General features: G+C 48.0%; 39 protein-coding genes and 1 pseudogene (1 of these 40 running past the window's edge). 17 read left to right on the top strand and 23 right to left on the bottom strand.

The features are described 5' to 3' along the window. The 3 genes from FEM55_RS15660 to FEM55_RS15650 form a co-directional block, all read right to left on the bottom strand. Nucleotides 1-187, bottom strand: partial view of a PepSY-associated TM helix domain-containing protein gene (locus FEM55_RS15660; RefSeq protein ID WP_138282286.1) — the beginning only. 1,139 nt of this gene lie to the left of the window's left edge; only the first 187 of its 1,326 coding nucleotides appear in the window; its start codon is at nt 185-187; the stop codon falls past the left edge of the window. Nucleotides 188-297: 110 nt separating this feature from the next. Then, entirely contained in the window at nt 298-1,536 is a 1,239-nt protein-coding gene (locus tag FEM55_RS15655; protein ID WP_138282285.1) for a DUF4374 domain-containing protein, read from the bottom strand. 44 nt (nt 1,537-1,580) lie between these two features. After that, nucleotides 1,581-3,950, bottom strand: a complete 2,370-nt coding sequence (locus FEM55_RS15650; protein WP_138282284.1) for a TonB-dependent receptor — start codon at nt 3,948-3,950, stop codon at nt 1,581-1,583. Nucleotides 3,951-4,465: 515 nt separating this feature from the next. Here FEM55_RS15650 and FEM55_RS15645 point away from each other — a divergent pair. The 5 genes from FEM55_RS15645 (at nt 4,466) to FEM55_RS15625 (ending at nt 11,540) form a co-directional block, all read left to right on the top strand. Further along, a complete protein-coding gene (locus FEM55_RS15645; protein ID WP_171036575.1) occupies nt 4,466-7,468 on the top strand; it encodes a CBM96 family carbohydrate-binding protein in 3,003 nt (1,000 codons plus the stop codon). Between the two features lie 991 nt (nt 7,469-8,459). After that, nucleotides 8,460-8,822: a hypothetical protein gene (locus FEM55_RS15640; protein ID WP_138282282.1), complete on the top strand. Its 363-nt coding sequence runs from the start codon at nt 8,460-8,462 to the stop codon at nt 8,820-8,822. A gap of 232 nt (nt 8,823-9,054) precedes the next feature. Beyond that, nucleotides 9,055-9,636: a cupin domain-containing protein gene (locus FEM55_RS15635; protein ID WP_138282281.1), complete on the top strand. Its 582-nt coding sequence runs from the start codon at nt 9,055-9,057 to the stop codon at nt 9,634-9,636. A gap of 54 nt (nt 9,637-9,690) precedes the next feature. Next, nucleotides 9,691-10,725: a sensor histidine kinase gene (locus FEM55_RS15630; RefSeq protein WP_229209285.1), complete on the top strand. Its 1,035-nt coding sequence runs from the start codon at nt 9,691-9,693 to the stop codon at nt 10,723-10,725. Nucleotides 10,726-10,763: 38 nt separating this feature from the next. After that, entirely contained in the window at nt 10,764-11,540 is a 777-nt protein-coding gene (locus FEM55_RS15625; RefSeq protein WP_138282280.1) for a LytR/AlgR family response regulator transcription factor, read from the top strand. Between the two features lie 85 nt (nt 11,541-11,625). Here the strand turns inward: FEM55_RS15625 and FEM55_RS15620 are convergent. Beyond that, nucleotides 11,626-11,724 (bottom strand): annotated as a pseudogene (locus tag FEM55_RS15620) (SDR family NAD(P)-dependent oxidoreductase); the annotation flags it as partial. Nucleotides 11,725-11,897: 173 nt separating this feature from the next. On the opposite strand from FEM55_RS15620, the gene FEM55_RS15615 reads away from it, so the two are divergent. From FEM55_RS15615 to FEM55_RS15605, 3 genes are all read left to right on the top strand, one after another. Continuing rightward, entirely contained in the window at nt 11,898-12,818 is a 921-nt protein-coding gene (locus FEM55_RS15615) for an SDR family oxidoreductase (protein ID WP_138282279.1), read from the top strand. Nucleotides 12,819-12,904: 86 nt separating this feature from the next. Continuing rightward, nucleotides 12,905-13,828 (top strand): helix-turn-helix domain-containing protein, encoded by a 924-nt coding sequence (locus FEM55_RS15610; protein WP_138282278.1) that lies wholly within the window; start codon nt 12,905-12,907, stop codon nt 13,826-13,828. A 201-nt stretch (nt 13,829-14,029) separates the two neighbouring features. Beyond that, nucleotides 14,030-14,257: a DUF1737 domain-containing protein gene (locus FEM55_RS15605; protein ID WP_138282277.1), complete on the top strand. Its 228-nt coding sequence runs from the start codon at nt 14,030-14,032 to the stop codon at nt 14,255-14,257. Nucleotides 14,258-14,850: 593 nt separating this feature from the next. Here the strand turns inward: FEM55_RS15605 and FEM55_RS15600 are convergent. The 6 genes from FEM55_RS15600 to FEM55_RS15575 all read right to left on the bottom strand — a co-directional run bounded on the left by FEM55_RS15600 (nt 14,851) and on the right by FEM55_RS15575 (nt 26,994). After that, on the bottom strand, nt 14,851-16,329 hold the full coding sequence (locus tag FEM55_RS15600) for a DUF1501 domain-containing protein (protein WP_138282276.1): 1,479 nt from the start codon (nt 16,327-16,329) through the stop codon (nt 14,851-14,853). 12 nt (nt 16,330-16,341) lie between these two features. Next, complete coding sequence (locus FEM55_RS15595) at nt 16,342-19,605, bottom strand: DUF1553 domain-containing protein (protein ID WP_138282275.1); 3,264 nt, start codon at nt 19,603-19,605, stop codon at nt 16,342-16,344. 74 nt (nt 19,606-19,679) lie between these two features. Continuing rightward, nucleotides 19,680-21,398 (bottom strand): RagB/SusD family nutrient uptake outer membrane protein, encoded by a 1,719-nt coding sequence (locus tag FEM55_RS15590; RefSeq protein ID WP_138282274.1) that lies wholly within the window; start codon nt 21,396-21,398, stop codon nt 19,680-19,682. An 11-nt stretch (nt 21,399-21,409) separates the two neighbouring features. Beyond that, on the bottom strand, nt 21,410-25,024 hold the full coding sequence (locus tag FEM55_RS15585; protein ID WP_138282273.1) for a SusC/RagA family TonB-linked outer membrane protein: 3,615 nt from the start codon (nt 25,022-25,024) through the stop codon (nt 21,410-21,412). A gap of 193 nt (nt 25,025-25,217) precedes the next feature. Further along, nucleotides 25,218-26,300 carry a FecR family protein gene (locus FEM55_RS15580; RefSeq protein WP_138282272.1) on the bottom strand — a complete coding sequence of 361 codons (1,083 nt, stop codon included), beginning with the start codon at nt 26,298-26,300 and terminating at the stop codon, nt 25,218-25,220. Between the two features lie 118 nt (nt 26,301-26,418). Next, the gene (locus tag FEM55_RS15575) at nt 26,419-26,994 is read right to left on the bottom strand and encodes an RNA polymerase sigma factor (protein WP_138282271.1); all 576 of its coding nucleotides are present in this window, start codon (nt 26,992-26,994) and stop codon (nt 26,419-26,421) included. A 370-nt stretch (nt 26,995-27,364) separates the two neighbouring features. On the opposite strand from FEM55_RS15575, the gene FEM55_RS15570 reads away from it, so the two are divergent. Continuing rightward, the gene (locus FEM55_RS15570; protein ID WP_138282270.1) at nt 27,365-28,492 is read left to right on the top strand and encodes a hypothetical protein; all 1,128 of its coding nucleotides are present in this window, start codon (nt 27,365-27,367) and stop codon (nt 28,490-28,492) included. Between the two features lie 109 nt (nt 28,493-28,601). On the opposite strand, the gene FEM55_RS15565 is transcribed toward FEM55_RS15570, so the two are convergent. Both FEM55_RS15565 and FEM55_RS15560 read right to left on the bottom strand, forming a co-directional pair. Continuing rightward, nucleotides 28,602-29,951 (bottom strand): DUF4932 domain-containing protein, encoded by a 1,350-nt coding sequence (locus FEM55_RS15565; protein WP_229209284.1) that lies wholly within the window; start codon nt 29,949-29,951, stop codon nt 28,602-28,604. A gap of 156 nt (nt 29,952-30,107) precedes the next feature. Next, on the bottom strand, nt 30,108-31,082 hold the full coding sequence (locus tag FEM55_RS15560; RefSeq protein ID WP_138282269.1) for a TraB/GumN family protein: 975 nt from the start codon (nt 31,080-31,082) through the stop codon (nt 30,108-30,110). Nucleotides 31,083-32,082: 1,000 nt separating this feature from the next. Between FEM55_RS15560 and FEM55_RS15555 the strand changes: the two genes are divergently transcribed. Together FEM55_RS15555 and FEM55_RS15550 are read left to right on the top strand one after the other, a co-directional pair. Next, nucleotides 32,083-33,639: a GMC oxidoreductase gene (locus tag FEM55_RS15555; protein WP_171036574.1), complete on the top strand. Its 1,557-nt coding sequence runs from the start codon at nt 32,083-32,085 to the stop codon at nt 33,637-33,639. Between the two features lie 70 nt (nt 33,640-33,709). Beyond that, a complete protein-coding gene (locus FEM55_RS15550; protein WP_138282267.1) occupies nt 33,710-34,558 on the top strand; it encodes an aldo/keto reductase in 849 nt (282 codons plus the stop codon). Between the two features lie 104 nt (nt 34,559-34,662). Here the strand turns inward: FEM55_RS15550 and FEM55_RS15545 are convergent, their stop codons facing one another. The 5 genes from FEM55_RS15545 to FEM55_RS15525 all read right to left on the bottom strand — a co-directional run bounded on the left by FEM55_RS15545 (nt 34,663) and on the right by FEM55_RS15525 (nt 43,126). Further along, complete coding sequence (locus FEM55_RS15545) at nt 34,663-35,637, bottom strand: glycosyltransferase family 2 protein (protein WP_171036573.1); 975 nt, start codon at nt 35,635-35,637, stop codon at nt 34,663-34,665. 433 nt (nt 35,638-36,070) lie between these two features. After that, the gene (locus tag FEM55_RS15540; protein WP_138282265.1) at nt 36,071-37,687 is read right to left on the bottom strand and encodes a RagB/SusD family nutrient uptake outer membrane protein; all 1,617 of its coding nucleotides are present in this window, start codon (nt 37,685-37,687) and stop codon (nt 36,071-36,073) included. 14 nt (nt 37,688-37,701) lie between these two features. Then, complete coding sequence (locus FEM55_RS15535; protein ID WP_171036572.1) at nt 37,702-40,965, bottom strand: TonB-dependent receptor; 3,264 nt, start codon at nt 40,963-40,965, stop codon at nt 37,702-37,704. 257 nt (nt 40,966-41,222) lie between these two features. Next, nucleotides 41,223-42,413: a FecR family protein gene (locus FEM55_RS15530; protein ID WP_138282264.1), complete on the bottom strand. Its 1,191-nt coding sequence runs from the start codon at nt 42,411-42,413 to the stop codon at nt 41,223-41,225. A gap of 119 nt (nt 42,414-42,532) precedes the next feature. Next, nucleotides 42,533-43,126: an RNA polymerase sigma factor gene (locus FEM55_RS15525; protein WP_138282263.1), complete on the bottom strand. Its 594-nt coding sequence runs from the start codon at nt 43,124-43,126 to the stop codon at nt 42,533-42,535. Nucleotides 43,127-43,187: 61 nt separating this feature from the next. Between FEM55_RS15525 and FEM55_RS25005 the strand changes: the two genes are divergently transcribed. Genes FEM55_RS25005 through FEM55_RS15515 form a run of 3 tightly spaced genes read left to right on the top strand, consistent with a single transcriptional unit; the run spans nt 43,188 to nt 46,207 of the window. Next, nucleotides 43,188-43,364, top strand: a complete 177-nt coding sequence (locus FEM55_RS25005; RefSeq protein WP_171036571.1) for a hypothetical protein — start codon at nt 43,188-43,190, stop codon at nt 43,362-43,364. 21 nt (nt 43,365-43,385) lie between these two features. After that, nucleotides 43,386-44,471, top strand: a complete 1,086-nt coding sequence (locus FEM55_RS15520; RefSeq protein ID WP_138282262.1) for a Gfo/Idh/MocA family protein — start codon at nt 43,386-43,388, stop codon at nt 44,469-44,471. A 44-nt stretch (nt 44,472-44,515) separates the two neighbouring features. Beyond that, nucleotides 44,516-46,207 carry a GMC oxidoreductase gene (locus FEM55_RS15515; RefSeq protein WP_138282261.1) on the top strand — a complete coding sequence of 564 codons (1,692 nt, stop codon included), beginning with the start codon at nt 44,516-44,518 and terminating at the stop codon, nt 46,205-46,207. 112 nt (nt 46,208-46,319) lie between these two features. Here the strand turns inward: FEM55_RS15515 and FEM55_RS15510 are convergent, their stop codons facing one another. After that, nucleotides 46,320-47,234 carry a helix-turn-helix domain-containing protein gene (locus FEM55_RS15510; protein WP_138282260.1) on the bottom strand — a complete coding sequence of 305 codons (915 nt, stop codon included), beginning with the start codon at nt 47,232-47,234 and terminating at the stop codon, nt 46,320-46,322. A 73-nt stretch (nt 47,235-47,307) separates the two neighbouring features. Beyond that, nucleotides 47,308-48,102: an SDR family oxidoreductase gene (locus FEM55_RS15505; protein ID WP_138282259.1), complete on the bottom strand. Its 795-nt coding sequence runs from the start codon at nt 48,100-48,102 to the stop codon at nt 47,308-47,310. 303 nt (nt 48,103-48,405) lie between these two features. Here FEM55_RS15505 and FEM55_RS15500 point away from each other — a divergent pair, with 303 nt between their 5' ends. From FEM55_RS15500 to FEM55_RS15490, 3 genes are all read left to right on the top strand, one after another. Continuing rightward, nucleotides 48,406-48,624: a hypothetical protein gene (locus tag FEM55_RS15500; RefSeq protein WP_138282258.1), complete on the top strand. Its 219-nt coding sequence runs from the start codon at nt 48,406-48,408 to the stop codon at nt 48,622-48,624. A gap of 76 nt (nt 48,625-48,700) precedes the next feature. Then, nucleotides 48,701-51,328: a CBM96 family carbohydrate-binding protein gene (locus tag FEM55_RS15495; RefSeq protein WP_138282257.1), complete on the top strand. Its 2,628-nt coding sequence runs from the start codon at nt 48,701-48,703 to the stop codon at nt 51,326-51,328. Between the two features lie 197 nt (nt 51,329-51,525). After that, complete coding sequence (locus FEM55_RS15490) at nt 51,526-54,216, top strand: CBM96 family carbohydrate-binding protein (RefSeq protein WP_138282256.1); 2,691 nt, start codon at nt 51,526-51,528, stop codon at nt 54,214-54,216. Nucleotides 54,217-54,399: 183 nt separating this feature from the next. Here FEM55_RS15490 and FEM55_RS15485 read toward each other — a convergent pair whose 3' ends face one another. From FEM55_RS15485 to FEM55_RS15470, 4 genes are all read right to left on the bottom strand, one after another. Further along, nucleotides 54,400-55,314: a helix-turn-helix domain-containing protein gene (locus FEM55_RS15485; protein ID WP_138282255.1), complete on the bottom strand. Its 915-nt coding sequence runs from the start codon at nt 55,312-55,314 to the stop codon at nt 54,400-54,402. A gap of 34 nt (nt 55,315-55,348) precedes the next feature. Further along, nucleotides 55,349-56,086, bottom strand: coding sequence for an SDR family oxidoreductase (locus tag FEM55_RS15480; protein ID WP_138282592.1), 738 nt, complete (start codon nt 56,084-56,086; stop codon nt 55,349-55,351). A gap of 12 nt (nt 56,087-56,098) precedes the next feature. Then, nucleotides 56,099-57,001 carry an NmrA family NAD(P)-binding protein gene (locus FEM55_RS15475; protein ID WP_138282254.1) on the bottom strand — a complete coding sequence of 301 codons (903 nt, stop codon included), beginning with the start codon at nt 56,999-57,001 and terminating at the stop codon, nt 56,099-56,101. A 228-nt stretch (nt 57,002-57,229) separates the two neighbouring features. Next, on the bottom strand, nt 57,230-57,607 hold the full coding sequence (locus FEM55_RS15470; protein WP_138282253.1) for an SPW repeat domain-containing protein: 378 nt from the start codon (nt 57,605-57,607) through the stop codon (nt 57,230-57,232). Between the last annotated feature and the right edge of the window lie 64 nt (nt 57,608-57,671).

The following is a 57,671-nucleotide window of genomic DNA, read 5'->3' as shown; positions in this document are numbered from 1 at the left end:
TCAGTCTGGACGGCATGATTACGGGATTATCCTGCCTTTCGATTTTGGTCTCAGGTTCCAGCATACCCGTGATTTCTTCATTAAAGACCCAGATACAGCCGGTAATACAGACAATAAAAACGATTATCCCGGAAATCAGGCCCAGCCATAAATGAAGCCAGTTATTCACTTTTTTAAATGTTGTCATAAAATGAATGGCAAATGATCAGAAGAATTAAATACGCGCCATGAAAAACGACTGCCATGATAAAGCCCGCCGGATAAGCGGAAGAGCTTTACGATGACCATTGTAAATCTTTACTTCACCTTCACAATGGCCGTGATGGCGCCGCCTTCCACTTTGAGGCCCTGCCTGGCCGTTGCAGTAGCAATGTCAATGGCATATACCCAGCTTCCTGCGTCCGTGTTTATTCCTACGAATATCGTTTTGCCGTCGGCGCTGACCGTGTTGTTGTTGTAAGATGCCGATCTGGAAGCAATACTTTCAGGCGTGCCTGTTACCCATGTAAAAGTCTGATTGTAAATATCGGAAATGGCCAGCCTCGTCGGACCGTACTGATCGGCAGGGTCTGTCAGCATGTAAAGCAACGATTTTCCTTTACCCAGATACGTTTGTCCGATCACTTTTTTACCGCCCGATTTTTCCTGCACATTGAAGTAATAGCTCTGGTCGAATTCCGTAGTGCCTTTTTTGATCCTTACAAAAGCCGACGGTTTGGTACCGGACTGCTTTCCGCTGCTGGTGGCAACAGCCGGTGAAAATGCATACGTATCGCCGTTTTCATCTACAAGCAGTCCGTTGTTGAAATAAGATCCGATGAAACTGGTTCGGTTGTCCTTAATTACTTTTTCAAGCTGCATTTCCGGGTAAGAGAAAACAGCAATCCAGCTGCTGTCCGGGTAAGCCGTTCCGAAGACATCCGGCGCGGCTCCTTTGATGCTCATGTAAGGCGCGAAAATTTTGTCACCGACTTGCGTAGCCCATGTAAAGTGAGCCCGTTCGCCGTTTCCGGCTAGCCTGACGATATTGATCTGCCCTTCGCCCACAATTTTGGACTGGTCCGCATTGATCCGGAACCACGATGCGCTTTCATTGCCGCTTCTCGGCACTTTAATTGTCAGGATGTCATCGCCCGCCGGAGCAAATACCTGTACCGTCTCGCTCTGGAAATCGGATGACTTGACCAGTTCACCAGTTTCGCTGAGCGTGTAGGTTGTGACCGCGCCGGGATTTCCCTGTCCGTACAGCAGACTGAAAAATTTACCTTTATGCGTTAAATAATAACGGTACGAACCGTCCTGCTCGATTCCTTTTCCAACGGTGCTGATGGTGCCCTGCGAAAGATCGCTCGTCGTCAGCAGATAATCCGCTATGCCTGAGGAACCGACGGGCGCTGAAGCGACTACATATCGGGAAGGAGCTGTTGCAACCGGATCTGTAATGATGGGAGGATCAATGGTTTTATCATCGCTGCATGCGCCTAAAAACAGGCCGGTTCCCAATACAAAAAACCATTGTAAATATGACTTTTTCATAATCTGTTAAACTGAGTTTTTGAACTTATTGAATTGATTGATAATTACTTGCTTATAAAATACCTGAGCTTGACGTAGAAGCCGCGGCTGGGTTTCTGAAGGCTGAAATTGTCGTAGAGTTTGCTGTCGAGCATATTTTTACACTCGAATGCCACATTGTATTTCCCGTTGGCCATGGCATATACGACATGGACGTCATGGCTCAGCTGGCGCGGAATATCCAGCTTGTCGCTTCCGAGGCTCGGCCAGTACAAATAGTAGGCATGCACGAAAAGCAGGTTGTAACCGAGTGTCAGCGTATTTCCTTCCCTGCCGAAATTTTTAAGAAAAAGGGCGGCGTCGGCGTTGCCGAACATAAAGGGCATATTGGGAATGCGGTCGCGGTACAGCGGGCTTTCGGTCGTGTAGCCGTCTTCAAACCTGGTGTTGTTCCGAAGGTCCTGATACGTAAGATTCACACCCGCCGTCAGCAATTGCCGGAAAGAGTAGCGCACTTCTCCGTCTACCCCGAAATTGGTAACGTCGGCCAGGTTGTCCATCACCTGCTTGGTCTGGTTTGCATTCAGCTTGGGCCGGATAAATCCTTGTGCATCCCGGTATAATAAATTGGCATCCACGCTGAACCGGTGAACTTTGCCGATGTTGCCCTGATAACTGAAACCCAGATTGTAATTGTTGCTCGTTTCCGGGTCCAGGTCAATATTGCCTTCCAGGTTCAGCAGATCGCCGAATAGCTCATCCGTTTCGGGCAAACGGTAACTTTTTTCAAAAGAGCCTTTTAACTGCAGGTTTTTATAAAGGAAGTAAGTAGAAGCAATGCCATAGCCCAGTTTGCTGAACTTGTTTTCCTGTTCCATGTAAGCGACATCGCCGTAATTCCCGCTCGGGTTATAGGTGACGGAATACTTGTTATGCTGGGTAAACTGCTTTACAAAAACGGACGTATTCCAGCGGTCGCTGTAATCGAACTTGTAACCCAGGCCGAGTACATTTTTGGCGTTGATGCGCGGCTGCTCGTATTTGTCTGCATCGGGGTAAAGTTCGTCCCTGCCCTTCCGGTTAAAAGTATTGTAAACATTGTTGATGGTCAAAGCATGTCTTGCATCCATCTGGTAAGTCAGATTGGCCGTAGCCAGACCGTTGTTGTTGCGGAATTTGTAAAGCGAGCGTTCCCGTTCGCTGCCTGTGCCTTCGTACTGTTTGAATTGCTGAAACCAGTTGTAGCGGCGGTAAACGGTATCAATATTCTGTTCCTGCCCAAGGTTGTAGTTAGCGGAAATGTTCAGGTTCAGGCCTTTAACGAGCAAATCCTTTTTCTGGTATTTCAGGCTTGGCATGACAATATTCCCTTTGCGGTGCCATTGGCCAAAGACGCTGACCATCCGTGCGCCGGTCTGGATTTCGGCCCGGTTCTGGCCAAGTGTGATCCCGATCAGAAGCCGGTCCGCAAACTTTTTGCCCACCAATCCGACATTCGCAATGAACGTTTCATTATGGTATGTATCATGAAATCTCCGTAAACGCTGGTTTTTGAAATACTCGCCCGTGTTAACGTCTGCAACATCCACATCAATCCAGTAATTGTTGTCCGAATAGTTCTGAAAAGCGTTGATCTGTGCGGTAAAACCGTTCTTTGCCGTGTAGCCCGCATTGATGGCAGTCCGGTGCGTGTTGAAAGAACCGTAGGAATAAGACGCATCCAGATAACTGTTTTGTCTGGTGTTCGTTACAATGTTCACGGCTCCGCCCAGCGCATCGGAACCCAGCCAGATCGGTACGACGCCTTTGTACACTTCTACCCTTTCGGCCAGATTGACGGGAATATTGTTGAGCTGAAAAGAGGATCCGAAATTATCCATCGGAATGCCGTCCAGAAAGAACTTCACCTGTCTTCCGGTAAAGCCGTTCAGGGAAAAATTCATATTGGAACCCACCCCGCCGCTTTCCCTCACCCTTACACCCGAAACGCGGTCCAGGGCGTGTGAAAGATCTAACGTTGAATTCTGAAGCTTTTTTGCATCGATGGCTGTGACATTGTAAGCCTGCCGGTTGATTTCCTTTGCATCCGAACGTCCGATCACGGAAACGGATTCAAGGTCCTGCGTTGCGGATTTGAGGATGAAGTGCACGCTGACATTTTCACCCGCTTTTACATTTACTTCTTTCGACTGTGTTTCATAACCCAGATACGAAACCAGCAGCGTATAGCGTTCCGGATGCAGTTTATCAAGAATAAAATGTCCTTTGGAATCCGAAAAAACACCTTGCGAAGTACCTGAAAGAGAGACGGAAGCGCCGGGAAGCAGTTCGCCGTCCGCTGTTCTGACAGTACCTTTTACAGCAGCATTCTGGGCGAATGATAATAATGTACAGGCACAGAGTATACCTGTAATGAAAATTTTTCTAATTTGCATTACTTTTAATTTTTGACGACTTTAAAAGTACCACACTCCAATGTGGTTGGCCGTACGGTTGGCGCCGTGCGGCCTTTTTGTTTTTATAACGGTTTTCCTAGAAAGACATACGACAAGGAGAACGAATAGCCATACGGCTTATTTAGACTAATTATAATATATCGCAAATGTAGACGGTAATTCTTAAAATCCAAACTTTACAGATCTTTAATGTAACAAAAACGGCCGTATACTCTGAAACCCGGCTGGCAGCACGTATCGTCGCGTTGATCCAGAAAATGTCTGAACATGCGGGCCAATCCGCTTCCAAACGACATCCTTTTACCCTTTCACAGAACCGGAATCCCGGCTTGTAATATTCCCCGAATGTATGCTACGGAAATACCTATTTAACGGTATGGTAAATTCATTACGCGCACAACTTATCCCAATATCGCGCACGTTCAATGAATCCAATAGTTAATATCTTCATTTACAGCAAAATATTAATTAATCCTAAAAACCAATCCATACTTATGAACGCTTCTTTACATGCCTTGTCGGGCAGCCCGCTGCGCTGCCCGGCTCATCGGCCTTCCTCTTTGGAACAAAAAGCCGGCAGATTTACAACGGCTGAAAAGCAGCTTGGAAAATGGTCTGTGCTGCTCCTGCTGTTCTTGTTTCCATTTTCACTGAGCGCTCAGGCACAGCCGGCACTTGAATGGAACAAAACACTTGGCGGCAACCTGAGAGAATATTTATACGCTGTAAAACAGACTGCGGACGGCGGGTATATTGCAGCCGGAGTTTCCAATTCGGCCGTTGGAGGCGACAAATCGCAGGCTGGTAATGGAAATAATGATTACTGGGTGATAAAAGTGGCTCCGGACGGTACCAGACAGTGGGACAAAATGTATGGAGGAAAGGGTACTGATGAGCTGAAAGAAGTTTTTCAGACTGCTGACGGCGGTTATTTGCTGGCCGGAAATTCCACATCCGATGCGGGAAATGACAAAAGCCAGAACGATAAAGCTGCGTCCGGAGGTATCCGTGGTGATTACTGGATTGTCAAAATTGATGCGGCTGGTGAAAGGGAATGGGACAAGACAATCGGCGGTACCAGGGAGGAAATCCTGACGGATGCCAAACAGACCCCTGACGGCGGTTACATCCTTATCGGCACGTCGAATTCTGCGGTAAGCGGTGACAAGACCAAGGCAGGCACGGAATCCTGGATTGTAAAGTTAAGGGCTGACGGCAGCATTCAGTGGGATAATCCCATTGAATATATTCATAAAAGCAACATTGACCCAACGCAGGATGGCGGATATATTGTAGGCGGCAATACCACTAACGTCCCGGCACAGGATTATACCGACAGTTACATTATTAAACTTTCCCCAAACGGAAGGATTGAATGGAGTACTGTATTTAACCTTCATCAAAGTGAGCTCATGGACGTTCACCAGACCCGTGAAGGGCAGTATATTGTAGCTGTAAAGACTGAGACGCCTGGTTCCGGCATTCCTTATCTGGTTATCAAACTGGGAAATACGGGTATAGAATTATGGCGCAAGGTTTTCACTACTTCCACTGCAAATGACGATTTCAAACTGGCTCTTATCAGGCAGGTGATCCAGACAGCGGATGGCGGCTTTCTGGCGGGAGGTTACTCGGACTCTCCCGCCGGCGCGGACAAAAGCGAAGATTCAAAAGGTGGTGACGATTACTGGCTGGTAAAAATGGATGCGGATGGCAACAAACAATGGGACAAAACCATTGGCGGGCCGGGCCAGGACTTTCTTCAAACCATGGAACTGACGCGTGACGGCGGCTATATACTGGGCGGCAACTCCGATTCCCCAACAGGACAAGACAAGACAGAAGCTTCCAGAGGCGAAGCCGATTTCTGGATTGTGAAGCTCGCTCCGGAATTCAATAACAAGCTGCTCAGTTTTTCCGCCAATAATCTCGGCTTCACGGTCACGGCCGACTCATCCGTTCCGGCACAGTCCGTTTTGCTGGTGGCAAGCAGCGGTACGCCTCAGGTCACCCTTTCCAAATCGGCCAGCAGTTCCTGGCTTACGCTTCCTTCGCCTGCACTGGGAACATTGTCTTTTAACGTCAATGCAGCTGGTCTGGCACCGGGTACGTACAATGCCACCGTAAATGCCATAGCGCCGGGATATGCGGGTGCAACGCTGAACGTACTTCTGACGGTTGTTCCGGGTAACCAGCTGACAACAGTCCGAATCAATGCGGGCGGGCCGGCTTTTACAACTTCGGACGGGCGCGTGTTCAGCGAAGACAGGTACTTTGGCGGCACCGACCGGATTTATTACATTCCTGACCGGGAAATCCTGTACACAACGGATGACGCACTTTACCGTACGGAGCGAAGCGCGCCTTCTTTCAGCTACAATATTCCGGTTGTCAACGGCGACTATGTTGTCGTGCTGCATTTTGCTGAAATATGGTTTGATTCACCAAAAGGCAATGCAGGCAAACGCTTGTTCAACGTGGATATGGAAGGAAGCCGCAAACTGGAAAACTATGATATTTATGCCCAAGCGGACGATGCACTTGCAGCCGTTGAGGAAGAATTTCAACTCAAGGTTACAGACGGCGTTTTAAATATCGATTTTTCAAAAGGTGCTGCCAATCTGCCCACAGTGGCCGCCATCGAGGTAATACCAAAATCTGATTTTACCCGGACCACACTTACATTGCCCGCTGTTGCAGACGCTTATGTGCATACCTATTTTCCCGATGAAAATTTCGGCACGGCGGATCAGCTGATCGTCAAATCGGGAGAGATCAACATCAGCCGACAGACTTACCTGAAATTTCCGCTGACGGGCATCAGTGAAGTAACATCGGCCAGACTCCGGATTTACGGCTCCAATGTGGAAAGTACCATGAAAGTCAATACATCCGCGTACAGCGTGGACAACGATGCGTGGACCGAAACGGCCATTACTTATAACAACGCCCCGGCCAGCAGTACATGGCCGCTGGCCCGCACGACCGTCAAAAATGTGCCGGGGTATCGTGTGCTGGACGTGACTGCCTTTGTGCAATCGCAGGCAGAAGGTGATAAGGTGGTCAGCATCATGCTTAAGAATCCGACATCCGTAAATAAAAAACTGATTTTTCACAGTAAGGAAAACCCTTCGGGTATGGCCCCGGAACTTGTCGTTACAACCCGCAAACCGGTTGACAACAGCTTCCGCATGAGCGCAGGACCCGGATTGAAAGAAGAACCTGACAATCAGAAAAGCAATGCATCCACCCTTTTTCCCAACCCGGTAAAAAAACAGTTTACACTGGGTCTTTCCAGCCGGCATGAAGGTGCTGTTTCCCTGCAATTAATTACCCGGTCAGGCAAATTGTATGATGTGAAGGCAACCGAACAGAGCACGGCTTCCGCCCGGAAGCAGGTCGATCTTTCCGGACTTTCGCTCGCCCGGGGAATGTACCTGCTGAAAATACGTTCCGGTACAGCCACAGAAGTGTTGAAAGTCCTTGTGGCCGAATAAAAATGATATAAAATCTTGTTCAGATCACGGCTTTTCAGGAACAGAAAAACTCCTTTTTCCCGCTTGCCGCCTCCGAAGAGTGTCAGACATGATCCGGGGGCATTTTTGTGAGACGGGGGTTGGTTTGTGCGGGTAACCGTATCCGGTTATGAAACAAATGTTTGCTGATATTTAACATTCTGGTAACTGCTTTTATGGTAAACAGGGCTAAATTGTCCGGAAAACCTTTCACCTCGCTCTCCAAAGAAAATGGTAACAAAACCGATTCGGAACCTCATTCTTTTACTCATACTTTTTATCTTTATAGACATCACCGGATCGTGGATACCCGTGTACTTGATAAACCCGGATCATGCATCGGTTCCTCTGACAATCAGTTCCGTATTTCTGACAATCGGATTTCGTCTGTTTTTTGCCTTGTGGTACTGGATAGCAATTTACTCCGTTTGGATGCTTGCCAACATCGGCATTTTTCTAATTTTCCCCCGGTCTGTAGTGAGGTCCGTTGCCGTAAGTTCCGTTATACCGCTTTTTGTCATTTGCACAGTTCCTGATGCCGTTCCTGTGGTTATTTGGTATTGCCTCCTGAGTATAGCTTTCGGTTTTGTGTTTCATAAATATGCGGATACTTCCGCCCGGGTAAACGGAATGTAATGTATAACTGTCTGTTGCCTTGTTTTTATAAAAATTCTTTCCTGTTTCTTTGAGAATCAATTATCCAGTTACTCGGGTGCAGGTATTTGCACAATGATATAATTCTTACTGATCTGTGCGATTAAAACCGGCTTCTTCCCGGTTGCCGGATTACCGGAGCAAGGAAACAGGAATAAAGAAAAATAACGCTACCCTGATAAAAAATCATAACATCCGAAGAAAACAGAAAAATCAGTATTGAATTGTTACTCGGTTTATCCGCGGCTTTCCTGAGCTTTGCAGTTCTGATCGTTGCTGTATTTCAAACCAAAATTGCAGGAGAGCAGCATGCTTCGGTATGGCCATATCTTTCGACTTCTTTTTCATACAATGTCAATACCTTCAGGATCCGGCCGGCCATCATCCGGAATGTAGAGATTCCGTTTATAACAGCACTTTCGATTTTCTCCGCAACGAAATAGGTTTTCCAAAAGGTCTTGGAAGAAGTGAAACGGAAAGCGGCTATGTGGTGCCTGCAAACAATGGTTTATCCTTGATTGAAGTCATTGACAACGATTCTTTGGCCCGACTTATGGAAAAGAAATTAACCAGCGATTCGTTCCGGCTTTGCGTGGTCTACTCCGACGTGTATGGAAACTGGGAACGGACAAGGCCAAACCTTTGTCCGAATGTCCGGAATGATGCCTGCTTTATCAAATAGCCAACCGAGTTGAAAGCCTGATATTTATCATTTGTTTGCCGGATTCACTCGGAAAAACACAAGGATGCCAAGGAAAAAACTGACTGGTCACAAAAATAGCAGATCACTTCAGTGAACCGCTTTTCCGGTTTAGCCTGTACAAATTACGTTTCAAGGTGCAACAGGTTTATCGCTACTGTTTTTCCCCTGAATTTTGAGGAGTCAAATTAAAAAACGATTTTAACCAACAGCCATGAAAACAATTACAAAAATGAACACGCTCGAAAAACCGGCACGCACCATCACCAATCCATTGATGAAAGATGAAGTTGTGTTTCTCGAAACCAGCCGGGAAAGTGGCGGCAGGTACACACTGGTAGAAGTAAGCCTGGCGGCCGGGGCCGGCAACCCGCTGCATTATCATGATGATTTTTCTGAAGAATTCACCTGTATTTCCGGAGAACTGAGCATCGAACTGAATGGAAAAATCATCCGTTTGTCAGCCGGTGAAACCGCAGTTGCACCGGCTCGCAGCAAACACCGGTTTTTCAACCAGAGCCAATCGGAATGCCGGTTTCAATGCCGCATTGCTCCCGGCTGCCCGGGATTTGAACAAACTTTGCAAATCACCTACGGACTGGCACGGGACGGAAAAACCAACAAACAAGGTGTTCCGCAAAGTCCGCTGATCCTGGGTTACATGTTCCTGATCAGCGGTACCCGGCTTACGGGAATGATGTCGGCCATCGAACCGCTGCTGAAATGGTTCGGGCGGCGTGCCATCGCCAAAGGCATTGCAGCGGACTTACAACGACGTTATATTACAATTCACTGAAAATAGGCTGTTCCTTGCCGCATCCATTCCGTATATTCGTTTTGTAAATCCTGCATGAGCATTATGAAACAATGGGCCAAGTTTGACCGGTACGACGTGCTGGTTTACCTGCTGAACTCCCCGGCGATCATTATCGTAAATTACATTCTTTTTGGAGGCATGTATTTTCAGAATACCGGCCTGTTTATCAAAGCTACCTTACTGGCCAACGTATGGGGAGCAATGGTGTTTCTGATGCTGACACTGTGGATGAAGTTCATGCGTTACCGATTTGGCAAACCCGATGATTTCGGTTCGCGGCTCATGTACTCGATGCTTATGTACGTGGCAGTCATGATGGCCATGATGCTGTTGCTGGTATATTGCTACGGTTTGCTGAAATTGCCTTACAAGCCGGAAAACGTGCTGTGGGTGCTCGTTATTGGCTTCGTGACCAACGTCATTTCGGCGGGTTGTCACGAAGCCATATTTACCTATTATCAGTTACGGGCAAGTACAAAGCGCGAGTTCGAGCTGAAAGAAATGCATATGCAGCGACAGATGGATGTGCTTAAACAGCAGATCAATCCACATTTTCTGTTCAACAGCCTCAATTCGCTCATGGCGCTGATCGGTGAGGACACCGAACTTGCCGAACGGTTTGTGGAAGAGCTCAGCTCGGTGTACCGATATGTGCTGCGCGCCAATGAGCAGAACCTGATTAATCTGTCTGACGAGCTGGAATTTATCCGTTCGTACTCCCATTTGCTGACAACCCGGCACGGCAAGGGCTTTAACCTGACGATTGAAGTAAATCCCGTATGGGCGCATTACCAGCTTCCGCCGTTAACCCTGCAGCTTTTGGTCGAGAATGCCGTCAAACACAATATTGTCATGAACGATATGCCGCTGAATGTGGAAATCCATACGGACGAACGGGCGAACCTGCACGTCAGCAACAATCTGCAGAAGAAAATCATACGCGTGACTTCCCATGGCGTCGGATTGTCCAATATATTGACAAGGTACCAGATGCTGGGCCAGCCTACGCCTGTGATCAGGCAGGAAGCGGATCGGTTTATCGTTGCCGTACCGCTGATCTCCGCCTGAAACAATCTTATTCCGAGCATTATTCTCCTTATTTACCGATGAATGTATTAATTGTAGAAGACGAACAACTGGCGGTTCTGAAGCTCACCAAACTGCTGGCAGAAGTAGCACCGGCATTGAAAGTGGCTGGTACCGCGGCAAGTGTCACCGGTACCGTTTCCTATCTTCAGAACAATCCCGCGCCTGACCTTATTTTTATGGATATCGAGCTGGCAGACGGACAAAGTTTCGAGATTTTCGAGCGGATCAGCGTTCCGGCACCGGTCATTTTCACGACTTCGTACGACGAATACGCGATCAAGGCGTTTAAAGTCAACAGTATTGATTACTTGCTCAAACCGGTTAAAAAACAGGATCTTGCCGCCAGCCTGCAAAAGCACGGGGAACTTTACGGTGACAAAAAAACAACAGCATCTTCATCCATCGCCATTGACTCACTGATTGAGCAGCTCCGTAAGCAAGTACAGCCCGCCGAATACCGGTTGCGGTTTCTGGTCCGGCATTTGTCGCAATGGCTGCCCGTGAATGTAAGTGAAATAGCATTTTTCTATTCAGAGGAAGGAATGACGCTTTTCCGCACGGCAAACAATCAGAAATTTCCGCTCGATTATGCGTTGGACGAACTGGAAAACATGCTGGACCCCAAACTGTTTTTCAGGGCAAACCGGCAGTTTCTGGTCAATGTCTCCGCAGTGCAGCAAATCCACTCTTACTTCAACAACAAACTTAAACTAACGCTCAGACCCGCATCCGACGATGAAGTGCTGGTCAGCAGGGAAAGAGCTACGGATTTCAAGAAGTGGATGGGCAAGTAAATAAATTTAAAGATCTCCGAATCAGTTCAGGCTGCGGAATTCAACAGGCGGTTTTCTGCTTGAAAAGTTTCCTTTGCAGATTGCACATGGTGGCAACGACATTCCAGCCTTTACTTAAAAATAACTGCGCAGTAGCCGCGCCGATTCCGCTGCTGGCACCTGTAATCAAAATGGTCTTTTTCATTTTTTCTGTTGTTAAATGATGCATCAAAGGTCCCTTTAAAAGCAGGCTGACGGGTAATACGAATGCAGGATGTTTGTATACTTTTTACGGTTTTGGCTAAATCAAACGCAGATTTGGATAAATCCAGCCGGTAAAAGCCTCCGATCTTTGCACAAACAGAATCAAAATCAATCATGCGTGTATTTGTTACAGGAGCCACAGGTTTCATCGGTACTGCCATTGTGCAGGAATTACTCAGTGCGGGCCATCAGGTATCGGGCCTGGCGCGTTCGGATGCATCTGCCCGAAAACTGATCGATGCGGGAGCAGCCGTTCACCGCGGTAATCTGGAAGATCTGGAAAGCCTTCGCAGTGGCGCAGCGTCAGCCGACGCCGTGATCCATGCGGGGTTCATTCACGACTTTACCCGGTTTCCGGAAGTTTGCCGGGTGGATCAAACAGCCATTGAAACCATCGGCAAAGTATTGACCGGATCCGACCGCCCGTTTGTAGTGACTTCGGGTACGGCGCTCGTCAGCCCAGGAAAACTGGCTACCGAAGATATTATTCCCGCATTCAACCCTGCTTGGCCCCGTGCTTCCGAACAGGCAGCGGATGCAGTTGCGGCAACGGGCGTCCGGACGTCAGTGATCCGCTTGTCACCATCGGTGCATGGCGACGGAGACCAATACGGATTTATACCCATACTGGTCAATATTGCGCGTGAAAAAGGCGTTTCGGCTTACGTTGGTGAAGGTTTGAACCATTGGAGCGCCGTACACCGGCTGGATGCAGCGCGCTTGTACAGACTGGCGCTGGAAAATACGGCATCAAATGATCTTGCATCGGACACTGCTATACAAAGTACCCGTTTTCACGGTTCTGCCGAAGAAGCCATTACGGTCAGAAAGATTGCGGAAGCCATTGGCAGACAACTTCATGTTCCAGCCGTTTCGCTAGCACCTGAAGCAGCTGCAGAACATTTTGGCTGGTTTGCGCACATGGCCGCGATCGACTGCCCGGCATCGAGCAGCCGGACGCAGGAACAGTTAAGCTGGCACCCGGCACATGCCACTTTGCTGGACGATATTGAAAACGGCATTTATACCCGGTAAGAAGCAGTGAAAGTCGCAGCGGATCAGCAGATCCGGTCAAAGGCGGCTTCGGCATATCATAAAAAATAACGAACTTTATAATTGCTATGAACGATCACCAGCTTCACCGTTTCCATACCATTACGGAGTATCACCGGGCTGCGGGCCTGGCCAAGCCGGCACACCCGCTGGTCAGCCTGGTGAATTTGGACGAACTGAACAGGCCTGTTGCAGAAGGCCCGTTCAGTCTGATCTATGATTTTTATTCGATCTCGATGAAAAGGGTCAACAATACCCGGTTCAGATATGGCCAGCAGAGCAGTGATTTTGATGAAGGCGTTCTGTTTTTTATGGCACCCGGACAGGTTTTTGGCGTGGAAACGGATAAGGGCAACGTCATGCACCAACCGGAAGGCTGGATGATCCTGATCCATCCGGATTTTCTATGGAATACACCGCTTGCCAAAACCATCAGGCAGTATGAGTTCTTCAGTTACTCGGTTTATGAAGCACTTTACCTGTCGGACAAGGAAGAGACGATGCTGACAACCCTTGTACAAACTATTGAGCAGGAATACCATGCCAATATGGACAGGTTCAGCCAGCGTGTGATCATTGCCCAGCTGGAACTGCTGCTGACCTACTCGGAACGGTTTTACCAGCGTCAGTTTATCACGCGCAAGATCGCCAGCCATGAAATCCTGACCAAACTGGAAGAGTTACTCACATATTATTCCAACAGCGGCGCACTGGCTCAAAAAGGATTGCCGAGTGTTACTTACATTGCCGAGAACCTGCACATATCGCCCGGTTACCTGAGCAGCCTGCTCAAATCCCTGACCGGACAGAATACCCAGCAGCATCTGCACAACAAACTGATTGAACTGGCCAAGGAAAAGCTCTCAACTACCAATCTGTCCGTCAGTGAAATTGCCTATGAACTGGGTTTTGAACACCTGCAATCTTTCAGTAAACTTTTCAAGACTAAAACCAGTGTCTCGCCGCTGGAATTTCGTCATTCTTTTAACTGAATAATGGAACCATTTCAACCTTGCCTTGAAAAGCAGGACCGTTGTTAAAGACCGGTAAGCATCAATACTCCCGGCTCCTCGACAGTACCATCCTCATCCGTACCTGTTTTGCAATCGGATGATCGGACCGGCCGCGGATAACTGCCCGTTTATATTTTAAGCATTCTTTATTCATTATGTAATTTACATCTGATTCAGACAATGAAATTAAAATATAACATACGTAGTTCAGAAGCAGAAGACGCCGTCAAATACCTTATTGTTGAATCCAACGATATGAGTAAACTGGCTGTAATCGTAAATGATTATATCAAAAAAGGCTGGCTGCCATTGGGAGGTGTTGGAGTTAATCAGAAATCGGAACTTGCTTCAAAGGAATACACACAGGCCCTGACTAAAATGGAGGATATGCCCCGGGAATCATCCTGAACTTATTGCCATTTTTATAGGCTTCACATTGATCTTATTGCGCGTCAATTCAATTTATCAAGCTGATTTTCAAAGCTCTATCTTTGCATTCCGAAATCCGGTACGTTCAGTTGGACAAGATCGGAATCCGACTGTGATTACAAAAAAATGAACAGGCAGGACCTGCTCATTTTTCATTTACTCCTCGGTTAACTTATATATGGGAATCAATATAATAAGTCTGCAAACGCCAACTCTATATATCCTAACTGGACTCTATGACGGTGCAAAACTAGGCAAAAACAAAGCTGGCAATGTTTCCTCACAATGAAGCAATCGTTAAATAATCTCACAAAAAAAGAAGCAGGCAATACCCGCTCCTATATTATTATATCAATAACAAACTCCCAATAACCAAAAACAACAATCCATAACTACAAATAATCATTCATGACCAAAAACAACAATTCATAGCCATAAATGACAACCCATGACTACAAATAACTATCCATGACCAAAAACAACAACCCACAACCATAAATGACCATCCATGACTAAAAAAACTATCCATGACTAAAAACATCAATCCATGACCATAAATTAACAACCCACAATCACGTCAAAATCGGTTTTACCACTTTGCCGGCCACATCTGTAAGGCGATAGCGGCGGCCCTGATGCTTGAACACGAGCTGCTCATGGTCCACGCCGAGCAAATGCATAACCGTAGCCTGAAAATCATGCACATGCACCGGATCTTTGATGACATTGTACCCGAATTCATCTGTTTCTCCAAACACAAAACCTTTTTTGACGCCGGCTCCTGCCATCCAGATCGTAAAGCTTCTCGGGTGGTGATCGCGGCCGTAATTATCTTTGGTAAGCTTGCCCTGCGAGTAAGCGCCGCGGCCAAACTCTCCGCCCCAGATCACAAGCGTTTCGTCCAGTAAACCGCGCTGTTTCAAATCCTTGATCAGTGCAGCCGATGCCTGATCCACGCTTTTGGCCATTGTTTTGATGTCATCCGGCAAGTTGCCATGCTGATCCCAGCCCTGATGATAAAGCTGCACAAATTTCACGTCCTTTTCAATCAGTTTTCTTGCCAGCAGACAGTTGGCTGCGAATGTACCGGGCTGGCGCGATTCCTCACCGTACAAGTCGAAAATGTAATCCGGTTCTTTGGAAATGTCCATCGTTTCGGGAACGGCGGTCTGCATGCGGTAAGCCATTTCGTACTGCGCCATGCGGTAATTGATTTCCGGATCAAGGATTTTTTCAAACTGCGCCTGCTGCAACTTTGCCAGCGAATTCAGCATCCTTCTGCGGCTGGTTTTATCAATGCCGTCGGGATTGTTCAGGTAAAAAACCGGATCGGGGCCTGAGCGGAAAACGACGCCTTGATGTACAGAAGGCAGAAAGCCATTGCTCCACAATTTGGCATAAAGCGGCTGGTCTCCGCTGCGGCCTTTGGAGAGCAGCACGACAAAAGACGGCATATTCTGATTGTCGGAACCAAGTCCGTAACTGATCCAAGAGCCCCACGACGGCCGTCCGCCCTGCTGGCTTCCGGTCTGGAAAAAAGTCACTGCCGGGTCATGGTTAATGGCTTCCGTATGCATGCTTCGAATGAACGTTACATCATCCACAATGCTGGATGTAAACGGCATCAGTTCGCTGATCATCATATCGTTGCTGCCGTGTCTTGCAAACTTGTATTTGGATGCTGCCAGCGGAAAGCTGCTTTGTCCGGCCGTCATACCCGTCAGCCGCTGTCCTTTCCTGACCGATTCGGGCAGGTCCTGTCCCCACATCTGTTCCAGTTTCGGCTTGTAGTCAAACAGTTCCAGTTGCGAAGGTGCACCGCTTTGAAACAGATAAATGATCCGCTTTGCCTTGGGCGCAAAATGGGGTTTTCCCAACGGCAATGAAGCGCCTTCGGGTGTTGCCGCAGTTATTTTCTTGGCCATCGAATCGTCTGCATTCAGCAAGGAAGCCATGGCGGCAGCTCCCAGTCCGAGGCTTGTTTTTGACAGGAAATTCCGCCGGCTTAACTGCTCGTGCACATGATTTTCAAGTTCTCTGTAAAAGCTCATAACTGTTTCCCTTTATCTCTTGATCAAAAATTCATCAAAATTCATTACCGTACTTGCCACGATCGTACCTGCGGCCACTTGTGCGGGATTAAGCATTTTGTCTGCCGGATACTCTCCTACGCCCAGTATTTCCTTGACACGTTTCGGGTTCCTGCTGAAATCGGAATATTCTTCTTCGTACAGCTCTTTCAGAATGGACATTTCCCGGTTGCTCGGCGGCCTGCTCGTAAGCGCCGTAAAGGCATAGGAAATCTGTTCGTCCAGCGTTTTGCCTTTCCTGAACATCTGCTGTGCCAGCACACGGGATGCTTCTACAAACTGCGGATCATTCATGACCACCAGCGCCTGCAGCGGCGTACTTGTCTTTTGCCTTTTGGTAATACAGAAATGCCTTTCCGCAGCATCAAAATTCAGCATCATCGGTGGCGGCGAACTGCGCTTCCAGACCGTATACAAGCTTCTTCTGTACAGACTGTCGCCATGCTGTTGTTTGTAAACCACTTCGTTCCGGGTTGCCAGTGCTTCCCAAAGTCCGTTGGGCTGATACGGATAGGCGCTTTTCCCTCCGATCCGCTGCGTGAGCAGGCTGCTGGAAGCCAGTGCATTGTCGCGGATCTGTTCGGCACTCATGCGGTAACTCGGGCCGCGTGCGTAAAGCCGGTTATCCGGATCGCTTTCACGCATTTCCTGCGTTCCGCTGGAGGCCTGCCGGTAAGTGGCGCTCATTACGATCATTTTCTGCATTGCTTTTACATTCCATTTGGATTGGCGAAATGTTGCCGACAGATAGTCAAGCAGTTGCGGATGCGTAGGCAATTCGCCCTGATTACCAAAATCGTCGCTGGAAACCACAAGCCCTTTTCCGAAATACATCATCCAGAAACGATTCACCGTTACGCGCGTAAAAAGCGGATGATCTTCGTGCAACAGCCATCTGGCCAGGCCAAGCCTGTTTTTGGGATAATTTTTTGGTATTTTAAAAAAGCTGTCGGGCGTATCCGGATTTACGGGCTTGCCCGGCGCATCATAGGCGCCGCGGTTGAGAATGAACGACTGGCGCGGAAACTTGCGTTCTTTCATCACCATGACATCAATTTCCTTGTCCAGAATCTCGGTTTCCTCCCCGATCAATTTTCGTCTTTCAGCAAGGTATTTTGCAGATTCAGGGTCCATGTTGCTGAAATAATATTCTTTCAATGCGTTCAGCTGAGCCGGTGTCCGGGATGCTGCCGGTGTATTTATCGCTGCGGCCAGTTCGTTTTTCAATGTGTAAAGTCCAAGCATTTCAATGCTCGTGAGCGGACGGGTGTAGATTTTCAGTTCGTCCACTTCGAAATTTTTCGTGCGCTGATCCGATAACCGGCCGATATTCAGCTTGTCTACATACCAGTTCGTTTTATTTTTTCCGTACAGAATGCTTTCTGTCAGGTTATCGTTATGAACCACCACTTTGGCAGGCAGGCCATTGATGTATAATTTCAGACCGTCCGCTTTGCTTAGCCCGTCGTAAGAAAACCCGATCTGCGTCCATTTGTTCATCGGGAATTTTTCAACGGTTTGTATTTCAATGGCGTTTTCAGGCCAGACATGGCTCATGGTCAGTTTGATGCGGCCATCTTTTTCACGAAAGATATTCCAGCCCCTGTAGCCGTTCATTACGCCGTTCGATTTGTGAATAAGCGAGCCACTGACTGCCGGATCATGCAGATTGAGCCAGATGCTGATGCTGAAAGGCTGGTTTCGTTCGAAAAAAGCAAATTTATCCCCGAACCCTACCGCATTTTCGCCGTACATATAACGTGCTTTTCCGATTTTTCCAGGTCGGGATGCCACGTTGGACAAGCTGTCATCGCCTTCCGAAGTAGCTTTGTGTTTTGGATCAGCAAGATTCCTGAACTCTTTACCTTTCGGCTCATCAAATGTAAAATGCCCCAGCAAATCTTGCGAGTCCGGAAGCAATGCTTTTTCAGGATGAGCCTCGGCGGCGGCAAGCCATCTCCTGAAATCCGGATCACCGCCTGCAACGCGCTGCTGCTCTTCCGAACTCGCTTTATCAAGACGGGTATGGATGAATTTCAGCCTGACTTCGGCTTCCGGCGTCGGCAAAGTAATGCTCGGGCTTGCCTCCCCATTGTACGGAATCTGCCCGTTTTCATTGTTGTTGTTGAAATACGAATACAGCGAATAGTAATCCTTGTGGCTGATCGGGTCGTACTTATGGTCGTGGCATCGTGCGCATTCTACGGTAATGCCCAGGAATGTTTTTCCAAAAGTATCCACCCGGTCTGTCACATAGGCCGTTCTGTATTCCTCTGGAATAATCCCGCCTTCCTGACTTTGCTGGTGCATGCGGTTGAATCCGGTTGCTACCATCTGGTCGCGCGTAGGATTGGGCAACATATCTCCTGCAAGCTGCCAGGTTACAAACTGATCGTAAGGCTGGTTCCGGTTAAAGGACCGGATCACCCAGTCGCGGAACGGCCAGGCCGTGCGCATGCCGTCGTCCTGATAGCCGTGCGTATCCGCATAACGTGCCGCATCGAGCCAGGAAACGGCCATATGCTCCCCGTAATGCGGCGAAGCAAGCAGTTTGTCAATCACCTTTTCATAAGCTTTGGGAGACTGGTCGGCCAGAAATGCGGTTACTTCTTCCGGCGTTGGCGGCAGGCCCGTTAGGTCAAGGTAAGCACGGCGCAGCAATGTGGTTTTATCTGCTTCAGGTGCGGGACTGATGTTTTTTTCTTCCAGCTTGTTCAGGATAAACCGGTCAATGTCGTTTTTTACCCAGCTTTCATTTTTGACTTCCGGAAGTTCCGGTTTTTCCACTTTTGTAAAAGCCCAGTGCGGCTTGTACGCAGCCCCTTCGTCAACCCATTTTACCAGAATCGCTTTTTCACGTGCGGTAAGGGACAAGTGCGACTCAGGCGTCGGCATCATTACTTCCGGATCAGCTGAAAGAATGCGATGCACAAGTTCACTTTTACCGGGCTTGCCGGGCATAATGGCTTTCAGGCCGCTATCCGTTTCCTTCTCGTATGCCACTTCCGCAATGTCGAGCCGAAGGCCCGCTTTCTGATGATTGGCATCGGGGCCGTGGCATGCAAAGCACCGGTCCGAAAGAATGGGTTTCACGTCATAGGTATAGTCGATCGGCTGTGCCAAAGTAGACATTTCCGCAGCAACGTCATCCGGCAGATCAACCTTGCCGCCGCAGGAAGCCAGCATGGCTCCTGCAAGCGGCAATAAAAGACCGTATGTAAACAAGCTTTTGAACATCAATGAGTTATTTAATTCCTTACTTACAAAACAAAACCAAATATTTGAATATTCGGTTCTTTGTTGTCATTTTTTTAATACCCCGGATTCTGCTGCAAGGTGGCCTGACCGTTTTTTGTACTGTATACAATGGCCTGCTGCGGAATAGGATAATACTGGTGCTTTTCTTCAAATTTAGCCCCGCTGAGGTAAGTTCGCAATGTTTTTTCCTTATCCAGATACTTGTTCAGCACACTAACTGCAACGCCCCAGCGCACCAGATCAAAAAACCGGTGGCCTTCCATGGCGAACTCGAGTCTGTTCTCAAAACGAACCGCTTCCCTTGCATCTGCCGCACTGGTCCAGGGATCATTGTAAAGACCTACTGCATAATTGGCGGCCGGCTTGCCTGCATCCGTTTTTACAAACCCGTCCGGATTCGCAGCACGTTTTCGGATCATGTTCACATATTCACGTGCTTTTTCGAGGTTTCCTAATTCCACTTCGCATTCTGCCAGCCATAGTAAAACATGGTCGTAACGTATCAGGCGGTAATTGTTGGTACTTTGTCTCGGGTTTCCGGTTTTGCCCGATTCGGCTTTGCTGACGATCTGTTTTTTGGAAGAATAAGGCCCTGCATAGGATTGGTCCCGAATCCAGAAACGGCCCGGATGTACACCCCAGTCAATAAACGGAATGCCACGGCGGCCAACCGTCCAGTCGAGCCGGGCATCAAGCCTGCCCGTATATGGCTCAAACGGCGCCGACGAAAGCAGCCCTTCGTCATTTTTCACATCCACATCATTGAAGGTCTTTATCAAAGGCAATCCTTTTTCATCCGTTTTGTAGGCATTGACCAGATTCTGCGAAGCCTGATAAAATCCGCAGCAGCCGCCCGGGCCATTGGGATACATATAAGTAAGCTCATCGCCCTGATTACCCCCTGAACCGTCCGCCGCCGTTACGGAATACTGCACCTCGAAAACAGACTCGGGATTGTTGCGGGTTTCGGCAGCAAAATTGTCGTGAAAATGATCAACCAACCGGTATTTACCGCTGTTGACCACCTGAACGAGAGCCGCTTTTGCCGCAGTAAGGTGCGCCATATCAGGCTGGCCTTTCGGAAATCCCTGATGCATGTGGCATTTGCCGAGGTAAGCAAGCGCCGACCATTTCGTGGGCCTTCCGGCCTGTGCCTGGGTTTCGGGCAGGTTTTCTGCAGCAAACTGGAAATCAGCTTCAATCTTGGGCCATGCATCTTCCGTGTTGGGGACTTGCACGCTCGCCGGGTCGCTTGTATCCCAAAGCTGCTCGTCGATGTAAGAAATATTCCCCCACATTTTTTTAGCCTCGAAATGATAATGTCCGCGCAGAAAACGCGCTTCCGCCTGAATCTGTAGTTTGCGGGCGTCATCAAGGCCGGTCACTTCCGGCAACGTTTTCAGCACGTCGTTGGAACGCGCCACACCGTCATACAAAGTCCGCCATTTGCCGTAAATATGCGTGTTGGTCGTGAGCCACACATACCGTTCCATAAAAGTCTGCTCCGGCTGGTCGCCTGCATCTGAACCTTTATACGCATCGTCGGACACCACGCTTCCGAAAATCCAGTTGGAGGCTGCGCCGTGCCACGAAGTCACACCGCTGGTTCCTATGCCGTCCAGCAGTGCGTAGGCACCGGTAAGCGCGCCTTCAATGCCGGATGCGGTTTTGATAATGTCCGGACTGTATTGTCCCAAAGGCTTTTTTTCCAGAAAGCTGTCGCCGCAGGAAGAAGCGATGAGCAATGTAATGAAGAGGAATGTCTTTTTCATGTCAGTTCTTTTTAAAATCCAAGACTAAGCCCTACAATAATTGATTTCGGAGTGGGATAAACACCTTCATCCACACCGATCTGCCGGTCGGAGCCGCTGTTGAAATTTCTAAGGTTCACTTCCGGATCAAGTCCGGTGTATTTGGTAAAAGTGAACAGGTTCTGCGCCTGTACATACACTTTCAAGTGGTCGGTGCCGATTTTGTTCAGAACAGATTTCGGAAGCGTGTAGCCCAGCTGAATGTTCTTGAACCGCAGATAAGAACCGTTTTCTACGAAATAAGTGGAAGGTTCTCCGCTTTGTGCGTCATTGGCATCCAGAATCGGCAGCTTGGCATCCGGATTGTCCGGGCGCCACGATTCATAGAGCATCCGCTTGGTCCGGTTGCCCTGAAAAACCTCGAAGTCAGTCCAGTAACGAACGTGGTTAAAGATTTCATTACCCTGTACGCCTTGCGCAAAAATGGTCAGGTCAAAGTTTTTAAAGGTGACATTGGCATTGATTCCGTAAGTAAAATCCGGATGCGGACTGCCGATGTAAGTCTGGTCGTTTGCATTGATTATGCCGTCATTGTTGATATCCCGGTAGTTAAATTTGCCTACACCCTGCGTCTTTTTGCCGTTGATATAAATGTTGGAATCGTAATATCCGGGAAACTTCGCATGTGCAGCCACCTGCTCTTCATTCTGCAGAATGCCGTCGATGATGTAGCCATAAAATGATGAAATCGGGCGGCCTGCAATGGAACGCGTCACAGCCGGCGTGCGCAGGGAAAATCCGGGCAGGAAGTCGTTCGGGTTTTGTGGATCGAGCGCCAGAATTTTATTGCGGTAAGTTGAAAAGTTGACGCCGATGCTGTAAGTCAGCTGTCCGTCCATCACGGCATCATTGTAATTCAGGCCGAGGTCTATGCCCCGGTTTTGCAGTGAAGCTATGTTCTGGGCAGGAATGGCTGCGTCTCCAAGCCGCGGATCGTATGCTTTGGTATAAAGTAAATCTTTGGTTTGCCGGTCGTAAACATCCAGGCTCAGGTCAAACTTGCCTTTGAAAAGATTGGCATCAAGGCCCACATTGACCGTCGTTGTGGTTTCCCATTTTGCATTGGGATTTCCGAACCGGGCCAGATCAAAACCCTGCACATACCCGATCGGTGCGCCTCCGATTCCGTAGCCGCTGCTGTTCGGGTTGCTCTGATAAGTTGAATAGGCATTGAAGTCCCCGATTTCCTGATTGCCCGTCTGGCCCCAGCCCGCCCTCAGTTTCAGATCCGTAATGAAGCCGACATTGGCCAGAAAAGCTTCTTTCGAAAGCCGCCAGCCAACGCTGGCCGCCGGAAAAGTAGCATAGCGCGAAGCTGCCTGAAAACGGGAGGACGCATCGCGCCTGACCGTTCCCTGAAGCAGATATTTGTCCTGAAATGCGTAATCGATTCTTCCGAAATAGGAAAACAACGACCATGACGAAGTCGCATAACCGCTGTTGGTGGAAGTGGACGGGTTACCGGCATCAATGTATCTCAGATCTTCCACATTGGAAAAAAACCCCTGGCGGTATGCGTTGACAAAATTCCCGTAAGAATCAATGGATTCCAGTCCGGCGAAAACATTCAGATGATGACTGCCAAATGTTTTGTCATACGTCAGCGAGTTGGTCCAGGTCCATGCATAGCTGTAACTTCTGTTTTCGCTCAGGCTGTTCACATTCGTTCCGTGCGCAAGCTCGATTTCCACGGGCGTGAAATAGGTTCCGGCAGAAACCGTGGCATCCATTCCGAAACTGGTTTTTGCCGTCAGGTTTTTGAGAATGTCCACTTCGGCGTACGCATTGCCGAAAATCCGCAGGTCTTTGTAACCGTTATTTTTGTTCCGGATCAATTGTCCTACGGGATTGTTGGCATTGCCGAGGTTACTGCCCAACGTTCCTGCGAAGTTTCCGCCGATGTCGTAAACCGGAATGATCGGCTGTGCGCGGTATGTGTTGGAAACCTGGCTCGTCTCGCTGTTGTTGCCGTAATTGCCCTGCCGCTGGCCGTATGCGACCTGCAGGTTTTCTCCGATCCGCAGTCTTTTCCTGATCGTAAATTCCGTGTTGGCACGAACCGAATAGCGTTTGTAACCATTGTAGATCAAAATGCCCTGCTGGTTGAAATAATTGGTTGAAAAGGCATACCTGCTGTTCTCCGAACCGCCTGAAACGCCAAGCTGGTAATTCTGGATCGGTGCCGGATCAAAAACCTCGTTCTGCCAGTCGGTTCCTTCCTTGTTTGCTTTGGTAATGGAGAATTTGGTTTTGCCGAACTGCGGATCATTGTACCGGTTGAAACTGTAGTTGGCAGGATTTACGCGCGGATCGTCCGCTGAAGCGCCGTCCGGAATGATGTAGTCGGGAGTCACCGGCTCGGCGCCGCGGCCAAACTGTGCATGCTCCGGATTGCCCGTGGCCGGGTTCACGACATTGGCATTTCTTTTACTTTGCCAGAGATACTGGCCATATTCGGCCGTATTAAGCAGATCCATTGTCCTGGCAAGCCGCTGCACACCGTAATACGCGTCGAAAGTAAACTTCGGAACGCCTGTTTTTCCTCTTTTTGTCGTAATGATCACCACGCCGTTTGCTGCACGCGACCCGTAAATGGACGCAGACGAAGCATCTTTCAGGATCTGGATGGATTCAATGTCATTCTGGTTAATCGTGTTCAGGCTGCCCTTTGTCGGCACACCGTCGATCACGTATAAAGGATCATTGTTTCCCAGAGTGCCGTAGCCGCGCACCCGCACCGCTACGCCTCCGCCGGGCGTATTGTCGGTTCCTACGGTAACGCCTGCCGCGCGTCCCTGCAACTGCTGCGCAAGGTTGGTGGCCGGAACTGCCAGCAGCTTGTCCGCATCGATCACACTGACAGATCCTGTAATATCCCTCCGCGACTGGGTTGTGTAACCCGTTACAACCACTTCGCTCAAAGCCTTGATGTCGGCTTCCAGCGTAACGTGGATCAATGACCGGTTGGCAACCTGTATTTCCTGGGATACGTAACCCACAAAGCTGAAAACCAGAACGGCACTTTCGTCCGGCACCACCAGACTGTACGATCCGTCGCCGCTCGTAATTGCTCCCTGCTGCGTACCCTTTACAACCACGCTTACACCCGGCAGCGGTTCTTTGCTGTCGCTTGCTGTCACCTGGCCTTTTATCGTCATATCTGTCTGGTCCGTGTAAGGCAGCGGCACCAGTAATCCCTGTTCTTTGGCTGCGTCAGGCGTATCTTCTTTCTTTTTGTTTAAAATAATATAATCACCCGAAACCGAAAACCGGATCTGCAGCGGAACAAGAAGCTCCTTCAACACCACTTTAAGCGTCTGGTTGGTTGCGGAAAAAGTTACTTTCTGATTTTTAATCAAGGACGGGACGTATGAAAATTTCACTTGGGCGGATTTTTCGATGCTGGCCAGAACGCTTTTCAGTTCCTGCTGATCTGCCTGGATGCTGACTTCGCGGTTCAGGAGTTCCTGCGCCAGTCCGCTGCGGGCAAAGGAAAGGCTTGTGCAGATCAGCGAAACCAGAAATGGAATGCATGTGAATTTGATCACAGTTACCAGAATTTTAAATGGTATACTACTTTTTCTCATAATACTGCATTGGTTTAGGTGTATACTAATAGCAATACCTTCCTCCCGGAAGGAACATGTCGTAACCGCCTGAACGGAGTGGAGCATCAGAACCGTAATGCTGGATGCGTGACCGATCTGTTCCCGATTCAGATGCAGGGTTTAGTCATAGGATGTCAGTTTAAAAGATGATACAGGTTCAGGAATATCCGTTTTACTCGCACCCTTCGCTGGAAACAACAACCTGCCCGTCGCTGATGCGGTAACTGGCACCGATGGTCTGGCTGATGATGTCGAGTTTTGTAAAAAATGGTTCGTTGCTCAGTTCCACGTGCAGTGCGCATTTTTCCATGAGTAAGCTGTCGTAGACGATCGGGATGCCGTACACTTTTTCGAGCGTGGCAAAAACCTTGTGGATCGGCTGGTCCCGGAACACAAAGCCGCTCTGCGATTCAGGCTTGATGAGTTCCAGCGGCATGCTTGATATGGATTTTGAAATCAGGTTGTCCCGGGTTGAGAAAATGGCCTGCTGGTTCGGTGTCAGCAGCAGTTCGGTGTTGCGGTCTCGCTGGTTATCCATGTCCTTCATGGCCAGAACAGAAACCCTGCCGCTGTGTACCAGCACTTCCACCTTTGAGGCTGTGGTTTTTACGAGAAAACTGGTCCCGACAACGCGTGTGACCAGTCCGTGTGCGTATACAAAGAACGGATTGGAAGCATCTTTCTTTACATCGAAAAACGCCTCACCGGACAAATACACTTCTCTTTTTCTGTTGCTGATGAATTGTGCGGCATAACGGATGCGGCCGGCAGGCGAAAGCGAAACCACGCTGCCATCGGGCAGGCTGACCTTCCTTTTCCGGCCCGATTTATTGACGACTTCTTTCATGGGAACGGTCGCTTCGGGCACATACTGGCTGTAACCGGAAGCGGGCTGCTTATACTGCATTTTCCGGGAAACGGTCCAGCCGAGGCCGATCAGGATGATGAATAAAGCGGCAATGGAAATCCAGGTCTGGGTAAATTTAAAGGCATATGCACGGTTTGAGGAAGTTTCAGTACTGTGAAGAATGCGTGTAACCTGCTTTTCCAGGTCACCCTCCGTAAGTTCCGAACCGGTCTGATTCCAGGTCAGCAGCAATTCACGGGCCTGCTGCATGGCCATCCTTTTGTCGGGATAATGCTTCCCAAGCTCCGTCCAGAAATCATCGGAAGCGGGTTCAGGCTGCACCGCCCAGATTCTGAAACGCTCATCCAGCAGGAAGTCTTCCAGTTTATAATTTTCATAATTTTTCATAACATAGTACCATCATTGCGGTACTTACATAGGCATAATCCGGAAGCCTTTAAAAAATCATGGAAAAAGTTGAATTATTTTCTGAATTTTCTTTCCAAGCTCTATAATGCATTGTGAATCAACACGAAGCTATAAACAGAACAACAGTATGAAGAAGGGTTTCCCACTTTTCCCGGAACAGCCTGAGCGTGGCGTGCAGCAAATTGGCAACGGCCGGGCGGCTGATTGCAAGTACGGTGGCGATCTGGTCGTTGGTGAGGTTTTCGTAGAATTTGAGGTAAATAATTTCCTGTTGCCGGGGCGTCAGCGTATGCAGCACATAGCCGATCTGCTTTTTCTTCTCTTCCGTATATTCGGATGTAATGATCTTTGATTCAATGTCTTCTTCGTTCAGGAACAGCTCGTCTTCCTGTTCCATAAAAATAAAATGATTGCTGCGCTGCTTTTCCTTGATGATGCGGTTCCGTAAACTTTTAAGCAGATAAGGCTTGATCTGGTCCGTACTTCCCAGAAATGAATGCCGTTCCCAGAGCGAAGTGAAAAGGTCATGAATGCAGTCGGTAAGTGCATCGCGATCCGAAAGGAATTTTTTGCCATAATCAAACAAGGTGCGGTAATGTTCCCTGATAATCCATTCAAACACAGCCCGGTCACCGTTTTTAAATTTTTGCCAGAGCAGCAAATCCTTTTCCATTTTTTGGCAGGTAAATTAAAGCTAAGTTCGCAACTTCTTCATTAAGTATAATAATAACCTTTATTACTGCAAATATTCGCATAAATGCGCATCTTGCGGTTTAAACCGTTTCTACGCAATGCTGGTCTGTATCCGCTTTTCCGCAGACCGGCTAAACGTATGCCTGTATACGGAAACGCGGCTGGAAATTTTGGCACATGACATGTATGGAACAGCCAAGACTCAGAAGCAGCAAGGCTGATTTCCGTTTTATACAGGGGTATTCAACCTCATGCCGGCTTGCCAGTAACGGTACCCCATTCGAAAATTCAGAGGAATTGTATGCATGATTTTCAGAGGAATTTGTATTAAATTACGGAACCTAACAACCTTGATCCTCATACGCAACGTGCTAAAAACAATTGCTTTCACAACCTGCTGCCTGTTGCTGATCTTTAACATGGCCGTTGCACAATCCGATACGCTTAAATGGCATCCGGGAATCAAGTTGAAATTCAGCGATTTTACCATTGATCAATCCACAACGCATGCATTTGCGGATATCATTGTCTATTACGATTATTCCTCTTCGCCGATGAAATTCGGCCGGTACTTTCCGCTCACCCATGCCGATGCCATCTTCAACCGGAAAACGGCGAGCCTGCCCGATTCAAGCGAAAAGAATTTGCGTTATGCGCAGCTGCTGTTTGATCTGTCGGGGTATGAAAGCAGGCTGATCAAGTTAAAAGCAATGGAACTGGGCGAACTCAACGCAAGGAATGCGCCGGTGAAACAGACCATGGACGACATTTTTTTCAAGGTAAACAATGAAATTTCCCTGCTGAAAAAAGACATGACCGAAAGCATTTCAAAGTCCGGAGATGAACAGGTATTATCCGAGTGGGAAGCAAAAGTGGCTGCCTTGCTGCAAAGCACACCTGAAGTAATCACAGAAACCACTCTGGGTAAATGGCAGGTCGGTATGTTTATGGGCATAGCGCAAAGCTACTTTTCAGGTAAATCCAGTCATTATTTTACCACGGCAACGGGGCTGGACTACGGCCTCAATGTGGACCTGAAAAGATCAAGGCTGGTATTTGACGTGAACCTGGATTTTAACAAAACAAAAATCGGGTTTGAGCAAAACGGAAACTGGCAGACAGGAATGAAAACGCATTTTGCTTCGGTGGAAATCACTTATGGCTTCAAGCTTCCCAAAAACAAATGGCTGGCTGTTCCCTATGCCGGTTTGTCGCTCAATGAACTCACGCCACGAAGGCCGAGCGATGAAGACAAGCGATCCCTGGACGGAGCTGGTCCGGTTATCGGCCTGGAGATCAACCGTTTTTTCGGAAATATGACCGATTCCTGGGAAAATGTCAATCTTTTCTATAAATGCCGGGCTTCTTTCAACCCTGCCAATTTGATTAAGGATAACGGCGGTACCCAGTTCAACCTCAAAATCGCAGTCGGTTTCGATACCCGGCGCGTGAAAAGCAGGCTTGCAAAGAAAATGTAGCGGCTATTTCCGGTTCCTGCTATATGAATGGCTTTTTCCCCGGCTGCTTTTATTTGAACCTTTGCATTTTGCTGATACAGAAAGACATCCGTGAATGATGAGCATGTAATTATCTGGATGCCCACTTGATCATATCAGTATATAAATCAGCAACCGTCTGGCCTGAACTTTTATTTTTATATAAGCGCAGGAGTTCCTGATTGAATTCTCTGAACCTTACGAAGCCGCGGGAATTGACCATGTTGTTTTCAATATGGGCACTCATGATTTCAAAGGCCTCTTTGTTAAGAATATCGGAATAATATAATGTAACCAGCCCGTAGTTCATGTATTCTTCAAAACAAACCAGGCTGTTATTGTATCCGGCTGAGGGTTTTCCGGCTGTAATCCATCTGGATAAATCATTGAATGCAGCATGAATCGTTTGCGAATGCTTTTCCGCTTCAGGGTTCAGGTATGCATGATTAAGTTCCGTAAATGCAATCATCATACGCAGACCTTGCCGGATATCGCGGGACTGTTTCAGATCCTGGCTGTTCAAAAACGGAAAGTTGACATGTGCCTGTGCCTCGGAAAAATGATTATCATTAAAAAAGGAAGCGGATTGATTCCATCCAACCAGTGGTGAAAAAATGACTTTGACAGCCGAATATTTTGTGCCTGGAAACTCTTTTTCAAGCCAGCTTTTCATATTGTCTGCTTTGATGTAATTCCTGTAATCTTTTATCAGTCCGGAGTAATAATCCAGATGTTTTTTATAAAATGCACGATATCCGGCTTTTTCAGAAAAGGTCTGAAGCATAGGCACATAAGGCTGCAATTCGTTCCTTTCTCCTGATGCAATACGGTCATACACACCTGTATTTCTGATCTGATTTTCCGAAAAGCCAAATGCGTAACTATCCATTTTCAGATGTTGATAGAAAAAACCCGGTGAAAGTTTGAGCAGTGAATCCATAACCTGTACGACAGGATCACGGTTATACTGCTGAAAATGCCCGATTACGGTCTTATAGTAGTCTGTATCTTTATAAATGGCATTCGTTTTACCATATGCGGTTAATGCAAAAATGATGTTAACCAACTCATATACTTCCGGAATCTCGATAATGATTTTGTCCTTGTTTTCTGCTTTATACTGATCCGTAAAAGTGGCCGGTTTCACCAGTTTCTGAACGGTAAAAGTACAGGTTACCGTGTCTTTTCCGGATTCTCTTATTATTTGAAAAGAAGTATTTACATGGGGCCTGAGTATCATCGAAATCGAATCTGATTCGGATACCAGCGCAAGTACAGCTGAATCTTTTTCAACCACAAAGCTGTAACTGAATCGGGAACCCAGTTTATTAACACCGTTGAACTCATCCTGCTGATTATCCAGGTACATAATCAGACTGTCCGAAGATGTATGCAATGCAGGAACCAGCACGTTTTGTGCCAATGCAGCTGATCCTTCCAAAAAGGTGATGAAACAGATAACAAGTAGTCTTATGCAATTGTCAGCCATATTTTAAAACAAAATTTCCGGTAATAATCTGAACAGTCAATTAGCGTCTTTTAAAAAAATTCCATTGTACTTGTCAGCATCGGTATTTTACCACAGGCAGTCGGGAAATTACGGCTGATTAACCTTGGCAATAAATACCGGCTCCACCTGATACCCTTTTGCCCGCAGTAAGGAAATCAGACCTGTTTTGTACCAGAGATGAAGTGCGCCGACGGCGATCAGACATCTGTTTTGGGAAATCCCCGATTCGATCTGAGGCATCCAGCTGATGTTCCTTTCGCGGCTTGTATGGCTGCCTATCAAAGAAACACTTTCCGGGTCCTCTTTGTCCAGCTGGTAATCCAGGTTCATTTTCTTGTAATCGTACAAAAACCTGCCTGCGGTATAAGATGTATCTGAAAGGTTCCATCCGGGATAATCTCCTGTCTTGCTGGCTTCCACGAACCGGGAAAGTATTTCTTTGCCCCGTTCTTTGTCCTTGCTCCCGAATTCCAGGTTTTCAATTGCGTCCAGCGCCGTTACTTTCTTTTGCTTGTTTTTGAAACCTGTGTACAATTCCCGGTCCATGCAGGGAAGCGTTACACCTTGTTTACTTTTGTCGCTGAGGAGCGTCATCAGAATGGCACTGCTTAATTCCCAGACGTTCATTTCCAGCGCATCCTGATTGTTCGTAATTCCTTCTCCTACCCGGGCCACAAAAAAGGAATCCAGCGTCGCGTACTGCCGGGCAGTCAGCAAGTCAACTGCCCTTATTTTTACCCCGGCCCGGTTTACAGAATCGGCCTGTTTATTGTTTCCGAAAATGGCCTTGTCGTTATCGCCGTAGAATTCGGTCATCAACACATCAGCGGAGTCGATCACCGACCTGATTTCGGGAAAATCATTAAGCCATTCTGCCGATACCACGTGATTGATTCCGAGCAGATAGGACGGCTGCGGCATACCGCTTTTGGAAACTTTCCATAATAGTGTCTTCGGGCTACTGTTTTCCGCACTCTGACGAATTTTTTCCGGCGTGTTTCCGAAAGGCAGGTTTTCACCAAAGAAAAGCCATGTGCATAGGAAAGTGAATATAAGTTTCATAACGATCCTGACCAGAATGGAAGTTCAGTAATTGTACTTGCTCAATCTTTTATAAAGCCGGGATAAAGGTTGCTTTACTCCTGCCTGTCATACGGTACTTCCACGCTTTTGACAGTTCCGGTGCGTACCGGTTAAAACCAGGGCAAAAATCCGTCCTGACTTCTTTTGAAACCATTTTGCTCTTATACTGACAACTAGTTCAGCTGCCTGCAACTATTCAACTATAATCACCCATACTATATGGATAACCGTTCAAAATAAAAGTTCTATTTCATCATGACAAGCTTTTATTTAATCCTGTTATAGTTTAATTGATCTTACAGGCACGCACACCTCAAACTAATTACAAGCTTTTATCCAACTATTCTGTTTGTGCCTAAAATCCGGATAAAATTTTACTTTCAAATAAACGGACGGGTACAACCTATTGGAAATAACTGTATCTTAACCCTGATCTCATTCGCTCCGGTGTGATTTCAAGGCTTGTGCAAACCCGGACTATGAAAGGATTGCTGCCATTTACCGTTGATGCAAAAAACAGCAGATAACCGCATTTGAATCGTATCAACTGCAAATAAAGTAAATTCGGATTCGGGCATATAGCCTTTTATGCAATAGCTATGGCCTTCTGTTTCTGCTGAATGGCAGCTGTCAGTCAGGCAGTACTGCCGGGAAGCGTACCAAGTGGAATTTGTTGAAATAAAAACAGGAATATCAGTGATTAAAAACAACCGCAATCATCGGTTATATTCCTGTTAGATAAGAATAACCCATATAGAATAATAACGATCTGATTGAATACGGGCTGGCCACGAAATGGTTTATGGCTTGAAATGCTTTTTGCCGGATCTGCAATCTTATTATCCGGTAAAAAATAGCTTCAATCGCGGCTACCCGTAATTTTATTGGATATCCGAGTGTCTGGCGGCAAGTGTTGACTGGTGAGATGTCGGCATTAAAGCAAACATCATGGCCTGATTACTTTTTAAATTATTTCTACATGATTATTGATTTCAATGATGACAGTGCTCCGCTTGGATTGGAGGCGGATATATGTATAATCGGCAGTGGCGCAGCTTCACTCGCAATTCTTACCAAACTGTACAATTCTTCGTACAAAGTCGTAGTCCTGGAAGCCGGCGGAGAGCAGATTACCGATCAGAATCAGGAACTGTACAAGGTAATTACGCCCTTTAGCTCTTTTGAAGGAGCAAACAATGGCCGCTTCCGTGTATTTGGAGGCTCCACTACCCGCTGGGGCGGACAATCGCTTCCGCTCGACAGGATCGATTTTACCCGGCGCGACTGGCTGCCCAACACCGGCTGGCCTATATGCTACGATTCCCTGCACAAGTATTATGCAAATGCAGACCGCTTTCTCAACCTGGATCCGACCGGCTATGAAAAAGACATTTTTGCATTGCTGAAAGAGAAGCGCCTGAATACCATGGACGAACTGCAATTCAGGTTCTCCAAATGGAGCCCGCTGCCAAACCTGCGGGAACAGTACCGCAAGGAAATCGGGAAGTCCGCGCATGTGACGCTTGTTAAAAATGCCAATGTTACAGACCTGATGCTCACGCCCGATCACTCCGGTGTGGAATCGGTCGTTTTCAAAAATTTCAGTAAAAAGACCGGGACCATAAAGGCCAAACGCTATGTGCTGGCTTGTGGCGGCATTGAAAATGCCCGGCTGCTTCTGGTTTCCGATACGCAGCTCCCGAACGGAATCGGCAATGGGAATGGCCTGGTCGGGCGTTTCCTTCAGGATCACCCGCGTGCAGAAGTCGGATCGCTGGTTTCCGGCAAAAAACAACAATCCTATCTCAACTATTTTTACCTGGGAAAAACGCGTATCATGCCGAGATTTTTCTTTTCCGATGATTTCCAGAAAAAGCACAGCATGCTGAACAGCAGCGCATTTGTTGAGTTTTACACACAAGAAAATGACGTATTTACAATCGCCAAGGAAATTTACAGAAAACAGATCAGAGGCCAGCTTACATGGAAAGAGTTTCAGCTGGCATTGAAGCTGGTAAAAAACCTGCCCGAACTTCTGCTCATCGCCAAGCATTATTATATTAACAGGAAAGTGTATACGCCCAATGCAAGGGCCCGCCTGAATGTGATGACGGAATCGCAGGCGCTATGGGAAAACAATGTAAGCCTGAGCAGCGACGTGGATGCGCTGGGCATGAGGCGTGCCGTCATCAACTGGACGATCGATGAAAAAGTACGGCATACTTTTCTGACTGCCACTGAACTGATCAGCCAGTATTTCACGACAACGGGTTTGGGAAAAATCCAGGTCGATGACTGGCTTTATACCGACGACTGGAAAGCATATATCAGAGATTCCAAGCACCACATCGGTACCACCCGAATGGCCCTTTCGCCCAAAGAAGGAGTTGTGGATGAGAATTGCAGGGTTTTCGGAACCCGCAACCTGTACATGGCGGGCAGCTCGGTATTCCCGACCAGCGGACAGTCCAATCCGACGACCACGCTCATCGCACTGGCTTTTCGCCTGGGCGATCATTTCCTGGAAACAAAATGACGATTAACAGTTAATTTTACCACCATAAGCAGTAACAAACCACTTAACCCGCAGTAACCCGTACCGTATCATGAGAAAAGTTGAATTGGTAAAAAATATCCAATCTTCGGCACTAGGCTTCGGCTGCGCACCGATCCTTGGTGCCGTAGATGGAAAAACAGCAAAAAGAGCCATTGATTGTGCACTGGACTGCGGCATCACCCACTTTGATCTCGCCCGTTCCTACGGATATGGAGAAGCCGAAGAATTTGTTGGAAAAATCCTTAAGAAACACCGGGGCCAGGTTACAATTGCTTCCAAATTCGGTATCATGGCCAACTGGAAATCCCAGCTGCTGAAACCGTTGAAACCGCTGGTCCGGTATCTCCGAAGCGGCAGCAACAAACTGGATCTTGTACCCAAAAAACAGCCTGCCCGCATGAACCAGCCTTCCAAAGGCGCCGATATGTTCCATGACCGCATTCCTTTTCGCGGAGCGGATATGCGTCGCAGTCTCGAGAAAAGCCTGCGTGCACTTGACTCCGATTACCTGGATTATCTCTTCGTCCACAATCCGCTCGAATCTCTGGTGCATATTGACGAACTCAGCGAAACGGCTCAGCAACTGAAAGCGGAAGGTAAAATCCGGGCATGGGGAATCGCGTACAAGCGTTCCCTTCAGCAAATGCACGAGCCCTATCTGGACCGCTTTGATTTACTTCAGTTCGATAATTCTGTAGGCAGCGATGGTTATGACGATCTGGTTAGAAACCGTGGAACAAAGCCGAACATCTTTTTTTCACCCTTGCGCGGAGCTGCTAAGACCATGAAGCCAGATGAAATTTTCCAGCAGCTTTTTACTGATTTTCCCGACACGGTCATTCTTAGCTCCATGTTTAATGAAAAGCACCTTCAGGCAAATGCGTCGCTGGTGCGTTAAGGATTATTCTGACTGTACAGTAACATTCAGGTAAAAGCAACCGGTTGGGATTACCGTTGCTTTTACCTGAATTACGGTCATTTCCCGAACCGGAAAGGAAGCTGCTATTCCTTGCTAACCGGTACCAGGGAAGGATTCTCGCGCTGGCTGAGCATTTGTTTGTACCCGAATACCTTTTCAATGCCGATCAGCAGGTTGGAACGGTGCCGTACAAGCTTTTTCAACACATACAGGGTATATTTCCAGCCAAATGCGTGCGACCTGCCAAGGTAGTAAAGCACCGATTGCTGGTATTTGCCTTTACCAATGGAGCGGAGAAAATCATTGGCTGTAAGCACGGCCTGAAACCTGGCATCAAAGTGTTCGCGGCTGAACGAATTGCTGATGCTGTTCGGCGTTACGGTTATGGTATAAAGTACTTTGGTTGTGGCCGCAATTTTCCGGGCCCGGAAGCCGCAGTTCATGGAAAAGAAAATATCATTGGAGGCCAGGATTTCCTGAAACCGGATCTTGTGCTTCTCCACCATTTCCCGCCTGATCAGTTTTGCCCAGGGCGGATTGAAATAGTACTTCAATGCATCTTCATGGTCGGCAGTAGGGTTTCCGGCATAATCGGTGACCAGCTTGTGGTACCGATGATGGCGGTACGCAGTCCGGTGCATGTCATTGTTGAAAACACTGGTCGTACCGAAAAATACCACATCTTCCTCTGCGTTGTAAAACGGACTGATCAGATCCAGCAGACCGTCAGAGAAAAAATCATCCGCGTCTGCGAACAACAACCATTTTCCCGAGGCATGCCGAAGAGCCTTGTTTCTTGCACTTCCGGCTCCTTTTGCCGCTGTTTCAAACAGGACATTTACTTCCCTGCCGAAGTCATGATCCCTGAGCTTTTGCTGTTGCTCATCCCGGCTGCTGTCGTCAACAATGATAATCTGGATATCATCCGAGACCGGAATGGATGCCAGCAGGCGTGTTAGCAATTCAAATGAATTTTTATGAGGAATGATAATGGAGTACTTCTTTTCTGCGGATGTACCGGCAAGGCTTGGATGGGCAGCAATAGAATGTTCAGACATATTCGGGCTTGAAAAGGACTCCTTCAAGTCTGGCCGTGTACCGTACTGTATCTGGAATGCAGCTGCTGATACGCCAACTAAACCAAGGCAAATGTTGTGGAAAGTGCTATAACGCTTGTAATGATCAACGGCTGATTTTCCCTGACCATCTTGCATCGTTATGCTGCAAATATAACAAGCACAATTCAGAAATACGGATATCGCGCTTGTAAAGCTTTCCGTAAAGTAAGTTCCGGGCACTGATTTCATTTTTCGGACTGCCGAAACGGATTCTACAGCGTACAAATTCAGGTTTGCTCGATGCTTTCGAAAAAGGAAATTATATAAAAGGCTTTATACAGATGACAAAAGCCAGGCAACCTTTCGGGATCGCCTGGCTTTTTCGGATTACTCAGCATGACAGCAGAATCAGATCAAATCCGAATCCGGTGCATCAGTAACCGGGATTTTGCACCAGCAACGGGTTCAGCTGCAATGCCACTCGCGGAATCGGGAAAATACGGTGGTTAACATCCGAATCGGTTTTGAAGCCCCATTTGCCTTCAAATTTCCCAAACCGGATCATGTCATTTCTTCTCCATCCTTCCCATGCAAATTCACGCGCTCTTTCAGCGTAAATGAATTCAAGGTCGACAGCAGATAAAGGTGCCGAAGTTGTTCGTTGTGCTCTCAGCTGGTTTACAAGCGAAAGTGCTGTCTGCCCCTGCGTTAGTGCTCCGCCCCGCAAGATTGCTTCCGCTTTCATCAAAATGACGTCCGAATACCTGAAAATCGGAATGTCGTTATTCTGGTTCCGGTTCAGCGAAGTGGCATCCGGATAAAACTTCATGTTGCGGTACCCCATGTGCCAGGCGATTTCATCATTACCCGCATCAAAAGCCGATACGCTTTGACGAAGGACAACGTCGGGCGTCAGATTGACCTGATAAGTCTTCGGAGCCGAAGGGCTGTCGCCGCTGTAAAACTGATCGTATCCGATGTTGGTCGTGGTGACCGTAACCGGAGTAACGCCATCGTTCATGAACTGCAGGCCGGTGAGCCATTGTCCGTTCCGGATGTCTCCCTTGTCATTGAAATTGGCATAATATTCCGGCAATGTGCTCGCGCTTCCCGCCGGCGTAAACGGCAGACCGAATTTCTTGACCTCGCTTCTCGGAATGTCGTAACGGGAACGGTTGTTGACACTGCGGAAAGGAAAAGTGTTGGTTTGCGCCGGGTCGTAAGGGATTGCAAAAACAAACTCTTTCATTTGCGGCCCGTTCGTCGGGTAAAACATGCTCAGGTAACTGCTTCTTGGTTCCAGCGCGTACAATCCAGACGCCATTATCTTGTCGCAGGCGGCAATACAATCATCGTAACGCTTTGTGCCGGTATAATACTCGGCGTTCAGGTACATTTTAGCCAGCAAGGCATTGGCAGTCCATTTATTGGCGCGGCCGTAAGTGGAAACACCCGATATTTCACTCAGATTCGGCAATGCTTCCTGTATTTCTTTTTCGATGAAATTGAAAACTTCCAGCCGTGTCGAATTTGGCTTAGGCGAAAAATCTCCGTATTCGGTATAAATGGGCACATTTCCGAAAGCATCCATCATCATGAAATAAGCAAATGCACGCACCATTTTGATCTCGGAAATGCTGGTGTTTTTCGCTGCTCCTTCCGGTTGCTTGTCTTCCAGTATGGAAATCGTCTGGTTTGCAACACCGATAATGGTCGAGAGCCACGACCAATGCCCGTTGAGGTACGTGTTGTCCACCGTCCAGGTATGGTAATGGAGCGTCTGGTTTTGTCCGCCGTCGTACCAGTTTCCGCCTCTTGCGGGCATAATGCCTTCATCGGTGCTGTAAGATGCAATCTGGAATGCTTCTGCTCCGAAATTTCCTCTCAGGGCAACGTAAACAGGTCCCGAAGCGGAAATGAACTGCTCGTCCGTACTCGGAAAAACGTCCGTGGTCAGCTCGGTGGTTACCGGTACATCCAGGTCATGACAAGAAGCCATGGCGGCAATCACCAGCGTGGAAAGGAATATATTTCTGTATGATTTTTTCATAATGGTTTCAAAAATTAGATCGATATATTCAGGCCAAAAAGAAACGTGCGGGTCTTCGGGTAAAAGTTGTTGTAATCCACTCCCGGCGCAATGCCGCCCTGATTTACCTCAGGATCAATGCCTGTATATTTGGTAATGACAAACAGGTTATTCACAGAAGTATAAACCCGCAGGTTTTTGACAAATGGACCCAGCTTCCTGAAATTGTACGCCAGCGTGGCATTGTCAAGCCGGATAAAACTTCCGTTTTCCAGAAAACGCGAGGAATAAACGTATGCATTGAAATCCTTTACCGATTCGTCCGCCGCATCCACAAGAATATTGCTGTACTGTGCGGTGCTCGGCCTGAACAGATCGGCACGGGTTGCATTGAAGATCTTGTTCCCGAATGCGCCTCTGATGAATACATTCAGATCAAAGTTCCCGTATTTCATGCTGTTGTTCCAGCCCATCAGCAATTTGGGCTGCGAGCTTCCGAGGTAATGATAGTCCTTGCCAACGACCGGCGTAGTGGTGAGGCTCCCGTCGGCGGCCACAAACTGCGATACGCCGCTTTCATCTTTTCCCGCATAAAGAAAAGCAAAGTACTGCCCCAAAGGACGGCCCGATTTCAGGATCTGCAAGGATCTTCCGGACTGGCCGCCGCCTTCCGGACGTGACAACAACACCGAATCGCCGCCTGCAAACAACGGGTTGGTCAGACTTGTGATCACGTTTTTGTTATGCGCAAGATTGACGCCGCTTGTCCAGCTGAAATGGGCCTTGTCAACAATTTTCGCACTCAGATTGAATTCAATTCCCTTGTTGTTAACGCTTCCGCCGTTGGCCACAATGCTGCCGGACGGAACGATAATGCGGTCTACGGTATAGGAATAAATCATGCCTGTCGTGTTCTTTTCATACAGTTCCAGTGATCCGTTGATCCTGCTTCCGAATACCGAAAAGTCCAGACCGATGTTGGAAGTTGCCGTTTTTTCCCATTTCAGATCCGGGTTTTCGGATTTTGTAGGCCCGAATGCACCCGTAAGGGTACCGTTGTAGTAATACGTTCCCAGGCTTCCGGATATAAACTGTGCGGTGTAAGCATTGAAGCCGGTCGCGTTTCCGGTCACTCCGTAGCTCGCCCTCAGTTTCAGATCGCTGAGCACATTCTGGTTTTCCATAAAACTTTCCTGACTGATCCGCCACGCAGCGCCGACCGACGGAAAATATCCCCACTGGTTATTGGCCCCGAAAACCGAACTGCCGTCTCTCCGGATCGAGCCCTGCAGTAGATACTTGCTTTTGTAATTGTAATTGAATCTTGCAAAGTCCGAAATCAGCTGGGTTTCCTGAAAAATACCATCCGGCCCGAAACTGATCTGATAACCGGGCGTACCGTATGGATTGCTCAGCGCCAGATTGTTGTAAGTGATATTGTCAACAGGCAGGTTGCTGGTCGTTACCTGAAACCCTTCGCCGATCCGGTTGTTTTGCCAGGAATAACCGATGACCGCGTTCAGGGAATGATCGCCGAATTCCTTGTTCCAGGTTAAATACGTTTCCAGGATCTTGTTGGTATTCTGATAAGAACTTCTGCTTGCCTGACCGTTTTTTCCGAACGACTGCACGGCATGAAAACCGAGACCCGGATCGGGATTGTCGTACATGTTGTTATAGTTGTTCGTAAAATATTTGTTGTAATACGAACCCTGCAATGCGGTTGAATTCAGGTAGGAAATATCCATGTTGTAAGTAAGCCCGAAAGGCAGTTCCAGCTGTGTTTTGAAGCTTCCGATGAGATTGTTCGTCTTGGTATTCATCTCACTGTTGTGGATCATCGCCACCGGATTGTAGTAATTCGTATTCTGAAAATTTTCAAAATAGGAACCGTCTTCATTCTTGACCGGCGAAACCGGCAGATAGGAAGCCGACTGAAGCAGCACGGTGTTGCGGTACGGAATGTCGTCGGCATTGCTTTGCGAGTTCGTAACAGAAAAACCGAATTTCAGTTTGTCTTTCAGTGCACGCTGCTCGATGGCCAGACGCCCGATAAACCGGCTCAGCGAACTGTTGAGCAGAATACCGTCTTTCTTGACATAATTCAGACTTGCACTGTAAGTCGTGTGCTCGCCGCCGCCGTTAAAAGACAGGTTATGGTTTGTTGAAATGGCCGTTTTTTTCTGAATGGACGATTGCCAGTCGGTATTGGCACCTTTGTCGTCGGCGGGCGAAAAGCCTACATCATTTTTTTCCAGGAAAGACCTTAACTGATCGGCCGACATCATATCGAGCTTGCTGGAAATTTTTTCAATGCCGATGTATGAATTATACGAAATCTGCATCTGGCCTGCTTTTCCTTTTTTGGTTGTGACCATAATCACGCCGTTTGCTGCGCGGTTACCGTATATGGCCGTGGCAGCCGCATCCTTTAATACGTCGATGGAAGCGATGTCGTCTGGCGCAATGGTGGAAATGTCCGCGCCCGGCACGCCGTCAATCACGTAAAACGGACCTTGTGCACTGTTGATCGTGGATGCGCCGCGCATGACTACGGCTGCCGGCCGGTTCGGGTCACCGCTCGCCGTAATGTTCAGGCCCGGCACTTTGCCCTGGAGCAGCTGGCCTACGTCCGTGATCGCTCCGCGGTTAAGTTCTTCAGTTTTGATGGTGCTTACCGCGCTCGTGAGGTTTTTGCGGGATTGCTGGCCGTAACCCACAACGGCTACTTCGTTCAGTGTCGTATTGCTTTCCGAAAGTGTGACGGATAGCGTGCTTTGTTTTCCAACCAAAATTTCCTTTGTATCAAACCCGATGTAGGAAAAAACAAGTACGTCCGTTTCCGCGGCATTGACGGAGAAATTGCCTTCCATGTCCGTCGTCGTTCCCAGTTTGCTGGCTTTCACAATGACCGTCACGCCGATCAGCGGCTTTCCGTCCGAGCCCAGCACCTGGCCTTTGATGATTTCAAGGAGCTGCTTTACAGGCGCTATGGCCTTAGTTTCCTTTCTGGCCTGCAAAACCACGGTCTGGTCTACAATGGCATATTCCAACGGCTGGTTTTTCAATACTTTTGAAAGCGCGTTTTCCAGATCGCTGTCCTTGATGGAGACCGTGATCTTTCCGGCTTTCAGCATCAGCTCAGACTTGTACCAGAACGAATAGCCGCTCTGCCTTTCTATGTCTTTCAGAACCTTTTCCAGCGATGCATTCTGTGCAACCAGCGTGATTTTCTGGGCTGCGCTGTTGGCACTCACCTGCATGCAGAAAGCAAGGCAAAAAATAAAGATCAGTTTCATTACCAAAAATGTTCTGGTGGCCCGGAGACTCCGATAACAGTCGGCTACACATGACAGTCCGGGTCTCTTTTGGATAAAAGAGTTGTGATTCATACTTTTGTTTTGGGTTGGTACTAAACGGTTTGCGAATAATTGTTGGGTAATGCCGGCTCTTTACAGGCGGGAGCGGTTGCAACGTTCCCGTTCTTTTTTTCAGAGACAGCGCCTGTTTTTCAGGTTTCTGCGGATGTCTATGCTGTCATATTTGCTGCTTTGGTTTACGGGGTTACGATAATTGATTTTTCTTTAATTCTGAATTTTACGCCGCTGAGCGAGAGTATTTTCAATACGCGGGAAACATTGCCGCTGCGGGGCAGCTTTCCTGTAAAAGTTTCCTTGCCCGGATTACCTTCGTAAGTCACCTCCACATCGTACCACCTGGAAATCTGCCGCATGATATTTTCAAGATTGTCGTCCTCAAACTGGAAATAGCCGTTTTTCCATGCCATTTCCTTTTCCGTATCCACATCACTGGCCACCACGATACGGTCCGAAACAGCGGTAATCCGCGCCTGCTGACCGGGCGTCAGCAGGGCCGACTTTCCTGCACGGCTTACTTTTACGGAACCTTCCATCAAAGTGGTTTTGATCACCTTTTCATCCGCATAAGCCATTACGTTGAAGTGTGTTCCAAGAACGGCAATCCGGGTTTCACCCGTTTTTACAAGAAATGGCATTTTTGCGTTGTGCGCCACTTCAAAATATACCTCGCCGGTAATTTCCACGCTCCGCTCTTTTCCGCTGAACGCAGTCGGGAATTTCAGACTGGAGGCGGCGTTGAGCCAAACGCTGGAACCGTCCGGCAAAACAATATGAAACTGGCCGCCTTTGGGCGTTGTAACCGTATTGAAGACAGCGGCTTTGTCGGCATTTCCGGAAGTGTTGTAAACCAGTTCCCCGGCTGCGGACTTTGTAATGCTCGTATTTCCCTGACTGGCCAGACTGCCGTTCTTGGCACTGTCGAGCATAATGCTGGAACCGTCGCCCAGCGTAAGCATGGCCTTGTTCCCGCCGGGCGGAATGTCGGCCAGTTCAGGTTTAGGAGCCCGTTGCTGCGCAAGCCGGTCCTGATCTCCGCGCGACCACCAGTATAACCCGACTGCCAAAATGATCAGGGCCGCCGCAGCCATTTTCGGCCAGAGGTAACGACGTACTGGCGTACCGGTTTCAGTAATTTCTTCCGAAGGTTCTTCCGGAACGGCAGGGATCATGTTGCCCAGAATCCTGTCAGAAACCTGCACGGGCATTTTGGTTTCACTTTCAAACCCGTTCCATTCATTTTCGAGCGCCTCTGTGATCACTTCGTCCGGGTTCTGCTTTATCCATACCGCGAGTTCCTGCTTTTCAGCTTCACTGCAGGTTCCGGCAAAGAATTTCCCCGTCAGGTATTTTATCCTTTCTGTATACATAAATTATATTTCGCCCTTTTGAAACCAGACAAATCTTTCTCATGCAGAAATCAGCTATGACCAAATAAAAGACAAACGGGAACTGCGCAGGGACTAGCCGGATGTAAAAAAATCTGAAATTATTTTCCGAAGAAAGCTGCAAGCGCCAGAAAAAGGAATGTATCGGAGTGCCGCCGAAGCTGCGTACGGATGGTCGACATGGCCTGTACCATGTGGTTTTTAACGGTATTCGGAGAAATTTTCAGTAATTCCGCGATCTCTTCATGGCTCCTGCCCTCCTGCCGGCTGAGCTGGTAAATCGTCTTTTGCTGCGCAGGAAGTTTGTCAATAATCGCACTGAGCAGCTTTTCGGTTTCATTCAGCGCGACCAGATCTTCCGTTGCATTGTGCGAGGGATCGGCCTGGAACAATTCAGAAATCAGCAGTGTTTCGTGAGACATTCTCCGGAAATGATTGATCGCATGGTTTTTGGACATCCGGAACAGGTAACTTCCAAAATTGTCAATGCCTGCAAGTGACGCATGCTCGTTCCACAACTTCATGAAAACATCCTGAACAATGTCTTCAGCAAGCATTTCCGATTCCGTAAGTCGCAGCACATACGCATATAACTTGTTTTTGTACAGATGAAAAAGCAAAGTAAAAGCGCTTTCGTCACCTGTTGACGACAGCATCAGTAACGCTTTCTCGGAACCTGCGGGCTGTTCGGACACTTTGCTTTTTACAATATTTTATTCAATAATATACTAAAAATAAGAAAATTATATATTTATAATGGATAAAAGCGCATCTGATGCAGGAATGTGCTCCATTGCCGGCCTGACCGGCCTGGCCAGGTGCCTGATCCAAAAACCAGGAATGCCATTCGAGAAGAATGCGGCGTGGTTTCGGTTGCACGTGAGCAACGACCTGCCTGCATTTATGAAATATCTTGAAAACATGCTAAATTGAGCAAATTGAAAATCTTTACTGATGCAAAAAACCAAAATCACCATACTGGGCGCCGGTTTCATCTCCGATATCCATCTCGAAAGTTATCATCGGTTTGTACCCGAGGCAGAAATAGTGGCCGTATATACCCGCGATTCTGAAAAAGCAAGAGCATTTGCGGAAAAGCACCAGATCGGTCTGTGGTATGATGATTTGGAACGGGCGATCAGCGAATCGGGGTGCGACATTGTGGATATCTGTCTTCCCAATTTCCTGCATGCCAAAGCAACCCTGCTCGCCGCCAAAGCCGGAAAGCACATCATTATCGAAAAGCCGCTGGCCGTTACGCTGGAAGAGGCCGATCAGATGCTGACTGCCTGCCGTGAGGCAGGCGTGAAACTGATGTATGCCGAAGAATTATGTTTTGCACCCAAATACGAACGCGTCCGTCAGCTGGTGACAGAAGGAGCCATTGGAGAGATTTACATGCTGAAACAATCCGAAAAGCATTCCGGACCGCATTCCGACTGGTTTTATGACATCAATCTGTCCGGCGGCGGCGTATTGATGGACATGGGATGCCATGCGCTGGCGTGGTTCCGCTGGATGCTGGGCAACAACCCGGCAGCAAGCGTTTACGCAACTATGAAAACAGTTCTCCACCAAGGCCGCACGCTCGGCGAAGATAATTCCGTAGTGATCGTCGAATTTGAAAATGGCGTGACGGCCGTGGCTGAAGACAGCTGGGCCAAACACGGCGGCATGGACGACAAATGCGAAGTACATGGCCTGGGTGGCGTTGTTTATGCAGACTTGTTTATGGGCAATGCAGCCGTTGCATACAGCCGCGAAGGTTACGGCTATGCCATGGAAAAAGCCGATACCACAAAAGGATGGAGCTATGCGGTTTTTGAAGAAGCGTTCAACCAAGGTTACCCGCAGGAACTGAAACATTTTGTGGATTGCGTACGCCAGGATAAAGCGCCTTTGGTAACCGGGGAAGACGGACGGGCCGTGCTGGAAATCATCTACGCAGCGTATGCATCAGCAGGAACAGGCAGGAAAGTAATGCTTCCGTTTGCACCGAAAGTAGAAAAGCCGGTCGATCTCTGGCTGTCGCCCCGGTAATTTTCAGCTTCACCGTTTTTTAGTTTTAAAATACATCATTCAGGATGCAGGAAAATACATTTGATGCAATTGTGATCGGTTCGGGCATCAGCGGCGGATGGGCTGCCAAGGAACTTTGTGAAAAAGGACTGAAAACCCTCGTTTTGGAAAGAGGAAGAAACATCGTACACAATCAGGATTATCCTACCGCCCACAAAGCGCCCTGGGAACTGGAACACCGGGGACGTATGCCGCACCGGTTTCTGGAAGAAAATCCGCTTATTTCCAAAGCAGCCGGCTTTGAGGAAGCGACTGCCCATTTTTTTATCAAAGACAAAGATCATCCGTACGTTCAGGAAAAGCCTTTTGACTGGATTCGCGGCTACCAGGTTGGCGGAAAGTCACTGACCTGGGGCCGGGCAACGCAGCGGTGGAGCGATTTCGAGTTTTCGGCTCCCGCGCGTTTCGGTTACGGGCTCGACTGGCCGATCCGGTATGCCGACGTTGCGCCGTGGTACTCACACGTGGAGAAGTTCATTGGCATCTGCGGCAGCAAAGATGGCATCGAAGCCATGCCGGACGGCGAATTTCTTCCGCCATTTGATTTTAACTGCGTGGAATCCGCCGTTCAGCAAGCTATCAAAAAGAATTACCCCGACCGGTTTATGGTGCATGCCCGGTGGGCACATCTGACGCAGCCCCGGGAAATCCATCTGAAACAGGGACGCGGCCAGTGCCAGGCGCGCAACATGTGTATGCGCGGATGTCCGTACGGCGGCTATTTCAGTTCCGTTTCCTCCACCTTGCCCTGGGCGCAAAATACCGGCAATCTTACTATACGGCCTCATTCCGTGGTGCATTCCATTATTTATGATGAGAAGGCAGGCAAGGCCAAAGGTGTCAGGATTATTGATGCCGAAACGCATGAAGCGACGGAGTTTTTTGCAAAAATTGTTTTTGTAAATGCTTCCGCGCTGAACTCCAACCTGATCCTGCTGAACTCTACTTCCGGAAGGTTTCCGGACGGGCTGGGCAACGATAACGGCCTGCTTGGCAAATACATCTGTTTTCACAATTACCGCGGGTCGGTCAGTGCGGGTATGGACGGGTTTCTGGATAAATACTATTACGGGCGCAATCCTACGGAACCGATTATTGCCAATTACCGGAACCTTCATAAACAGGAAACGGACTATTTTGGCGGGTTTACCACATTCACAGGCGCATACCGCGCGCGCCAGAATGCCGGGTCAGCCGAAGTGCCTTTCGGACAGGAACTGAAAGAAGCTTTTACCAGACCGGGAGGATGGCGGACTTACATGTACATGCAGGGCGAGACCGTTCCCAAAGCGGAAAACCACGTGAGGCTCAGCACCGATAAAGTCGATGAATGGGGAATTCCATTGCTGGTTACTTCCGTAGGCTACGACGATAATGACGAAAGAATGCTGAAAGATTTTCTGAAAGAAAGCACGGAAATGCTCGAAAAAGCAGGCTGCAAAGACATTGAAGCGCATGACAGCAAACAGCCTCCCGGCCTGGACATCCATGAAATGGGCGGCGTAAGGATGGGAAAAGATCCGAAAACTTCGCTTCTCAACGAATGGAACCAGCTGCACCATTGCAAAAACGTGTTCGTAACGGACGGCGCCTGCATGACCAGCACAGGAAACCAGAGTCCTTCCATCCTTTATATGGCGCTTACGGCAAGGGCTGTGGATTATGCAGCCGGCGAATTAAAAAAAGGAAACCTGTAGTGTCGCGCGTATATTATCTCGGCAAAACCATTGGCATACGCTTGTGAAATGGCTTTATGAAATTCCGTATACAGCGGAACTGAAAATTTTGATAACGCTTTATTACAAGGACTTAATTGAAACTGGCTCTGAATTCCAGCGGAGATAACTGGGTTTTGGACTTGAAAAATTTGTTGAACGACTGCGGATGCTCAAAGCCCAGCTGATATGCAATTTCCCCGACCGTAAGATTGCTGATCGTCAGGTTTTCTTTAGCCTTTTCGATCAGCCGCATATGAATGTGCTGCTGTGTGTTGTGGCCTGTCAGCGTCCGCAGCAGGTCACCCAGGTATTTTGGTGAAATATTCAGCTGCCCTGCAAGAAACTGCACCGTTGGCAAACCTTTCAGCAACGCGGTCTGATCATCGAAATAGGCATCCAGTATGTTGTCCAGTTTTTCCAGCAATGCATGGTTCAGGGGCTTTCGGGTAATAAACTGTCGCTTGTAAAACCGCTGACTGTAACTGAGCAGCAATTCTATCTGCGAAATCAGCACATCCTGACTGACGTCATCGATGGCCGTTTTCAGTTCGTCATCCATGTTTTTTCCGATTGTGCTGATGATCGCTCTTTCCTTGCCGGCAAGGTGCAGCGACTCATTGACAGCATAACCGAAAAAACCGTACGTTTTGATTTTGGCATCCAATGGATAATTCCGCAGGAAATCGGGGTGAACAAGCAAGGTAAAACCGGAACTTACAGCAGCCGTTTCCAGGCCAGTCAGCGGCTGTCCGGGCGACGTGAAGAACATGCCGCCTTCTTCAAAATCGTAAATCGTTTGTCCGTACCGCATCCGGCAGCCCGCCGATTCATTATAAGTAATGTTGTAGAAATCCATCACAAACGGAAGCGCCAGCATCTCGCGCGTAATTTCCACTTTACTGTAATCCAGCATGCTGATCAGCGGATGCAAAGGACGCGGCAACCCGAAAGCGAGCTGCATTTCCGTGATAGAATGAAAAACGCGGAGTTTATTTCTCTGTTCCATTATAAATTCTTTTAACTGCCGGTAAATATGGAAATGATTTTACCGGCAGTGTCATCATTATGTTCGAATGTAATTATGCCAGCATTTTTTTCATTGCTTCCCTGAACGCCTCGTCGCCTCCGGCAAGCCGCTGCGCATACAGGCTTTTTGCATCTTCACCGCATACATAACGCAGGGTATTCCGGCCATCGGTCGCAGCGCCATACACGACTTCTGCAATCTGTTCTGCAGTGGTTACGTTTTCGCCATGTGCAATGAGTGCCATAAACCGGTTCATTAAATTTTCATAGGCAGGATGGGAAACAGTCACGGACCGGTCCCCGATTTCCGTTGCAACCAGGCCGGGTTCAATCGTTTTGATGCCGATGCCCACTTCATTTAATTCATACGACAGGCTTTCGCTCCATCCTTCCAGCGCCCATTTGCTTGCATCATACATGGAACTTACCGGAAATCCCATCAGCCCCGCCGATGATCCCGTCGTGATGAAAAGCCCGGTACCTTTTTCCCGGAAATAAGGAATAAAAGCTTGTGTTACACGCACTACACCGAAAAAATTCGTTTCCATCTGTGCCACAAGCTGCTCATCTGTAATGGCTTCCAGCACGCCCAGCAGCGCATATCCTGCATTGTTGAAGACCACATCAATCTGCGTTTGTGCCAGCGCCTTCTGCACGGTTTTCCTGATTTGCACCGGATCGTTTACATCCAGCGGCAGCAGCGTTACATTTTCAAGCAGATTCAGCTCTTTCTCGTTTTCCGGCTTGCGCATGGTAGCGATCACATGCCAGCCTTTTGCGGCAAAAAATTTGGCAGTTGCTTTTCCTATTCCGGCCGATGCGCCTGTAATAAAAATGGTCTTTGTCATCTCTGTTTATCTGATATTGGAATGCAAATCTCCTTAAATGACACAGGTTGTTTGTAGCGAAACCGGAGTATTTTGTAGCCAAAATGATAAGCTGAATCTTCCTGTAAAATCTTTTTGGCTGCTTTCGCCTAAAAAGCAGCTGACAAAAGGAATAAGTTCCGCCCTGCTTTCTGCAACCTGGTCCGGAAATGGGAAATAAAGCAGATCCTGAAAGCCATGAACCGCTCTTTCCGGAATGATACAAAACGGCTTGTATGCTGCATCCTTTTCTTTTTAATGCATTGGCTAATCAGCTCAATGCAAATGAATCTTATTTTACTCGGAATCAAAGCAGGCATATCTCAGATTATTTATATAGATAGCGACATCGTGCTTTTTAAAGCTGCCCGCACCTTCGTTCCGGGACAAATCATACAAAAAACCGGCACTTTGATCAATCCGGGAAATATTTCGGAATGGGTTGTAAAGCATAAGCAAATACAGGTTTTATCCGGCACCGGAACGCAGCAGATTTACCGTTAAATAAATTTGTATTGCCGGTAGCATGATTTTTCTAAATTACAACCTGTAACTATGAATCTACTTAACCGACAATCCGATGAAGAATCCTTTACTTCGCAAACCCCTAGTTAAATTTTTCCTTTCCCTAATCGTATTTGCGCAGGCAAGTGTTTTTGCCCAGCCTATAATCCAATGGGACAAAACCATTGGCAGCAACGGTTATGATGATCTCAAATCGATTATGCAGGATGCTAACGGTGAATACCTGCTGACTGGTACCGGCGCATGGGCACCAGTCAGCGGTGACCGCACGCAGGCCGGCCTTGAGGAAGATCCCTGGATCGTTAAACTCAGGCCCGACGGGACAAAGAAATGGGATGACATCGTTACGCCTCTTTCCGGCCCGGACTGGGTTTACATGGCAGTAAGGACAAGTGACGGCGGACTGGCAATTGCCGGCAGTACGGAAACGGCCTATTTTATACGAAAGCTCGACTACCAGCGAAACGTACAATGGGCTAAATACTTTTCTTCAGATTCCGATGCCGGAATTGAAATTGGTTTTGGTGAAATTCATGAAACGGCAGACGGCGGCATTATCGTGGGCATGAGCAGTACAGGCGGCGCAAAGCCGGCGCAGGGAAAAGACGAAGCAAGTGTTGGCGGTTATGATTACTGGATCATCAAGTTTTCAGCGGACGGTCAGGTTCAATGGAACAATACAATCGGAGGAACCGGATCGGATATTTGCAGAACGGTCCGACAAACAGCGGATGGCGGCTACATTGTGGGCGGCTCCTCCAATTCCGGAATAGGTTTTGACAAAACAGAAGCACCCGTTACCGGCAGTGATATGTGGATTGTGAAGCTGGATGCCAACGGAGTAGTTAGCTGGGACAAGACGCTCGGAGGCCCCGCTCCTACCAGCCTTATTCAAACGGCCGATGGCGGATACGTTGCGGGTGGTTATTCATCGGCAAACGCCGGCAGTGACAAATCCGAGAATTCAAAGGGCGGCGTGGACATGTGGATCGTCAAACTTACTTCGTTCGGATCAATTGTCTGGGACCGGACTATCGGCGGTACCGGCGATGACTATTGTCTTGCAGTAATCGAACAGCCGGATGGCAGCATCGTTGCAAGCGGCCAGACCAATTCGGGAAGCGGCGGTGACAAGACAGAGGCCAGCTGGGGCTTGACGGACATGTGGGTTGTAAAACTGAGCGGAAACGGAGTAAAAGTCTGGGACAAGACATTGGGCGGTTCGCTGGTTGACCGCGCAGAAAGAAACTCGCTGATTTCAACGCTGGACGGCGGGTTTATTGTCGGAGGAACGTCAGGCTCCAATGCGAGCGGTAACAAAACGGAAAATTCAAGAGGAGGTGATGACTACTGGGTTGTAAAATTTGCTCCCGAACCGTCCCTTGCTGCGGGCCCGATCCGGATCAATGCAGGCGGACAGGATTTTACGACCGCTACCAAAAAACTGTTCATTGCTGATCGGTATTACGCCGGCCTGGACCGCACCAGCAGCATTGCAAGCGGAGATATCCTGAATACAAGTAATGACGTGCTTTACCGTTCTGCCCGCTGCTCGCCTTCGTTCAGCTACAATATTCCGGTTCCCAATGGCGAAGTAAGCGTATACCTGCATTTTGCAGAGACTTACTATGGCGCTCCGGGCAAAAAAGGCGGAGCCGGCAGCCGGCAGTTTCATGTCAACATGGAAGGCAGCCGCAAACTGACCAACTATGATATCTTCGTCAGAGCCGGCGGAGCCATGCGTGCTACGGCAGAAACCTTTACGGTTAATGTTACAGATGGCGTGCTCAACATTGATTTTCTGACCGGCGCAACGGACCTGCCCAGAGTCTCGGCCATTGAAGTGATTCCTGTTTCCGGTTCAACGCTGAAACCGGTTGCAGATGCTTATGTACGCGATGGCAGTTACAGTTTCACGAACTATGGCTTGGCTTCAATCCTGGATATAAAGAACAACATCAGCGATTTTTCAGCAAAGCGTTCCTCCTACCTTCGGTTCCAGTTACCGTCAGCTGCGGCTGTCACATCTGCCAAACTGCGTATTTACGGGCATAACCATGAAAATACCAAAAGCATTTCGGTACATGCATACGGCGTTGACAATGACACCTGGACTGAAAGCGGCATTGTCAGAAGCAACGCCCCGACGGTATCCACACTTTCACTGGGCTACGTTGCAGTTGATAATACTTACAAGTACTATGAAATAGACGTGACCAGTTATGTAAAAGCACAGCAGCAATCCGGTGAAACCCTGGTCAGTCTGTCTTTGGCCGACCCGAACAATCGCAATACCCGACTGGTATTTAACAGCAAGGAAAACAGCTCCAATCCTCCCCAGCTGATTGTTCAGACTGCACCGGTTATCAATAGCAATACGCGGATAAGCAACGAAGAAATCAGCTCGAACCTGGAAGCAGAACCGGAGCCTTCATCGGTTTACCCCAATCCGGTCAGAAAGCAGTTTACCGTGCAGCTGTCTGCAAAACACAGCGAAAACATTTCCCTTGACCTGCTAAATCATGCAGGCCGGAATTACCAGGTAACAACCGCAGAAAAAGCAACAGCCGGGCAGAAAGTGGAAGTGGATATTTCCGGTCTGTCGCTCAGTTCCGGAATTTACATGCTGAAAATACATTCGGAAGCAGCAACGGAAGTGATTAAGGTTCTGGTGACTGAATAGTCCTGAAATAGCAGGTTTACTTACTTTGCGAGGATTTAAAAATACCTGACTTTACGACTGCAGAATAGCTCCAATGCAAGCCATGTTTGCATTGGAGCTATTCTGCTTCACCGTTAAATAGGTCACATAACAGATCCGCATGATTATTGCTCGGAATAATACTTTGTAACTATGAATTTACCTAACCAAAAATCTAAATGAAAAATACTTTACGTTTTAAGCGTTTTATCAAGTCCCTGCTTACTTTAATTGTCTTTGGACAGGCAAGTGTGTATGCCCAGCCTGCTATTCAGTGGGATAGAACATTTGGAAGTAATGGGCGGGAATATTTCGAATCTGTCAAGCAAACACCTGATGGTGGCTTTATTGCTATTGGTCATTCCGAATCCGGCAAAAGTGGTGACAAAAGCCAGGCCGGGTATGGCGGTACAGACATTTGGATTGTAAAGATGGCTGCTGATGGAACCAAGCAATGGGACCTGGCCCTGGGCGGGGATCAGGGTGAATCCAACGGTTATATTGAACTTACGCCGGATGGTGGATATATTGTTGGTGCAACATCCACTTCCGGAGTAGGTCCAATAAAAAGCCAGCCTCCCTATGGCACCGACTTTGAGGAAATGTATGATTACTGGATTATTAAGCTTAGTGCCAGTGGTACCGTTGAATGGGATAAAACAATTGGAGGTCCAAGGAGAGAGTTTCTTAAATCGCTGAAACCAACAAAAGACGGAGGTTATATTCTGGCAGGTGTATCCAGGTCACCAATTGGCAATGACAAAACCAAAGCACCATTAGCTTATCCAAATAGCTATGACCTATGGGTAGTAAAGCTATCTTCTTCGGGAGAAGTACAATGGGACTCTGTTCTGGGAACAGATAATTATGATGATGGTGGTGGCTACATTGAACAGACATCTGATGGTGGATATATATTGGGAGGTTATTTGAGCGTGGAGCTAAATTACCCAGGAGACTACTACATTGCCAAATTAAACCAGAATGGAGCTTTGCAGTGGGAAAAGACATACGGAGGTCCTGACTATGATCAACTTGAATCTGTATTGCAGACCAACGATGGCGGATACCTTCTGGGAGGATGGTCTTATTCTGGTATTGGAGGAGATAAAAGCGAAGCCAGTAATTACAACTCAGATTACTGGATAATAAAAGTTGATGCGAATGGCACAAAGCTATGGGACAAGACCATTGGTGCAGGATTACCTACTGATAACAGTGATGAGGTAAATAATGTAAGCCAGCTTCATTCGATGACCAAGACAAGTGATGGCGGATTTTTGCTGGGTGGAAGCTCCTATGGCAGTATAGGGCCTGACAAATCGGAGCCTTCAAGAGGGAAAGAAGATTTCTGGCTTATCAAGATAGATGCGAATGGCACAAAGCTATGGGACAAGACTCTTGGCGGAATTGGTAATGATGATATGAACTCGGTAGAACTAAGTGCTGATGGTGGTATTATCCTGGGTGGTACTTCTAACTCGACAAAGAGTTATGACAAGTCAGAAAACAGCTATGGAGGTGACGATTACTGGATTGTCAAAATGGCTCCCGAAAACCCGCCACTACCACAAAACCCGATCCGCATCAATGCGGGCGGACCGGAATTCATGACTGCTACCAAAAAGCTGTTCATAGCAGATAAATATTACGCCGGCATTGACCGTATCAGCTCCATTGCAACCGGCGATATTCCGAATACAAGCAATGACATATTATACCAATCCGCACGCTGCTCACCTTCGTTCAGCTATAACATTCCGGTTCCCAATGGCGAGGTAACCGTATACCTGCATTTTGCAGAAACGTACTTCGGGGCTCCGGGCAAAAAAGGCGGCAAAGGCAGCAGACAGTTTCACGTCAACATGGAAGGCGTCCGCAAGCTGACCAACTATGATATCTTTGCCAAAGCCGGCGGAGCAATGCTTGCCACAGCAGAAACCTTCACCGTCAACGTCACAGACGGCATGCTCAATATCGACTTTCTGACCGGAGCAGCGGATCTGCCCCGGGTTTCGGCCATTGAAGTCCTGCCTTCTCCACAGCGTACCCTCACCTTTGCTCCTGAGGAGGATGCCACAGTACGTGATGGAATTTACCAGAATCAGAACTTTGGCTCAGATCCCTTGCTTAGTATTAAAGGCTTTAACGGCACACCCCGGGACCTTCAGCGGGTAAGTTATTTGAAATTTGCCATACCAGGAATTACTAATGTCAAGTCGGCGAAACTTCGGGTGTATGGGAAAAATCACGAGAACATGGAAGGAGTAACGCTGGTTGCCGGGGGCGTTTTAGATGATTCCTGGACCGAAAACGGAATTACTAAAGCGAATGCTCCCTACGCCCTGAACCCGGCTGCAGAAGCAAGGGTGCAAGTCAACAGTGAAATGAAATACAGGGATTTGGACGTGACTGAATTTGTCAGATTACAAGCAGCCGGAGACAAAGTTGTGAGCCTCGCATTATCAACAGGCTCAATCCGGCTATTGAATTTCCATAGTAAAGAAAACCCGTCCGGCTTTGCACCTCAGCTGGTGATTGTAACAGATAATACGGCAAATCAGGTTACGCGTTTGGGAAGCGAAAGTGAAGAAGCATCTGAAAGTAACACAGCTCTCAGCTCGGTAATTTACCCTAATCCTGCCAAAGACCACATCATGCTGGAAGTCTCTTCCGGCCACAAAAGCGAAGTGGATCTGGAGTTGACAAACATGGCAGGCATGCAGTTCCAGTTGCAGCGTCCTGAGACCGAAGACAACTCAACCAGACTGAAAGTAGGCCTGCCCGGCCAGTTGCAGGCGGGTATGTATCTCTTGAAAGTACAGTCAAGGGAATTTTCAGAAGTGCTTAAAGTGCTTGTAACGGAGTAGTTAAACGCTAAAAAGCAGCATAAACAAAAAACGCCGCATGTCCATGATGGATAAGCGGCTTTTTTGTAGCTGTTTATTACTTCTGAGTTAAAAATCTGTTATCCGAAAACTAATCCATTTAGAAACGGCAATGAAAGTAATCGGATTTTTAGTGACTGAATAATGCGTCATTAAGCGCAGAACTCAGTTGAATGATTGCCGGAAAGCGAGCGGTGAAAAACTGGTTTTTGTTTTGAACAGACGGCTGAAAGACTGCGGATAATCAAAACCCAGTTCAAAAGCGATTTCAGAAACCGACAAGTTTGAAGTAGACAATTTCTCCTTGGCTTTCTCCACAAGCTTTTCATGGATATGATACAAAGCATTTTCTCCGGTCAGTGAACGAAGCATGTCGCTCAGATAACTGGCGGACATGTCCAGCTTTTCTGCCAGAAATTGCACAGTCGGAATTCCGTTTTCAGATGACTTTCCACTATTCAGATAGTCATCCAGAACAGACTCCATTCTTTGTAAAAGGTCATTGGTCGCAGATTTCCGGGTGATGAACTGACGCCCGTAAAAACGGTTGCTGTAATTGAGAAGCAGTTCTATCTGGGATATAAGCACATCCTGACTGAAGTGGTCAATTCTGCTGTTAAGCTCTTCTTCGATGATACTGAAAACAGAAAACAGGACTGTCCGCTCTTTGTCGGAAAGGTACAACGCCTCATTGGCCGCATAGGTAAAAAAACGATACTGCCGGATTGTTCCGGCCAGCGGGTAACGCAGGAAAAAGTCGGGATGAACAAGCAGGATATACCCTGAACTTGCCTGACTGACAGGGCTTTCAAAAATCTGACCGGGTGCTGTAAATACAAGTCCGCCCTCGCCGAAGTCGTAATAATTCTGGCCGTACCTGGCTTTGCCGCACAGGCTGGTTTTGTAGGCAATTTTGTAAAACGGCAGGACAATCGACGGAGGTAATGCATCCGGACTGATCTTCATGTCCTCAATCTTTATAAAACTGACCAACGGATGAACGGGCTTTGGCAGCCCGAACACGCGGTGGAAATCGTTCAGTGATTCAAATCGGTACAAAGCAGGTGCTTCTGTTTTCATGACGTAAATATATTGAACTTTAAACTGATATAGCTTACCAGGGCGTTACGCCTGTTTCCGGGTTATATTCTTCACTGAAAAACTGGCCCGTAGGTCCTTCCTCGCCGATCGTGGCATACTTTGCAATGCGCATGCCGCCTTCTTCTGCAGTGCCCGTACCGTGATGCCCGTTGAAATCAGTCGCTACAAAGCCGGGGCACACCGCATTGACTTTAAATGGCGTATCGCGCAACTCGTATGCCAGATTGATGGTGAACATGTTCAATGCGGCTTTGGAGGATGGATAAAGTGCCGCTTTGTGATTGTAATACTTCCAGCCCGGATCACTGTGCAAGGTTAAAGAGCAGCCGCTGGATGATACATTCACGATGCGGGGCTGCGGCGATTTGCGCAACAGGTCAATAAAGGCCTGCGTCACCCGCACAACGCCATACAAATTGGTATCGAATACCTCGCGGTACTGGTCAATATTTGCTTCCAGTGCCGATTGCGGCCATCCGCCGTTGATCCCTGCATTGTTAATCAGCACATCCAGCACCTGCGTCTTTTCTCCGATAGCAAGGCGTGCAGCCTGTACTGAAGCAGTATCGGTGACATCCAGCTGTACAGCTTCGGCATTTTGCAAACCTTCGTTTCTCAGCTTTTCCGCTGCCTTCTGACCATTTTGCAGATCACGGCTTGCCATATATACATAATACCCTTGCCGAAGGAGCTGACGGGCTGTTTCAAAGCCAACACCTTTGTTGGCACCTGTAATCAAAACGGTTTTCATCATTTAAATGGATTATTGGTGATATGCTATTGCAAACTCTTTGATAAAATCGGCCAGCTTTACTTTGCCCAGCTTCGGCTTGTTGCGGTAATAGTCTTCATACAGCCTGCCGCTTTGCTGCGCTGCCTGCATTTGAACCATGCCGTTAGCGATCCATTCGTTCATACCGGCATCCAGCATGCCTTTCAGCATCTGATCCGGCGGAATAACCTTCCATTTCAGGCCGGGCATTCCGATGGCTTTTCCCAGGGCTGCGGCGATTTCATTCGGGGATAGTTCTTCACTGGCCAGATAACGGACTGTTCTTCCTGCAAAAGGTTTTTCCATTTCTTCGGCAATCGTAGCGGCTATGTCCAGCGGAGAAACCCAGGGTTCTTTCTGATCACCTCCGTAGCTCTGAACAATCGCACCTTGTGTTTTTATGGAATGTACGTACCGGTACAGATTGGTAAAAAAACCGACCGGCCGCATGAATTTAATGGCCGTATCCAAAGGCAACTGATTCAGGATGTTCTCGACGGTGTTGTGTAAACGAAGGCTGCCCGTTCCCTGGTCCGTATGGGCGCCGATGCTGCTTAAATGTACAATACGCTTTACTCCTGCCCGTTCCGCGGCCTGTCTGTAGTTGTTTCCGATCCGGGTAAAAGCGGCAACGAAATCCACATCATTGTCAAACAGGCTGCCGATGCCTTCCCATGCTTCCATCAGGTAAACGATGTCGGCTCCCTGGAAAGTAGCTGTTAAAAAATCTGCATCCTGTATGGTACCGATGGCTGCCTTTGCGCCTAGTGCTTCAATCGCCATTTGCCGGCCGGCCTTGCTGCTGATAATGGTTACCGAATGTCCTTTCTGGATTAATTCCTCTGCCAGAAGCTTGCTGATGTTCCCGAGGGAACCTGTTATGACAATGTTCATTTTCCTGCTGTTTTTTGATAATGCAAAGTTGCGCAACCGTCAAAAAGCAGATTTAACCGAATTGAGGAAGTTTATAACAATATTGAAAGTGAGGCTTTGATAACGATCACCGGACGTTCGTTCAAAAGGAAGTTTGCGCTGCCAGATTCATTTTTTTACAAAAAAGCGGAGCAGATTTTATTGCAAATCTGCTCCGCCTTAATAGCATTCCGCCAAAAATAATCCGGTTCAGTTCAAACCCGGTTTATGGATATTGTGTTCGAAAGCATGACGAGAAGTAAAAAGGCCCGCGCCCATCTCGAATATCCCCAGAATCAGGTGCGGAAGATACACCTGGTCCGCAAAGCCAAGCAGCCATGGAGATGCTGCCAGAAACAAGCCTGCAATCAGATCCATGGTCAGGTGAGTTGACATGGCCACTTTCCGGATCAGACCGCCTTCATAGTCTGTCAATGCCGAAAGCAGTATAATCATAAGCCCGATAATGATCATAACCCAGGATGCATTCTCAATTTCATTGAAATGAAACAGCCAGGGCGATGCAATAAAAAGTACTCCGCTCAGATAATCGATGACGCCGTGCAGTTTTGTGCTGATGAATCTCATGGTAAGTTGCTGTTTAGTAATGAACAGTTGATCCGTTTTCAGAAAAAAGCTGCTGTTAACATGC

It is taken from the genome of Dyadobacter sediminis, assembly GCF_005860765.1.
In the GTDB taxonomy this organism is placed as follows: domain Bacteria; phylum Bacteroidota; class Bacteroidia; order Cytophagales; family Spirosomataceae; genus Dyadobacter; species Dyadobacter sediminis.
The sequence above is the reverse complement of the archived record's forward strand: the minus strand, read 5'-3'. Positions and strand labels throughout refer to the sequence as shown.

Bases quoted from the DNA above. Each gene is read 5' to 3' on its own strand.
- FEM55_RS15470 (WP_138282253.1), bottom strand. From the start codon at position 57,607: ATGAGATTCATCAGCACAAAACTGCACGGCGTCATCGATTATCTGAGC.
- FEM55_RS15650 (WP_138282284.1), bottom strand. From the start codon at position 3,950: ATGCAAATTAGAAAAATTTTCATTACAGGTATACTCTGTGCCTGTACA.
- FEM55_RS15655 (WP_138282285.1), bottom strand. From the start codon at position 1,536: ATGAAAAAGTCATATTTACAATGGTTTTTTGTATTGGGAACCGGCCTG.
- FEM55_RS15635 (WP_138282281.1), top strand. From the start codon at position 9,055: ATGAAAACAATTACAAAAATGAACACGCTCGAAAAACCGGCACGCACC.
- FEM55_RS15585 (WP_138282273.1), bottom strand. From the start codon at position 25,024: ATGAGAAAAAGTAGTATACCATTTAAAATTCTGGTAACTGTGATCAAA.
- FEM55_RS15515 (WP_138282261.1), top strand. From the start codon at position 44,516: ATGCAGGAAAATACATTTGATGCAATTGTGATCGGTTCGGGCATCAGC.
- FEM55_RS15545 (WP_171036573.1), bottom strand. From the start codon at position 35,637: ATGTCTGAACATTCTATTGCTGCCCATCCAAGCCTTGCCGGTACATCC.
- FEM55_RS15615 (WP_138282279.1), top strand. From the start codon at position 11,898: ATGCGTGTATTTGTTACAGGAGCCACAGGTTTCATCGGTACTGCCATT.
- FEM55_RS15610 (WP_138282278.1), top strand. From the start codon at position 12,905: ATGAACGATCACCAGCTTCACCGTTTCCATACCATTACGGAGTATCAC.
- FEM55_RS15480 (WP_138282592.1), bottom strand. From the start codon at position 56,086: ATGAAAACCGTTTTGATTACAGGTGCCAACAAAGGTGTTGGCTTTGAA.
- FEM55_RS15595 (WP_138282275.1), bottom strand. From the start codon at position 19,605: ATGTTCAAAAGCTTGTTTACATACGGTCTTTTATTGCCGCTTGCAGGA.
- FEM55_RS15560 (WP_138282269.1), bottom strand. From the start codon at position 31,082: ATGAAACTTATATTCACTTTCCTATGCACATGGCTTTTCTTTGGTGAA.
- FEM55_RS15500 (WP_138282258.1), top strand. From the start codon at position 48,406: ATGAATCTTATTTTACTCGGAATCAAAGCAGGCATATCTCAGATTATT.
- FEM55_RS15520 (WP_138282262.1), top strand. From the start codon at position 43,386: ATGCAAAAAACCAAAATCACCATACTGGGCGCCGGTTTCATCTCCGAT.
- FEM55_RS15485 (WP_138282255.1), bottom strand. From the start codon at position 55,314: ATGAAAACAGAAGCACCTGCTTTGTACCGATTTGAATCACTGAACGAT.
- FEM55_RS15495 (WP_138282257.1), top strand. From the start codon at position 48,701: ATGAAGAATCCTTTACTTCGCAAACCCCTAGTTAAATTTTTCCTTTCC.
- FEM55_RS15645 (WP_171036575.1), top strand. From the start codon at position 4,466: ATGAACGCTTCTTTACATGCCTTGTCGGGCAGCCCGCTGCGCTGCCCG.
- FEM55_RS15640 (WP_138282282.1), top strand. From the start codon at position 8,460: ATGGCCATATCTTTCGACTTCTTTTTCATACAATGTCAATACCTTCAG.
- FEM55_RS15605 (WP_138282277.1), top strand. From the start codon at position 14,030: ATGAAATTAAAATATAACATACGTAGTTCAGAAGCAGAAGACGCCGTC.
- FEM55_RS15490 (WP_138282256.1), top strand. From the start codon at position 51,526: ATGAAAAATACTTTACGTTTTAAGCGTTTTATCAAGTCCCTGCTTACT.
- FEM55_RS15550 (WP_138282267.1), top strand. From the start codon at position 33,710: ATGAGAAAAGTTGAATTGGTAAAAAATATCCAATCTTCGGCACTAGGC.
- FEM55_RS15590 (WP_138282274.1), bottom strand. From the start codon at position 21,398: ATGAAAAAGACATTCCTCTTCATTACATTGCTCATCGCTTCTTCCTGC.
- FEM55_RS15630 (WP_229209285.1), top strand. From the start codon at position 9,691: ATGAGCATTATGAAACAATGGGCCAAGTTTGACCGGTACGACGTGCTG.
- FEM55_RS15580 (WP_138282272.1), bottom strand. From the start codon at position 26,300: ATGAAAAATTATGAAAATTATAAACTGGAAGACTTCCTGCTGGATGAG.
- FEM55_RS15555 (WP_171036574.1), top strand. From the start codon at position 32,083: ATGATTATTGATTTCAATGATGACAGTGCTCCGCTTGGATTGGAGGCG.
- FEM55_RS15510 (WP_138282260.1), bottom strand. From the start codon at position 47,234: ATGGAACAGAGAAATAAACTCCGCGTTTTTCATTCTATCACGGAAATG.
- FEM55_RS15475 (WP_138282254.1), bottom strand. From the start codon at position 57,001: ATGAACATTGTCATAACAGGTTCCCTCGGGAACATCAGCAAGCTTCTG.
- FEM55_RS15600 (WP_138282276.1), bottom strand. From the start codon at position 16,329: ATGAGCTTTTACAGAGAACTTGAAAATCATGTGCACGAGCAGTTAAGC.
- FEM55_RS15625 (WP_138282280.1), top strand. From the start codon at position 10,764: ATGAATGTATTAATTGTAGAAGACGAACAACTGGCGGTTCTGAAGCTC.
- FEM55_RS15535 (WP_171036572.1), bottom strand. From the start codon at position 40,965: ATGAAACTGATCTTTATTTTTTGCCTTGCTTTCTGCATGCAGGTGAGT.
- FEM55_RS15505 (WP_138282259.1), bottom strand. From the start codon at position 48,102: ATGACAAAGACCATTTTTATTACAGGCGCATCGGCCGGAATAGGAAAA.
- FEM55_RS25005 (WP_171036571.1), top strand. From the start codon at position 43,188: ATGGATAAAAGCGCATCTGATGCAGGAATGTGCTCCATTGCCGGCCTG.
- FEM55_RS15575 (WP_138282271.1), bottom strand. From the start codon at position 26,994: ATGGAAAAGGATTTGCTGCTCTGGCAAAAATTTAAAAACGGTGACCGG.
- FEM55_RS15540 (WP_138282265.1), bottom strand. From the start codon at position 37,687: ATGAAAAAATCATACAGAAATATATTCCTTTCCACGCTGGTGATTGCC.
- FEM55_RS15530 (WP_138282264.1), bottom strand. From the start codon at position 42,413: ATGTATACAGAAAGGATAAAATACCTGACGGGGAAATTCTTTGCCGGA.